We start from the raw sequence: 57,671 nt of genomic DNA on the forward strand, positions 1-57,671 counted from the left end.
ACCTCCACCTATGGCTCCGGCTGAGACATTATCTAAGCCTGTAGAAGCTACTACGGTTAAAAAACTGGAAAATCAACCACGTCCTTCTATAGATACTTCTGATTTAATGAGAGAAATAGTAGGGCCAAAAAAACTAAAAAAAGTTGAATTGGACCCTAATACAGGAAAACCGGTTGCACATTCTCATAGTAAGCCTGCTCAGAATGAATCTATTGAACTGAAATCAATTTTAGCACGAAGAATTGCTATAGAGGTGAGTGATAGTAGTAGCAGTGAAAGCGATAGTGGTAACTGGAGTGATGTTAGTGTTAATAGGAATAAATCAAAAATGCTTAAAACTAAAGGAGAACGAGATGCTAAAATGACTACGCATGCTCAAAAAATTAATAATAGGAACTCACAAAAACCATCATTTGTTAGATAATAAATGTCATTCCCGCTTTCCCCGCGGGAATGACATAAAACACCATATAAATCTACCCTTTAAACTTCTTAGTTATTTCAACTATTCTTTTACCAAAGAAATTAGCAGTTTTTAAATCGCCTTGAGTAGGAGTAATATCAGGAGAAGATTGGTGGTTAGATTGAGTCATAAGTCCTGACCAGCTACCTAAGCGGTTAATTTTATTGGGATCAGGCATCTCATGATCAGAAAAATTCGGAGCAGCTTCAGCTTGCCCGACCCAAATCATACAATGCTGCATAGCGAAGTGAAATAGCTGCTGAATACTGCAAACTGATCACCTGAATAAAAAGCAGAATTAGTAAAAGCTGCAGCTATTTTATCTTTCCATTTTTGTTGTGCCCATCTAGTTGAGGTAGCTTCCATAAATATTTTAAACGATCTGGCTAAAATACCCATATAGGTTGGGACTCCAAAAATGATAGAATCTGCATTGTCTAATAAATCCCAATCGAGATTATTAGGTTTATCTTTATTTATTTGTATAAGAAACATTTGCTCCTGCTTCTTTTATGCTCTTATTTAGTTTTTCAGCTACTTTTGCAGTATGACCGTATCTACTATAATATTACGATAGCTACTTTAACCATTTTATTCTCCATATTATTATAAATTAACTATAAACTCGGCTTCAGTTTTAGACTTTATTTCTTCAATAGTAACATCGTCAGCTTGTCTAACTAATATCATTTCATCTTTATCAATATCAAAAATTCCAAGATCGGTAATTACTCTGTTAACTACTTTTTTACCTGTTAACGGAAAGTTGCATTGTTTTAATAATTTAGCACCGCCATCTTTTGCGTTATGTTCCATTATAATAACTACTCTTTTGGTGTTAGCGACCAAATCCATAGCTCCTCCCATACCTTTAACCATTTTACCCGGAATAGTCCAGTTGGCAAGATCGCCTGTTTGTGAGACTTGCATAGCACCTAAAATAGTTAAATCGACATGCGAACCTCTAATCATCCCAAATGAAAAGCTACTGTCGAAATAGCTGCTTTCAGGAATAGCAGTAATAGTTTGCTTACCGGCGTTAATTAAATCAGGATCTTCCTCTCCTGCGTAAGGAAATGGTCCCATACCAAGCATACCGTTCTCGCTTTGAAATATTACATTCACTCCTTGAGGTATATAATTTGCTACATGCGTAGGCATACCTATACCAAGATTGACATATAATCCGTCTTTAAGTTCCTCTGCGGTTATTTGATAAATTTCTTCTTTGCTCCAAGGCATATCTTATTTTTCCCTGACAGTTAATTGCTCAATACGTTTCTCATATTTTTCACCTACTATTAATCGCTGTATGAAAATATTAGGTGTGTGAATATTGTTAGGGTCAAGCTCTCCCACCTCAACTATTTCCTCTACTTCACAAACTGTAACTTTAGCGGCACCTGCCATGACTGCATTAAAATTTCGTGCAGTTTTATTATAAATCACGTTGCCGCTTTTATCAGCTTTAAAGCCTTTAATAATAGCAAGGTCAGCTTGAAGGGCAGTTTCCATTATATATTTTTTGCCGTTAAATTCCTTTGTTTCTTTACCTTCCTCTACAATTGTACCTATACCTGTTTTAGTATAAAAAGCCGGAATTCCCATACAAGCAGCCCTAATTCGTTCAGCTAAAGTTCCTTGTGGGTTTAGCTCAAGCTCTAAAATCTTATCAAGATATTGTTGCTCAAAAATCTTATTTTCTCCGACATACGAAGAAATCATTTTTTTTATTTGTTTAGTTTGAAGAAGAAGCCCAAGTCCGAAATTGTCAACACCGCAATTATTGCTTATAACTGTTAAATTTTGAACATTGCTTTTAAGAAGTGCATTTATTAAATTTTCAGGAATACCGCATAGACCGAATCCGCCCGACATTATAGTCATGCCGTCATAAAGAAGTCCTTCAAGAGCAGCTTCAGCCGAAGGATAGATTTTATTCATAAATTTTAAATTATTTAATATCTATTATTTAAGACATTAGGAAGATTTTCAAAAGAAGTCAAGGACATACACAAGTTTGGTATATTAAAAAAATACTTTACAAGAAATTAAATTTAACCATTGCTGCTTGTTTTTTGTATTCATCAACAGTATTAGTAACTGCATCAAATATTGATGACAATATAACAATTCAAGAAAATTCTAAAAAAAATTATAGTTATGTAGTGACTTATGATAAAGATATGTCCTCAAGAGCGAGTAGCAATGTTGCTATGTCATTAATTGAAGGTTACCGTCAATTAGATGATGCTATGTTTGCCGATTCAGATAATATAGCTATGAAGATCTTAAGTTATATTACAAGATTTACTGCTACATCTTGGATTATGGTAGGTAATCATGAAATAGGAGGTTATGGAGCAAGAGCAAAGAATTTGATTTAAAAGTAACAAAATATGAAGTAGATCCTTTTGAGGGTACAACATATTTTAAAACTAAAGATTTTAATTCTTTGCAAGTTCATAAGCAAATTGCTATAGATACAGGGGGAATGCAAGCAAGTTATTTGTTATCTGAAAATATTAAAGATAGATACATGGCAAGTAACAAAATTAATCCTACTTACGGTATAGGTTATTTATGGACAAGACTAGAGCAAGCAAGTTATATTTTTAGTACTAAGTTTGATTGCAAAGATAAAAGCGGTAATGATATAAATACATATGTAAAAGCGATTAACTCCATATACGGAAATTATATTACTAAAAATAAAATTTTTTCATATGCTTATTTAGATTTATTTGATTCGTTTTTATTCTATTCAGGATATTCATTTATTAACTTAAATAATATTCCGATGATTGAATTAGGACCGGTTAAATATTTACCGGCTACTAGAGCGATACTTGCTCCATACGGTTTAGAGCGTGGTTTAGTTAACTATTTTGTTGTTGATAAAAATATATTCAAGTTAATATTAATTAATTACGGCAAAAATCAAAAATTTAAGTTTTACGGTGTCGGAGTTAAAGCTAATAACTGAGTCAAAGTTGAATTTATCGGTTTAGGTTTAGAAGCGACATTTTGGAATCAGCCTAAAATGTTAACCGCTACCCCTTTAAAAGAAAGTTGTAAGCAAGGTGGACTTGGAGCCGTTAATTTTGAGCTTAGCTTAAATGAAACATTTAAGATAGTTGGCTCAGACGGTTACAAAACAGCGGGATTTATAGAAGGTATGCCTTTAAAATCCTCAGCTATAGTTAGAGAGCAGGGTTAAAATTAGATTTATAAGAGAAGGCTTTGTTGCATGATTAATATGTCATTCCTGCGAAAGCAGCAATCCAGAAAAAAGCGCGATACATCAAGCTTTTAATTTTCAAAACTTACTGTGTATGCACCGTTTAATTACTGGATTTCTGCTTTTGCAAGAATGACATATTAATCATAATTTGTATATTTTATTATTCTTCTTTTATTATAAAGTATATATATTTGTATATAAGATAATTATGACTATATATGCTAACTATTTTAGAAAAATTCTTATTCTCTTCTGTAAAAACGTTCATCAATATACGTGAAGATACCGTATCTGCTCTTAAAAGGCTTGGTATTAACAATATTCGTGATTTATTATTTTATCTACCTGTTTCATATCAAAATAAAATATTATCGCCTAATTTAACTGAAGTTAGAGACGGTGACATAATCCAAACAGAAATTGTAGTTGAGAGCATTAATTTACCAAAGAAAATTAGTCAGCCTTTAAAAATTACAGCTAGCAATGATACTGGTTCTTTGTTATTAGTGTTTTTTCATAAACCCCCACCGTTTATTTTTAATAAGCTGCAAGTTGGTACTTCTCATATTATCAGCGGAAAGGTACAATTTTTTGATCATTACTTACAAATTGCGCATCCTGAATTTATTGTAAATCCTAAACTCGTAAAAGAAATAGAGCCGATTTATTCCCTGACATATTTACTTAGTAACAAGCAGTTATATTCATATATCATAAAAGCAATAGAGATATTTGAAGAGAAGTGTAAGAGTATAGAAGATAAAGAAGTAAAAGATTATTTAGATATTATATTGCAGAATTTGCAAATGTTGCATGTTTTTCATCATTGCGAGGAGGCATGCATGCCGACGAAGCAATCCAGTAATGTAAAATTAATAAATTCTAGATTGCCGCAGCCCCTAAAGGGGCTTCGCAATGACGATTTATATACTAACGCCAAAAAACAACTAGCAGCTAAGGAGCTTATCGCTAATCAAATATCTCTTTTAAATGTACGTACGCAAATAAGTAGAAGACAAGGTAATATTTACCCTAAAGCTGTATCTATTCAAGCAAATATATTAAATGAGCTAGGATTTGAGTTAACTTCTTATCAAAAGCAAGTTATAGAAGAAATAGAGTGTGATCAAAGCGATAAAATAGAAATGATGAGATTGTTGCAAGGCGATGTTGGCTCCGGTAAAACTTTGGTAGCTCTGCTGACGATGGTAAATGTGGTAGCCACTGGATTTCAAGCAACGCTTATGGCTCCAACTGATTTGCTTGCCAATCAGCATTATGAGTTTTTTGTTAAAGCTTTAAAAAATACTAATATAAGAGTCGGATTACTTACAGGTAAGATACTGGGGGCAGCTCGTAAAAATATTATGATACAACTTGACAACGATGAGATTGATATATTAGTCGGCACTCATGCTTTATTTCAAGAAAAAGTAAGTTTTAAGAAATTAGGTTATATAGTTATTGATGAGCAGCATAGATTTGGGGTACAACAGCGTTTGAATTTAATAAATAAAGGAGTAAATCCCGATGTGTTAGTTATGACTGCAACGCCGATTCCTCGAAGTCTTGCACTTACTATGTTTGGTGATATGACTATCTCAAAGCTAATGGGTAAGCCGAAAAGTCGTTTACCTATCGCTACAAATATCATGTCCGTTAATAAGATAGAGCATATTATAGTAGCGATAAATAAGAAGCTTATTGCAGGTGAGCGGGTATATTGGATTTGTCCATTGATAGAGCAGGGAGAGAAAGAAACGCCGGAAGAGGATAGTTTATTGATGGATGTGATGAATCGTTTTAACTCTATCGAAAATATCTATCAAGGTTATACCGGTATTATTCACGGTAAGATGAAGAACGAGCAGAAAGACCAAATAATGAAGCAATTTAAGGAAGGTGAAATTAAGATATTAGTTGCAACAACCGTTATTGAAGTCGGAATAGACATACCTGAAGCCACTTTGATAATTATTGAAAATGCTGAGCAATTTGGTCTCGCTCAACTTCATCAGCTTAGAGGTAGAGTAGGGCGGGGTAGTGTGCAGTCATATTGTATATTGTTATACAATCCTAAAAGGCTTAGAAAAGTTGCACGAGGCAGGTTTGAGATAATGAAACAAACTAATGATGGATTTTATATAGCTGAGCAGGATTTAAAACTTCGAGGTAGCGGTGAGATTTTAGGAGTAAAACAAAGCGGCGAAATCGCATTTTTCTTCGCTGATTTAGCGGACGATTATGATCTACTTCTTAAAGCGCATAAATTTGCGGCAATAGGCTCAAAAGGTAATGTAAATTTTGTTAACTTTCAGATCAAGCTCTTTGCCAAATCAAGTAAGCGAGTTGGTTTAGTGTGAATATGCTATTTCCGCTTGACATTGGCGTTGTTGCGTGGATCGATTTTTCCGTCATTGCGAGAAGAATTACGTAGTAATTCGATAAAGCAATCTTGTGCCAAAACCTGAGATTGCCATGCTCTTTTCAGTCGTTCGCAATGATGAAAAACCGTACCGTGCAAGCAAGCTTTTTTATAAAATCTAGAATACTATAAGTTAAAGCTAATCCTGTGTGATTTCAGCAAGTCTAGTAAACAGAGCGTCAATCATATCCCAGCCTTTTTTTTGAATAGTGAGTAAAGAAGAATCATTAATATTTATTTGTTTTAATAAATCTATTCCCATTTGTTCATGTTCAGGATCAAGATACATATGTATTTTGAAATGTTTTGCTGCTTTATGATTAAAAAATATTGATCCTAGTTTTGCATAAAATATAGTAGCACAAGACTCTATTACTAAATGGACAAGGACGGCTCTTTCACTATCTCCAAGAGTCATCATTTTTAGCGTAAACCAAGAACCTAAGGCCTCAAAAATAGAATCTGTAGTTTCTTCATTATTTTCTAGATTTTGTAATTCTATATTATGTCCAAATTCATCGGTAAGATGCTCCCATGCAAGTTGTTGAAATTCTTTTGTTTCAGAAAACACTACTCTTGCTAATACCATTTTTTGAAATTCGTCTGACCAAATCCGAAAATGTTTAAGAAATTTATTTTTTCGTAGCGTACTATCTAACTTAATTTTAAATAGTTTGTTTTTTTTAAATTGCTCTTTATATTGTTCATTATCCAAAATTAAACGATCTATTATATTCATATATTTAATTATCAATTTATTTAAATATATTAATATTAACTAAATTACGCTGTCACTCATTATTAATGTTTATTTACCAATTTTTAAAACCATATGTGTATTTATAGATGAATATGAATTGTAAGATCATAATGTGTATGTAGTAAATATATAAAACATTGCGACTTATCCATTTTAGATTTATAGCTATTTTTTGTGAATAATCGCTTAGGATCATGAATATATAGGTAATTGTTAAGAAAGTGAGGTTTAAAATTAAGTCAGTATTTGAAAAATTAAACTCATTAAAGGAAATCGCAAGAGTAAAAAGAGTTGAATGCACGAAAGAAGCAAAAATTGCTATAAAACAGCAAAGTTTTAAGTTTGCCTTCTCATGTTTTGAAATAAATCCAAGTATCATTGTAGCAATTATAAGAGTCCCGTAATCAATCAAAGTCCAGCTAATATACCACAATAGTACCATTATAATTGCATGACAATAACCGCTATAGAAAAAGCGAGTTAAAGAATTATGAAAATAATAAATATACCATTGCCCTAAATAGATAGGGATTAGAATATTTGTAGTAAGCAACTGTTTAAATAGTACAGTGGTATATATTTGTAATAAAACACCGAATATTATTATATGGGTTTTTGGTTTATCATGAAAATTATAACCGGCAAAAAAGCAAAATACTGGCATAGCTGTACGACCTATGATCCGCATAATCGTTAATTCAGGATATAGATATAAACCTACATGATCAATGATCATGGCTATAATAGCTAAGGCTTTTAGCAAATCCTGATAATTTGATGGGTGCTTATTTTTTGTTATTATCATAATTAACCGCTTTTAATAAATATGCCGTGCCGAAAAATGCTCCCATTCCAACTGCAATTGTACTACCTAGCATACAGACTTTAATCAGTAAATATTCCGAATAAAAATATTCTAAATAATAATGCTTTATTAAAGCAATTATAATAGACATTAATATACAGCATAACAAAATTTTACCGCAGAAAAGTTTTATACCGGCTTCTATATGAAGCTTATTTTGTTTTGTAGTATAGCTATATAATAAACCTAGATTATACCAAGCTGCAATAGATGTACCGACTGCAATACCGATATGTTTCAAAGAATCCATTAATAATAGGTTCATGCCGGTATTAATTATTATTGAAAATAAGGTTATTTTGAGCGGTGTTTTAGTATCTCCGTTAGCATAAAAAATAGGAGTTAAAATTTTTGCCAAAATAAAAGCAGGGAGCCCAAGTGCAAACGCAGAAATAGCCTCAGCTGTATTTGTAGTATCTTGGCTCGTGAATACTCCTCTTTCATAAATTATATTAATAATTGGATGAGATAGAATTATAATACCGAATGTAGCAGGCAACGATAATAATAATCCCATTCTAATAGCATTATTCTGTATTTTTTTTGCAGCTACTATATCATTTGATTTATAGATTTTTGACAGCTCAGGTAGCAATATAGTAGAGAAGCTAGTACCTATTATTGATAGAGGAAATTGATATATCCGGTCGGCATAAGATAATATAGAAATAGCACCTTCAATAAAGCTAGCAATAGATTGGGATATGAAAAGGTTTAATTGCTGTATGCCGGAGCTAATGGTTGCCGGTCCCATATTAATCAAAAGCTTTTTTACATCGGGATCGCTTGGGTTAAAAATTATCGGAAAGCTTAAATCCGCTCTTTTCACACAGACAAACATAAACGAAACTTGTAATATTCCGGCCATTATTAAAGATAAGCTAATTGAGATAGTAGATTCTATATAATGATCAAATGTTAAAGTAAAAATTATTACGCATATACTTAAAATAACCGGTGAAAAAGCAAATGCAGCGAATTTTTTTACAGAGTTTAATATTCCGCCAAGTAGAGCCGTTAATGAAACAAATATTAAATAAGGTATTGTAATTCGGCATAAAAATACCGTAAGCTCAAACTTTTCTTTTTTACCGTGAAATCCAGGAACAATAAACAGCATTAATTGTGGCATGAAGATTTGCATTAATGCTATTATTACTATTAATGTCAGAAGTAAAAGGGTAAAAATCTCACCTGAAAAATTATTAGCGGCTTTCTTAGAAATAAGCATTTTTTCATTATAAATAGGAATGAATACGCTTGATAATGCTCCTTCTGCAAAAATTCTTCTAAATAGATTCGGTAGTTTAAAAGCAACATTAATGCTATCACCCATAGGCGTAGAGCCGAATAATGATGCGATAAACTGTTCACGCACTAAGCCAAATATGCGAGAAATTAATGTGAAAAAAGCTACTACGACTCCTGAACGAAATAATCGACTTCTTGCATAACTTGCTTCTAAAGGTAATTTGTGCGTCAATCCGGTACTCGCATTCTCACGTACTAAAGTGTACGCTGTGGTCCTGCGTTCCGTGTTTCCTTCAAATTCCTCTTTATTAGCTACGTTATGCAAGAAGTCGGTCACTGTTTGTTTTTTATCTTATTTTTCTGATGTCATTCCCGCGGAGGCGGGAATCCAGTAAAACCTATAAAAAATAAAAACTTGTTTTTATAGGTTTATTTTGTTAATTAATGTGTAATTGTTGAGATCGGGATTAAGGCTACTTTTTCTGGATTTCCGCCTCCGCGGGAATGACATCAAGCACCATGCAAGCAACGTCATGAATTCTTATCCCTAGCTGACCCTATCTATTCCTTCATTGATTAAAGCGTCTGCTTTTGATTTATTTTCCCATCCAGTAACTTTAACCCATTTACCTTTTTCTAAATCTTTATAATGCTCAAAGAAATGCACGATACGTTTCTTGAGCATGTCACATAAATCATCTAGCTCTTTAATATGATCGAAAGTAATATCGAGCTTAGAAGTCGGTACTGCGATTATTTTCTCATCAAGCCCTGATTCGTCTTCCATCATCAATACACCGACTGCTCGGCATTTTATAACCGACCCAGGCACTACCGGATGATGAGCTACGACAAGTACGTCTACCGGATCACCGTCATTTGAAAGAGTATGAGGAATAAAACCGTAATTGCATGGATAGCTCATGGTAGTTTGCATAAAGCGATCAACAAAAACTGCTCCTGATTCTTTGTCAAATTCGTATTTGATTGGACCGCTATTCATCGGAATTTCGATAATTACGTTTATTTCGTAATTATTTGCTTTTGCTTTGATTTTATCTATAAACATGTTTTTATTTATTTGGTTTAGTTATTTTTCGTCATTGCGAGGAGAATTACAACGTAATTCGACGAAGCAGTCTCAGGCCTATTTTACTAGATTGTCACGTCGCTTCGCTCTTCGCAATGACGTTGTTATTGCGGAGGTCTGTAATTCTCATCATGCTTTGCAAGTAATTGTCTTGCTATAAATTTCCCGTTCGATAATTGCCCGATGGCAATAATTCCTTGTCCTTTACGAAATAGAGCCGGAAGGGCTCCTTGATATAATATCTCGAAATCCTTAATATTATCGGTAATAACAAAACTTATCTTATCATTAGCAATTTTATTTATTGAGTCTGTTTTAACAAGCCCACCGACTCTTAACTCTTTGCCTTGTTCTATTTCATTAATTTTTGACGGCGGCAAAAAAAATACTATATTTTTCTCTAAATTGTAAAGTATTATACTAATTCCTAAACATGCTGAGCAGAAACAAATAATTATTGTTATTAATCTATTTCTTACTTTCTTTTGCATTAAAGTTCTGTTTATTTTTCAATGACTTGTAATTTAAAAAACTTACAATTAACAATGTCGCTAAGGTTAAAAAGGTAAATAAATACGCTACCGATATATAATTATTCATTTCTTAAAAATTCCATAATTTCCTTAGGTGAAGAATCTAAATAGAAATGTTTCAGATATTTTCCGTTTGCATCGATTAAATATGTAAAAGATGAATGATCAAGCATATAGTTCGGGTCGTCATCATCACCATGCACACGAGCATAGAAAACCTTGAATTTATCAGTTACATCTTTTATTTGCTGCTCGTTACCGGTAAGACCTATAAATTTCGGATGAAAATGTTTTAGATATTCTTTAAGTGCTATAGGAGTATCACGTTTTGGGTCAATAGTGATAAAAACAGGTAGAATATCTATTTTATGTTTATTTAAAATTTCTACAATCTCCGTCATTTTATTTAGAGAGGTTGGGCATATATCAGGACAACTAGTAAATCCAAAGTAAATGAGGCTTAAGTTGCCTTTCAACTTATCACTATTAAATATCTCTCCATTTTGGTCTATTAGTTCAAAATCACCGCCGATTTTTACGTTATCTTCATAGATATTAACTTGACCGGCAAGTGGCTTTTCAGGAGTTCTTAAAGATAACAACAAATATAATGCTCCTACTCCTATTAATAAGCTAATTACGATAATTATTTTTATAACATTTGACTGCATTTTCATAAGATATTATCCATTTTTGCGTTGTCATCCTAGCTGGTCCTGCTGTATGGCTCTTATGTCATTCCTGCGAAAGCAGGAATCCAGAGAAAAGTGAAAATGTCATACTGTGGCTTGACTACGGTATCTTATATCACAGGCCGTGTTCTGAGATCCCGCAATCAAGTTGCGGGATGACATTAAAGGTTACTGGATTCCCGCTTTCGTGGGAATGACATAAAAAGACCATACAACAAAGTCTACTATATTTACACAAGCCCTAATTTTTTAGGTTTAAAATGTTGTACCCAAATATCTATTAACAATTTAGTAATGATAATCGCTGAAAACATTGAAGATATAATCCCGATCGTTAATGCAACGGCAAAACCTTTTATTGCACCTACTCCAAATATATAAAGTAAAAAAGCAACGATTAAAGTAGTTAGGTTAGCATCAAGGATAGTGGCAAACGCAGATTCAAAACCGGTTCTAATAGCATAAAGATTAGACACTCCTTTATGCAGTTCCTCTTTAATTCTTTCGTAAATCAATACATTAGCATCAACAGCCATACCCATAGTGAGTATTATTCCTGCAATTCCCGGTAGAGTTAAAGTAGCTTGGAAAAGTGAAAGTAAAGCTAAAATATATAACAATGCAAGGCTTAAGGCTATATTGGCAAATAAACCAAGCACACCGTAAGACCAAACCATAAATATACACACTGCTATAAATCCTATAAGTCCTGCCTTTTTGCCCGACTCTATAGAATCAGCACCCAAATTTGGACCTATACTTCTCTCTTCAATAATTTTAAGTGGGGCAGGAAGCGAACCGGCTCGCAATAATAGTGCAAGCTCATTTGCCGACTCAACGGTAAAATTTCCTGTTATTATACCGCTTCCGCCCATAATCGCTCCGTTTATCGTTGGAGCACTTAGTAATTTATTGTCTAAAACTATAGCAAGGCGTTTACCAGTATTATTTTTAGTTATTTCACCAAATATTTTACTACCTAAATTGTTGAAAGAAAAAGCAACTACCGCTTGCGAATTTTGGTCAAAAGAAGCTGAAGCGGTTGTAAGCTGATCCCCACCCAAGACAACTTTTTTCTTTATAACGACATAATACTCCCCATGACTTTCGTTATCTCCCTTAACTAGCATTGAACCTACTGGAACATGTCCTTTTACCGCTTCTTCGATATTGGCATTTTCATCAACTAAATGAAAAGTTAGCTTTGCAGTTTTCCCTAATATATTCTTCAGGTAAGAGGGATTTTCTTCACCGGGAACTTGCAGTAATATATGCTTATCGCCTTGTTTCTGTAGGGTCGGCTCTTTAGTGCCGGTACTATCAACTCTCATGCGAACGATCTCAATAGATTGGTCTACTACCTTACTAAGTAAGTCATTTAATCTAGATTCGCTGTAGCTAAGCTTTATTTTATTTTCATTTACTTCAGCGATAATTTCTGGATCGATTTTATTAATTATTTTCTTTAACGGCTTTAATTTCTCAGGCGATCTTACTTCTAATTGAATGCTATTTTGTCTAACTAACAGATTTTTATAACCGATTTTATCCTCACGAAAATTTTTGCGTAAAGTGTCGGCAAGATTTTCCATTGAATCATTTAAGTAGGTGTCAAAATCAACATCGAGTAATAAATGGGCTCCTCCTCTAAGATCAAGTCCTAGATTTACTGAATCATGAGGTAGAAACTTAGAGTTTACCTGCATGAAATTAGGTAAGGCGCAAATAACTGCAAAAACCGTACATATAATTGAAAGAAAAATTTTCCACTTAGGAAGATTTTGCACCGCTTACCTTCTTATTTTTTTTGTTTTCTTTTTTTACTGCTACTTCTTTTGTACGACTAGTTATATCGATAATAGCACTTTTTAAAACTTTAATACGTACATCTTTAGCTATTTCGATTTCAATATTATTGTCATTTTCACTTACTTTAGTCACAATACCATAAATGCCGCTATTTGTTAGAACTTCTTCGCCTTTTTTAACTTCACTTACTAATTTCTCTTTTTCTTTGCGTCGTGTTTCTTGTGGACGTAATAATAAGAAGTAAAATACAGCAAAAATTAAAACCATCGGTATTAAGCTTGTTAACCCCGATTGTAAAGAATTTGTTTCTGCAGGCACTACCTCAGTTTCCTGTATTTCTATAGTGTCGTTATTATTTGCCTGATTATCTTGCGTATTTGCTGACATATGTAATTTCCTAATTGTTGCAATAGTCTTCCTGTATAACCTCTTTCTAAAAGTAATTTGTATACCTTTGATACTTCAAGATTTGGTACGTCAAATTTTAGGCTTCGCCTTTGCTCATGTAGTTTTCTACGCTCCGCAGGCTCACCACTTATTTGGCTTCCAACTTTTGAAGTATCTGCGGTATACATCAATCTGGTACTCGCATCTCACGTCCCTTTTTGTACGCTGCGGTTCTGCGTGCCGTGTTTCCTTAAAATTTCTCTTTGTAAGATAGGTTATGCACTAAGTCTAATAAAATAAAAATAGCTACCTAATAGCTTTAATGCAAGGGTAAAATAATAATATAAAATATATTTAAATGTATTTTATACTAATATAAGTTATCACGAAACCGATAAATGGCTATTTTTATGACAGTTATAACTACTAGAATTTCTAATGAACTAGATATTATACTTTCTAATGTTGTTAAGGAAATCGATAGACCAAAAGGATATATTATACGTAAAGCAATAGAAAGTTATATAGAAGAAAAAGCAGATTTATTAATTGCTTTGTCTTGTATAGAAAAAAGAGAAGAAGTAATTTCATTAGACGATATTAAGAAAAAATATGGTTTGGAAGATTGAATTTATGATAAACTTATGTCATTTGTAAAAGGGCGTTGTTGCTTAGCTCGAAAAACATGCTCTATGTCATTCCCGCGTAGGCGGGAATGACATAAAACGGACAAAATCACTGGAGCGGGTGAAGGGATTCGAACCCTCGACTTCAACCTTGGCAAGGTAGCGCTCTACCCCTGAGCTACACCCGCTTAAATAAAATAACGGTGCTTTAATGTAAAAAGTTTAAGGGGATCAAAATTAATTACATATAAAACTCCTTAGTGCTTTTTAATCTAAGCGAATCTGAATATAAGTAATTATAAGATAAATTGCAAGTATTAAATTAGAAATTTATTGGCATTGCTAAATAAAGATAGATTATTTAATAAATTAACGCCATTGCAAGGAAATTACAAAGTATATTGACTAAGCAATCTAGTTAAAAACTCTGTAAACTAGAATTTATTATTATTTTTTTAGATTGATACGCTCCTTTCAGTCGCTCAACTCATTACGACGCCTGTCTTGAGTTAGCAATGCTATAAAAAATCTAATTTTGTTAACTTGACTTTTATTTTTATATAAAACAGTATAGTTCTTTATTAATTTTAACTAATCTGTAAAAAAGTATGTGAAGTTACGCAAAAGAGCCAAAAAGTTTAGCCCGTAATCAAAAAGAAACAATAGGGCTACTATCGATAGGTAGGTTTCTTGAATATTTTGATCTCACGCTCTATGTACACATGGTGGTAATACTTAACGAGCTATTTTTTCCTGAAGCCGATGCACGAGCAGCTTCTCTATATTCTGCCATTGCATATTGTGCAACATATCTATTTAGACCTATCGGTACTTTTAATATTTGGTTGGATAGGAGATACTATAGGTCGTAAGGCAACGGTCATTATTACAACTTTTTTAATGTCGCTTTTTTATCTTATAATGGCTAATTATAAAAACTTATACCGAAATTGGTATTACGGCGACTTTTGTAGTAACTGCGTGTCGTATCGCTCAGGGGATGTCCTTTATAGGGGAGGTAGTAGGTGCCGAGCTTTATCTAACCGAAATGACAAAAATTCCTCAACGTTATTGGGTGGTGGCTTCGCTTGTTGTTTTTGTAATTTTAGGTGCAACCGTGTAGCATTGGCGGTAGGAACACTTGTTACTTCTGTTGGACTTGATTGGCGTATTGCATTTTGGTTTGGAGCAGCTATTGCTATAGTTGGTGCTGTTGTAAGGACAAATCTTAGGGAGACTCCAGATTTCATTGATGCAAAAAGACGAATAAAGAAAACTGTAGCACAAGCAGGGATAGATAGTAATCGGCTAAAATCAAGCCCTATTTGGAGTGAAAAAATTAATAAACCAACAGCAATAGCTTTCTTTTTGGTACATTGTGGAGTCCCGTTATGGTTTTATATTGTTTATATTTATTGCGGTAATATGCTAAAAACTCATTTAATTACAGTGCTACTCAAGTAATTCATCAAAATTTTATTGTTTGTGGTACAGAATTAATAAGTACAATAATTGTTACTTATTTGGTTTGTAAAATACATCCTTTAAAAGTCCTTAAAGTAAGATTAATAATATTTTCTATGGTAGCCCTTATGTCTCCTATCTTACTAAATAATATTTCAAATACTATAGAATTACTTTTATTCCAATTATTTATTGTAGTATTTGCCCCTACTACTTTTCCGGCAGGTGCAGTGTTTTATGCAAGATTTCCAGTATTAAAACGTTTTATATGCGGCAGTTTTATATTTGCTTTATCACGAGCTTTAATGTTTGCAGTTTCTTCTTTTAGAACAATTTACTTGATAGATTATTTTAATCACTGGGGATTATTATTCTTGATTATTCCAATTCTAATTGTATACATTTGGAGTAAATCATTTTATAAAGTTAGAGGAGGAAGCAGAGAGTTATTATTAGAAAAAGCTTTGTATCTTTCAAGTTCAATATTAAAAACTTTTAGGCATAACTTAGCAAATTCTTGTTCTAGTTTATAATTTATATTAGCAGCGACCAAAAGAAAATTTATTAAAGTCGCTTCAATAATTTTTCTAGTGATTGACGCATTTGAGAACCGTGTTACGTGCATAGTAGATACCTTTTTTGACTTCGAGTATATCTATAGGCTTTGCTACTTTAGTATTTAAATATTCGAGTTTATCAAGTAATTTTTTACTATAAACACAAATTGCAAACTTTTCTTTCCAAGAGCTTATATCTTCTATAAAAGTTATTTCTTATTTCATTATAATTTGTGGGCTATTAATTAAAAAATTAGGCATTGCCTAGAAAAAGTTGATAATTTGAAAAGTTTACGTCATTGCCACGCTCTTTGCAGTCGCTTAGCTCATGACGATATCAACCGTTTCGAGGAAATGCCAAAATTGCAGTAATAAATAGCTGCAGATTAGGTCCTGTGAAGGAAAATTAAATTAATCTATTTTTGCTATTTTTTGCTGTAAATCATAAGATTTTTTTGAAATAGGAACAACTATTACTGCAAAAATCTTATTAATGTTCGCTAAAAAATATCTGAAAATATAAATAATTTAATTTTCCTTCACAGGACCTAAAGATTATTGTTATTTTATTTTAAATATTAATCCTAAAGTCAAAATATAACTATGTCAAACCGTAATAGTTTAGAAGTACAAGAGTACGCACAAGCTAGCTCCTTAAATAATACTAATCTAACTGCATCATAGGGTGAGTTAATACTAACTGTTGCAAATTTATTGTTCAAAGAGTCAAATATTAATAATAATCAGAATATACAAAGAGATAAAAATATATCTTATGAGAATAATATTACCGACTTTGAAAATCAGGATACAAGTTGTGGTATATGTAAATGTCTGATAGCTACTGTTTGCTGCAATGTGTATGTATTTTTATTTGAATAAACACCAAATTTTACACTAAAAAAATATGAGCAAGGCTTAAGAAAGTTAGGAAACCTAGAGCATCGGTTATGGTTGTTAGAAATACACCGGAGCCTGTAGCGGGGTCTATATCAAAATAATGCAGTATTATAGGAATAGCAGAGCCGAATAATCCGGCTACTAAAAAATTTAAAATAACTGCAATAGCAAAAATAACGCTAAGATTTAAGTCAAGCAACATCACAAAGCTAAGTCCTGCTCCGATAATTGCAAGTACAAAACCGTTAAAAGCCGATACGGCTATTTCTTTTAATATAACTTTATTGACATTATTATAATGAATATCTTTATTAGCAAGGGCTCTAACCGTAACGGTCATGGCTTGTGTTCCGGCATTTCCGCCCATTGAAGCTACAATAGGCATAGTGGCTGCAAGCGTTACAAGTTTTGCAATAGTATCGTTAAAATGGTTAATGATAAGTGAGGTCATGCAGGCAGTGATTAGATTAACAAAGAGCCAAGGAAAACGATGTCTAACGGTATAAAATACATTGAAGAAAGTATCTTGAGTGTGTACCCCGCTTAATGATAATATATCTTTGCCGACTTGTTCTTCGATAATATAAATTATATTATCGATTGATACGCTACCTACTAACTTACCGCTTTTATTTACTACCGGTACAATAGTTAAAGCATATTGTCTAAAAATGAAGCTTAGTTCATTTAAGTCGGTAAAAGCATCTGCAAGTTTAAAATCTTTGTTCATCAAATCTTTTATCAATTCATTTTTTTTGCCTTTAATTAGCGTGCTAAGAGAAATAATACCGATAGGGCGTAATTTATTATCCGTAACGATTGCCGCATAAAAGTCATTCTTTACGTTCTTGATAAAATTTAATGATTCCTCGACCGTCCATCCTTCTTGAAGATTAATAAAATCTCGTTCAATTACCCTACCTACCGTATTTTCGGGATATGTACAACCTACGGTAATTTGGTGTTTTTTTTCTTTAGTGAGATTACTTAGGATAAGGTCTTTTATATCATCGTCTAGATCGATTACTACTTCAATAGCATCTTCTATAACTAGCTTATTGATTAATTCTGCAGATTTTTTTATGCCTAAAGTTTCTATTATTAAAGGTTTACTATAAGCATTTAATGATACTAACGTTTCAGGCTTAATTTCATCCTGTAATAAAGGAATAATTATTTTATATGTTTTATTATTAAGATTATCTAAGAAATCTGCTAAATCGGCATAATGAAGCTTGGCCAGCCTGCTTGCAGCAGCATCATAATTGTGATCTTCGATCAGATCGTTAATTTGATCAAAAATTTCAGCAAATTGATCGTGATGATCTGGTAAGATGCTTTTAAATATATTGAAATTAGGCATAGCCTATTGACCTAATAGTTTATTATATACTTATTATAATTATTTAAAGCTGGGTAGCTAGGCTTGGCACAGAATTGTGTACAATTTGCTAATCAATATAAATCACAGAGTACAAATAAGCAATAGTTTTTATTTCAACTCCTTTTCATTTATCAGGAGTATACAATTAGCACAAACATTTGCTAACAAGACGAACTTAGGAGTAAATATAAAATCTGAAGTGTCGAAACAAACAAAAATTTGACTTTGTGAAAAACCGGCGAATGGTGCGGTCGAGAAGACTTGAACTTCCAATCTTTTTACAGAACAGCACCCTCAATGCTGCGCGTCTACCAATTTCGCCACGACCGCTTAAGCTTTACTCTATAGCAGATTATGAGTAAAATATCAATAGAATTCTTTTGATGTTATTTCCACCTTTCTATGTCATTCCCACTTCCACGGGAATGACATAAACTAGCCATGCGACAACACCTTTAGTCGTTCGCAATGACGGCAAAGCTATTCAAGATAAATCAACAACAAAACTAGGTGTAATCGATTGCTTAACAGCAGCTTTCATTAAACTATCTAGTTTTTCATCAATATTATCAAAATCAATATGATATTCTCTAGAATTTCCGGTTAACACTAGGGCAGAGTCTATACCAAGGCGATTTGCTGCAAGTATATCGGTGTAAACAGTATCCCCAATCATTAACATGCGATTCTTAGGGGTATTATGACATTCTTTTAAAATTTTGCTATATATTTCTTCATATGGCTTACCACTATAAATTACTTTTCCGCCAAGCTGTTTTATTTTTTCGGCATAATAGCCGCTACAATATCTATAAACACCGTGCTGATTTATTCCAAGGTCAGGATTAGCACAAATATTGACCATTTTACGTTGTACAACAATTTTAAATAATTCATTGAATTCGTTTAAATCTAAATTTTCGTTTTCGTCTCTGTAAATAGTCATTAAGAAAATATTAGCTTTGTTAATATCATCAGTGATAGGACATTGAATTCTGTTTATTATATCATTTTCTAAATGTCCTAAATGATATATTGCTGGTTTTTCTATACCGAACCGCTCTTTACTTTCTAGTATCATTTCTACTGCTATTTCGCCTGAGCTAATGATCATTTCCGGTTCTGCATTTAATCCCCACGATTTAATTGTTTGATGCAGTGAAAAAATATTGCGTGGAGCATTAGTGACAAAATATACTTTTTTTCGTTCAATAATCTTATTGATATTTTGTACGACGCCCGGATAGGTACGCCCCCCTTCAATTATTACCCCCCACAGATCGAATAAAAACACGTCATAATCATTAATTACGTCGAAAATATGTTTTAACTTTAATGTATTCATTGTTATCTCGCTAATTTTAAATCAAGAAACTTTACTATTTTAATAAGTTACGTTATAGTCATTTTTATTGTTTCTAGCAACAAGTAATAGAGCCAAATATATAATATGTCGGAAATTGAAGAAAAATTTAACGAATCATCATACGGTGCTGATTCCATAAAGGTTTTAAAAGGTCTTGAAGCCGTAAGAAAAAGACCGGGAATGTATATCGGGGATGTTGGAGACGGGTCAGGTCTACATCATATGATTTATGAAGTAGTCGACAACGCTATCGATGAGTCGCTTGCTGGTTATTGCGATCTAGTACGAGTAACATTAAATAAAAACGGTTCAGTAACCGTATCCGATAACGGGCGAGGTATACCCGTTGAAATTCATGAAGAAGAAGGAATATCGGCAGCTGAAGTTATTATGACGCAACTTCACGCCGGCGGTAAGTTTGACCAGAACGCTTATAAGGTTGCAGGCGGTCTACACGGTGTTGGTGTATCGGTTGTAAATGCTCTTTCTGAATGGCTTGAGCTGCGTATTTGGCGTAATAATAAGGAATATTTGATGAGATTTAATAATGGTATAACGGAAGCTCCGCTTGCGGTTGTCAAAGAAAATATTGATAAAAAAGGTACGGAAGTTACTTTTTTTCCGTCTGTAGAAACGTTTACTAATATAGAATTTGATTTTGGCACTATAGAGCATCGTCTTCGTGAGCTTGCTTTTTTAAATTCAGGCGTAAAGATTTTACTCGTCGATAATCGCTTTGAAGAAGTTAAAGAAGTAGAGTTTTATTATACGGGTGGTATAGAAGCTTATGTAAAATATATAGACAGAGCGAAGCACGCTATCCATCCATGTATAGTAGTTAATACAGAGAATGCTGAGTCTGGTATAAGCCTTGAGCTTGCGATGCATTGGAACGATTCTTATCATGAAAATATTTTATGCTTTACTAATAATATTAGGCAGCGTGATGGCGGAACTCATCTTAGTGCTTTCAAATCAGCGATAACACGTGTTATTACTTCGTATCTTGATACTACGGGTCTTAATAAAAAAGCTAAAAATTACTTTAGCGGTGAAGATACTAGGGAAGGGCTATGTTGTGTGCTTTCCATTAAAGTGCCTGATCCTAAATTTTCTTCTCAAACAAAAGATAAGCTAGTAAGCTCCGAAGTACGACCGGTTGTTGAGAATGCCGTTTATACAAAGGTTCTTGAGTGGTTTGAAGAGCATCCAGCAGAAGCTAAGGCAATTATAGCTAAGATTATGGAAGCTGCGAATGCTCGTGAAGCTGCTAGAAAAGCAAGGGAACTCACTCGAAGAAAATCAGCTTTAGAAGTTTCGAATTTACCAGGTAAACTTGCAGATTGCCATGCAAAAGATCCTGCTATTTCAGAATTGTTTATTGTTGAGGGGGACTCTGCGGGCGGTACTGCAAAGCAGGGTAGGGATAGCAAAATTCAGGCTATATTGCCTTTGCGTGGTAAAATTTTGAACGTTGAACGTGCAAGATTTGATAAAATGCTCGGTTCGGACCAAATCGGTACGTTAATTACAGCGCTTGGAATTAGTGTTGAACGAGAATTTTCCTTAGAAAAGCTTAGATACCATAAAGTTATTATTATGACCGATGCTGATGTTGATGGCTCGCACATTAGAACTTTATTACTCACGTTTTTCTATCGTCATATGCCTGAGCTAATAAATAAAGGCTATCTATATATAGCTCAGCCACCGCTTTATAAAGTAAAGAAAGGAGCAGCCGAGTTTTATTTAAAGAATGAGCAAGCGCTGCAAGATTATTTGATCAAATCAACTATTAATGATGCAACCTTAATTCTAGACTATAAAGAGCAGTTAGTGGGTGATAATTTAGAAGAGCTAATTAATAAAGTGGTTAAGTTTAACGGCTTGCTTGACCATGCTAGCAAAAAATTTAATCGCTCAATTACCGAAATTCTTGCTATTAATGACTTACTTAATAACAAAATATTTGAGTCTGAAAGTGATTTAAGACTTAAAAAAGCTTTAGATGTTTTAAATAGCTTAGAAGATTCGCCTGATAAGACTAATTGGGAAGTTTTAAAACATGAAAATAAAATAGAGTTCTTCCGCTTTAGTAGGGGTTTAAAAGAAAGTAAAATATTATTGAAAGAGCAGTTAGAATCATTTGAGTTTGTACAAATATCAAAGCTTGCTTTAACGATTTTTGATATATTTAGTAAGCAATTAAAGCTTATAGTGAAAAGTCAGGAATTCGATATTTTAACACCGAGTCAGTTGTTAAATACCATTATAGAATGCGGAAAAAGAGGTATAAATATTCAGCGTTTTAAGGGTCTTGGTGAGATGAATTCCGACCAGCTATGGGAAACTACTCTTGACCCTACAAAAAGAACTTTGCTTCAGGTAAGAGTTGCAGAAATTGATGAAGCAGAAGGCATTTTCTCTACTTTAATGGGTGACGTTGTTGAACCTCGCAGGTTATTTATCCAAGCAAATGCGTTGAATGTCGTGAATTTGGATGTGTAGTATACTCGGTGTCATACCGTGGCTTGACCACGGTATGACAATTTAATCAGTTTCTCCTCGCAATGACGTTACAATTTTATCAAAATAATTTATGCACAAATTAATTATTCACGGTGGTACACCTCTGAAAGGTAGTATTAATATTAGCGGTGCTAAAAATGCCGTGCTACCTATTATGGCAGCGTCTATTCTTACCGATAAACTGCATATTACTAATGTTCCAAAGTTAACGGATGTTAGTACTATGAAAGATTTGCTCCGAAGTCACGGGTCAGATATTGAAATAATAGCACATCAAGATGAATTTGAGCTTATAATTGATACCAAAAATATAAATAACTTTACTGCAGATTATGAAATAGTCCGTAAAATGAGAGCATCGATTTGGGTGCTTGGTCCTTTGCTTACCAAATACGGTAAAGCAAAAGTATCGCTTCCGGGTGGTTGTGCTATTGGAGCAAGGCAAGTAGATTTGCATATTGCTGTATTAAAAGCTATGGGAGCTGAGATTGAAATAGAAGACGGTTATATTAACGCTTCAAGTAAAGGACGCTTAAAAGGTACTCATTTTGTTTTTGATAAAGTTTCCGTAGGTGCTACGATTAATGCAATACTTGCAGCTGTTTTAGCAGAGGGGGAAACTGTGCTTTTTAATTGTGGTCGAGAGCCGGAAATAGTTGATTTATGTAATTGTCTTATCGCAATGGGAGCCGATATTGCAGGTATCGGCACTAGCGAAATAACAATTAAAGGCAAGGATTCTTTAAATAAAGCGAGCTATAAAGTACTTTCTGATCGTATTGAAGCCGGTACTTATATGTTTGCGGCAGCTATTACTAAAGGTGATGTAAAAATTTGTGGGATTGATTACCATATTGTAGAAAATATAGCTTTAAAACTTATCGAAACGGGTATAAAAGTCGTGCCGATCAATAACGGAGTTCAAGTAACTTATGAAGGGAAGTTAAATTCAGTTGATTTAGAAACTAATCCCTATCCTGGCTTTGCTACTGATTTGCAAGCACAATTTATGAGCCTTATGACGCTTAGTAGCGGTGTTTCAATGATCACCGAGAATATTTTTGAAAATCGTTTCATGCATGTCCCTGAATTATGTAGAATGGGAGCAGATATAGTAGTACGAGGTAATAAGGCGGTTGTTCGAGGTGTAGAAATATTAAAAGGCGCAGAAGTTATGGCAAGTGATCTTAGAGCTTCGGTATCGCTAATACTCGCCGGTCTTAGTACTAATAGTAAAACCGTATTACACCGAATATATCATTTAGATCGTGGCTTTCAAGATTTAGAAAAAAAATTAAGTAATTGTGGTGCAGATATAAAAAGGGTATAATATATTCGATCAACTTCAAAAATGGGCTAAGTCGTTCTACAAGAGCTGCGGTACGCACGTATTAAGTATACACTGTGTTCCTCGCCTTGTGAACTCCTTGTGCTCTTTTTGAAGTTGATCTACGTATATTCGTTTCCTATTTATTTGTAGTATACTATTTTTAACGGAGAAAAATTATGGCAAGAATTACAGCAGAAGATTGTAATAAAATTATACCGGATAGGTTTCGGCTTGTTGTCCTAGCAACAAGATATGCTAAATTATTAAATTATAAAGTAGAAACTAATCAAATCAAAAAAGAAAAGCGTGATAAGCCTCCTGTTATCGCATTACGTAGAATTGCTGCCGGAAAAGTATCGGTAGCTCAGTTAGAACAAGATTTAATAAATAGTCTGCGTACAAGAACTATGATAGAGCCGCTTGTTAATCAAGATGAATCAGAAGCTGTAGAAGAAAAATTTGAGTATTTACCTGAAGTTTATATCGGGGAAGATTATTCTGATTTAGATGATCAAATCTTTATTGATGAGAATGGCGAAGATTATGAAACCGATAAGTAAATGCTTATCGGTGTTGGTACTGATATAGTACAAATTCCTAGAATCGAAAAAATATTACATTTATATCCAGAACTTTTTGCTAAAAAAATTCTAACTTCAAAGGAATTAAAACAGTTTATTTTGTTGGGAAAAATAAACCATGCTGCTTTTTTAGCCAAGCGTTTTGCTGCTAAAGAGGCTGTTAGTAAAGCCTTTGGAGTCGGTATAGGTCAAGGTATAAATTTTAAAGATATTACTATACTAAATAATGATTTAGGTAAGCCTATAGTAGAAGTTAGCTCAAACTATACAAACAAACTCTCTCCTTTTAATATTCACCTTTCTCTTGCTGATGATTATCCTGTGTGTGTAGCATTTGCTGTGATTGAGAGTAGTTATAATGTTATTCTTGGGTAGAGGCGTGTTACTGTGTGAACCCTATTTCATTCCCGCGGAGGCATTGTTGCGTGTATACCCAAACCGTCATTGCGAGGCGCGAAGCGACGTGGCAATCTCATACAGTAATAACAAACGCCTGAGGTTGTTTCGTCAAAACTTACAGTCTTTCCTCGTAATGACGACTTGGTATACGTGGAATGCCCGCTTCTCGCAATTACAAAATATAAATTACGATCCGGCTTTGCTGTCTGCTTTAGGTAACATGATTTTTAAATCAGCTTTAGCTTCTAAATCAGCAATATATTTCTTTAGTACTTCTGCAGCTAATATATTATCAATAGTTACTTTTGCTTCTTCTTTTGTTGGAATAGGCACAGGTTTTTTCTCAAGCACTTTGATAATATGCCAACCGAAATCGGTTTTTACAGGAGTTGAAACTTCATTTACTTTTAAAGCAAAAGCTTTCTTTTCAAATTCCGGTACTAACTGCCCAGGTTGATTTAGTATAATGTAACCGATAACGCCGCCGTTTGAAGCTGAAGCTTTATCAAGAGATAACTCTTCTGCAAGCTTAGTAAAGTTTCCGCCTTTGCTTAATTTGGTTTTTATATCATTAGCTTCTTTTTGAGATTTAACTAAAATATGAGCAACTTTTATTTGTTCTTTACCTTTAAGATTACCGACATATTTATTATATTCGTCATCAAACATCTTATCTGTAATGTTAGATTTTATGTAGTTTGCTAGTAATTCTTGTTGAGCTAATTGATTTTTTGCATTTTCAAGTTTTTCTTGGAATTCTTTAGAAGAAGTAATATTTGACTTAGCAACTTCTTCTTTTAACAAAAGATTATTAACATAAATTTTTATTAATTTTTCCTGATCTTGTGGTGGAAAATCATCAAAATTTTTGATTGTTTCACCTGATTGAAGATTAAGCTGAGGCTTAAATTCTTTCATAATTTGCGATTCTTTTACTTCACCGCCTTTATAGGTAGCAACTACCTTGTCTTTATCAGCAAAAGCAATACCGGAAAGCATGCTAACTGATAAAAATATAACAGATAATTTTTTCATTTATGACTCATAATTGTGTTAAATATAAGCTTAAATTTTATAAAAATAATATATAACCGTCAATAGATATTTGAGAATATTTTATTTATTAATAATAATTTACAAATATTTGTAGTAAATAAATTATTCATTTAAATAAAATTATAACATTTGATAATTTTATAAAATATACCTATATTTAAGTAATAAAATACTAAAAATATCATAAGGACTTTAATGCTTTCTATTTTAAAAAAACTTTTCGGTACTGCAAATGATCGTACTGTAAAAAAACTATTTTCTGAAATTACAAAAATTAACTCGCTTGAACCTGCTATACAAAAATTATCAGATGAGGAGTTGAAGAATAAAACTGTGGAGTTTAAAGAAAAACTTAAAAACGGAGCTACTTTAGAAGATATAGTATATGAGGCGTTTGCGGTAGTTAGGGAAGCAGCTAAAAGAGTTTGCGGTATGCGTCATTTTGACGTTCAGCTTATAGGTGGCCTGATATTACATCGAGGCATGATTACCGAAATGCGTACCGGTGAGGGTAAGACCTTAGTTGCAACGCTTCCTGCGTACTTAAATGCTTTAACTGGAAAAGGTGTACATGTTGTAACCGTAAATGATTATCTAGCACGCCGTGATTCTGCTTCCATGGGTAAAATTTACAATTTTTTAGGTTTATCGGTTGGATGTATTGTTGGCGGTATGCCTGATGAGGTAAAACGAGCCGCCTATAACGCCGATATTACTCATGCAACAAATAATGAACTCGGTTTCGATTATTTAAGGGATAATATGAAGTATAGCTTGCAGGAGCGGGTACTGCGTCCTTTTAATTTTGCTATCATCGATGAGGTTGATTCGATTTTGATAGATGAAGCAAGAACTCCGCTAGTTATCTCGGGTCCGGTTAATGATAATGCAGAATTATACGGTAAAATTGATAAAATAGTACGTCTGCTTAATGCAAGTGATTTTGAAAAAGACGAAAAATTAAAAACTATCAATTTAACGGAAACCGGCATTACACATATAGAATCGCTTTTAAGTAAAGAAAATATTATAAAACCAGATACCAGTTTATATGATTTTGAGAATTTAACTTTAGTACATTATGTTAACCAAGCCTTAAGAGCTCATAATATGTTTACTGTTAATGTAGATTATTTGGTGCGTGAAGGTAAAGTAATGATTATTGATGAGTTTACCGGTCGTGTAATGGAAGGGCGTAGATATTCGGAAGGGTTACATCAAGCATTAGAAGCAAAAGAAAATGTGAAAATTCAAAATGAGAACCAAACTTTAGCATCTATTACTTTCCAAAATTATTTTCGTAATTATCCTAAATTATCGGGTATGACCGGTACGGCTATGACCGAAGCACCGGAACTAAAAGATATATATAATCTTGATGTGGTCGCAGTCCCAACCCATAATAAAGTTACAAGGCTTGACCTTGATGACGAAATTTACGGCAGTAAAAAAGAAAAATATGATGCTATCTTAAAGCTAATTAGGGATTGTTACGATCGTGGACAGCCTATACTTGTTGGTACGATAAGCATAGAAAAGTCAGAAGAACTTTCAAGCGTTTTAAATAAAGAAAAAATCCCTCATAAAGTATTAAACGCCAAATTTCATGAGCAGGAAGCTTTTATTATTGCTCAAGCAGGTAGGTTTAAGGCAGTAACGATTGCAACTAATATGGCAGGGCGGGGTACTGATATTATGCTTGGCGGTAATCCTGAAATGTTAATAGCACAGCTGGATAAAGAACATAATTATGAAGCTAAAATAGCTGAAATAAAAGCTCAAATTGCCGAAGAAAAGAAGCAGGTTATTGAAGCAGGCGGTTTATTTGTGATAGGTACGGAAAGGCATGAAAGCCGTAGGATCGATAATCAGCTAAGAGGAAGATCAGGTAGACAAGGTGATCCTGGTAAAACTAAGTTTTTCCTATCGCTTGATGACGATTTAATGCGTATTTTTGCATCAGATCGTATATCAGGAGTTCTTAGAACACTTGGATTGAAAGACGGAGAGGCTATCCACCATCCAATGATTAGTCGTTCACTTGAGAAAGCGCAGCAAAAAGTGGAAGGACATAACTACGAAATGCGTAAAAATTTATTACGTTTTGATGATGTAATGAATGACCAACGTAAGATAATATACGAGCAACGTACTGAAATTATTAAATCTAAAGATAGTCACGTTTTCTTAAATAGTACTACTGAGGAACTCGCCAAAAAGATAGTATTAACTTTCATGCCGGTAGGCTCTTATAGAGAAGATTGGGATATAGAGAATTTAAGCGTAGAATTACATCGTGTTTTTTCTATAAAATTTGATCATAATGTAGTAAGTAAAAATGATGTAACGGAAGAAGAAATCACGAAGATCATTATACAAATGGCTCATGATATATATAAGTCAAAAGAAGAAGCCTATAGTAGCGAGTTAATGCATAATGCCGTGAAATATATTTTATTAACTACCCTTGATCAAGTTTGGAAAGATCATTTATATAGCTTAGATCATTTAAGACAAGGCATATCTCTTCGAGCTTATGGCCAAAAAGACCCTCTTAGTGAGTATAAAAGAGAAGCATTTAACTTATTCGAGCAGATGCTTAATAATTTAAAAGAATTATTTATTCAAACAGTATACCATTTCCATATTGACTTAAAAAATGTTCAAAAAGAAGATGTTTCGCTTGAGTATAAAAAACTTCAAAAAAATATGCGTGAGAGTCGGGAAGATCCGGCATTTAGTAAATATAACGCAGGAAGTAGTCTTGAGACTCACCTTAAACCAGTCGTATCACGTATTGATCCAAAAGATAGAAACCCTGACGATCCTACTAGTTGGGGTAGGGTATCTCGTAATGAGCTATGTCCGTGCGGTTCAGGCAAGAAATATAAATATTGTCATGGTGCAAATGAATAGATGAAAACCTATAATACCCTACGATTTTTACTCTATGTCATTCCCGCGAAGGCGGGAATCCAGCAAAACTCGAAAAAATCAAAAGGTTATAGCTATTTCTTAAAATTTCTTTACATTTTTAGAAAAAGTAAAAATTCTTCGAGATTTTTATACTTTCTGGATTCCCGCCTACGCGGGAATGACATAAAACGAGCCATTAATTCTTAAGACAATACAACCTTTTTAAAAATTGTAGGGTATTATAATGAAAACCACTTTACCTCAGCGTTCTCTAAAAATCCAAGCTAGGCTTAATTTTATAGTGTAGCAAATTCTAGATATTGCACAAGATAAAATCGCTATGATTATCTTTGGCTCTTTTGCAAGAGGTGATTGGGTGCGTGATCTACCTAACGGTTACCATACGGCAAGGATTAATCAGTAGGAGTTCTCAGTATTGTCTGCGTGACTTCCTAATCGTCATTGCGAGGAAATTGCATAGCAATTGACGAAGCAATCTCAGGAGTTTGTTATTATTTCATAAGATTGCCACGCAGCCTACGGCTGCTCGCAATGACGATTTGGGTATCCAAGCAAGCCTTTTGCAGGAATGACAATGAGATCTTTATCACCTTTAAGAAATACAAAGTATAAATAAGTAGAATATGATAAAAGAACTATTAAATAGTAATTTAACTCTGTTGCTAAAGTCAAATAGAGTAGTAGTGCAAGATATAGAACATTATGTAAAACAATGTAGCTTTTAAAATGTTTTAAAAGAGTCTATTTTTCTCTTGATAAAGTGGGTGTAGTAAGGAGTTTAAATGAATTACGTGCAGTATCTACTACTGAACTATTTTCGGTATCTACAAATAATGCACTAAAAGTTGGCTAAATGTTAGTTGAAGAAAAAAAAGCAAATGTTAATATGTGTAGTGATATTTTGAAGAATACTCCTTGAAATTCAGCCGCACGTCACGGAAATTGTAGCAGAATATCTAATATCAAAAGGCGCTGCAGTAAACGGAGGAGTTTGGCTAGGATCACCTTTATATGAAGCAGTAAGGACTTTAATGTAGCAAAACTATTACTTAAGAACGGAGCTGAGGTGGATCAAAGAAAATCCGGAGGAATACCTTTGCATGCGGTTGCTAAAAATGTTCGATGTAAAGATATTAAGGATGATGAAATATATAAGCTGTTAGTATCATATGGTGCTGATATCAACGCAAAAGTAGAATTTAAAGGAGTAGGGTTTAGTATATATGATGGAAAAACGATATCAGAAATAGTAGAATTTAAAATAGCATTCGTTGGTGAAAGTGAAGTAATAACGGAAGAATAATGATGTTTTGAGATATCTTAACATATTTATAGGCATTGCCTAGAAATCGTTGTCATTGTAAGCGGCTGTAGGCTCCTGTTGCATGGATACCAAATCGTCATTGCAAGCGACTGTAAGGAGCGTGGCAATCCAGAAAAATAATAAAAATGCTACGCATTTTACTAGATTGCTTCGTCAATTACTTTGTAATTTTCCTTGTAATGACGTCAACTTTTCAAATTATCAACTTTTTCTAGGCAATGTCTATTTATCGACACGGTAGTTATTGACAAGTTTAGGAAAAAGTTTTATATTCTTCACAAGTTTAAGAAAAAGTTAATAGTATATGTCTAAAGCAAAAACAGCTTCCAAAAATAACCCGACTTCTAGGGAACAGGCTAAAGAATATTTTCATAACGGTCAGAAAATCAAACCAGTCAAGCTTATTGCTGCTCAAAAGTCTTTTCTAGCTGCCGAATATGAATCTTCCGGAGATTTAGTCGTAGGGAGCAATGGTCAGCCATTACCTTGGGGATTAGTTAAAAGCTTATCTTAATATTTTCACTTCCAAAAATCTCGCCAATAAATAATTGGGGGCATAGCTCAGGGGTAGAGCATCTGCTTTGCACGCAGAGGGTCAAGGGTTCGATTCCCTTTGCCTCCACCACTTCCGATAAGGGTTTCAAGGCTTTTTGAAATTTAGTAAAAACTTTGAATGTTCCTTTTGTTTTAATTTTCGCTCCATGTCTTGCTAAAAAAATATTCTGTACCTACTATTATTGGTTATGAGAAGTATTTACAACAGCAGCATCTAGGCAAAAATAATAATCTACATACTCAAAGGCTGAGGTGACTATTTACTTGAGAAAGAAATATACGAAGCTTTGCTAGAACTCAGTAATTATAGCAGTGAAGAGAATAATAAATTATTAAATACGACTTATTTTCTTATAAATTAATAAAAAAATAAGGACATAATATGAGTGGTACAACAAAAAATATAAATGCAAAGAGAGCAGCAAGCATGGGTCTTGATAGTTGGCTTGGCGTTACTGTAGGTGATAATATTACTCACTCTTTTAGTTTAGATACTAATAGTAATTCATAGTATCGGTGATACCTATAGAGCTTTAGAAATAAATGCTAATAACAGACCTTTTAAATTGATTGTAGACGAGGATTTTTCTATAAAAATTGCAGAGTTTAACACCTATGATTCTCTTGTAATAGAGATATATCAAGGCATTGCTCTTAGAATACTAGACGAAGAATGTCCTTCTATGCCTATAACTTTGGGGCAAAATGCTAAAGTTAATTTTATCTATGAAAATGAGCAATATACTTTTACAAATCATTATCAAGATAAAATGAGTTTCCAAGATATAAATACGTTGGCAAAAATAACTAATCTATCTCATAAAGAATTTGTTAAAATTTTATCTAATTTATACGCTAGAAGAAATAAAGGAGATTGTAGATAAATATAAAGCAATAGATAAAGAGGCATTAAATTTATTTATAGGACAAAATTATAAGCTTTTTTATAGCTCTGATCAAACTGAAAATCCTTTTAAAGATCATACTCCATTTTTAAATTAGTAGACAAGTCTTTAGAAGAAAGTCCAACCCTTAATCTAATGCCTGTTGACCTTAAAATATCATATAGCTTCTTATTTAGAGGACGAAGTCGATATAATAGGTAATGACAGCTAAATCCTCTATCTATCTACTACAATGCAAGCTGGCATACAATACATATTGGCATACAAGAAGATTTAAGCTACACTGCAAAGCTTGCCAATCACTTAATACATAAAAATGGTACGCAATGGCTTGATGTTCTAGATCAGGCATTAAATTTATACCAGCTAGGCACTCAGACTATGCAGATAGCAGGCGATATAGGAAAGCTAGTAGCAGGCACATCGCTGGTAGACTTAAAGAAAAATTTACAAAATCTTGACTCTGTAAGATTTGGTATGTAGGTATCAAGGGGAGTAAGTACTACAAATAATTTAGTAGTTGAGAGTTTGCAGGACGTAATACAAGATTTTGATATGATTACTAATGGATTAAATAAAGAAGAAAAAGCAGCTTTGAAAACAAGATTCAGTTGCTCAAATATGCTTGCTCAAACAAAGGAAGCTATTTATGCCAAAGCATTTGATATTTCAACGCACTATTTAAAAACGTTTAAAGGCACAGGTTTAAAGTTAATAGCTCCTTCTAGATTAATTGCCGTTCGTTTTAAAAAATTTTTAGATGATATAGGACAAGTAAGTTCTGAAGTTGTTATATCTGCTACTGATGACCGGGACGGTTATAAAGATATTGAAAGTGAAAATGAAGTAGATAAATTTATAAAAAACATGAGGGAACAATATGGAGCAAAATTCAATAATAGAATTATTAAAAAATTTAAAAGTTCCGATGATCCTGAAATTTTAATTGTAGTTTCAAAATTACTAACCGGTTTTGATGCACCGCGTAATGTCGTTATTTACATATGCAAAGAATGAAAAGAGCAGAATCTTTTACAAGCAATTGCTCGTGCGAATCGTCTATTTGAAGAAAAAGGGAAAACTAAAGAATACGGTTATATAATTGACTATGTAGGGTTATCGAATCAATTAAAACAAGCACATCAATTTTATGAAAATTATGGTTTAAACAATTTTGATAGAGAAGATTTAGAAGATGCTATATTTTTTTTAGATGATAAATTGAAAGCATTTTTTCCGTTACTACAAGAAATTAAAAATATTTTTATAAATGTGCCTAACGATTTGGATTCTGAACAGTTCGCACAGCATTTAGCCGATGAAGTTATACGCAATAAGTTTTATTCCTTGTTGAATAAATTTAAAAATCTGATGTCTATAGCTTCTAATTCTTATGAATTTTATGAAGAAAAAGAACAAGTTAATTTACAATATTAATAAAATTTAATAAGCTCAAAGAGATAGTGGAAAAGCGTTATAAAGAAAAACCGGATAAAAAAATATATACCGCTCAAGTCATGAAGTTGCTTGATGAGTATGTTATTGCCGGTCATATTACTAAAACTGAAGCGGTTAACATTCGGTCATGGATATGGCTAATCAAATACAAGATACTATTAAGGATTATATCAATATCGATCCTGCCTTTTATCAAAAATTTTCTACCCTTAATAAATAACACAATAATACAGCATCATAATAAACGTTTATCGGATAGTGATCTTTTAAATAGAGTTAAAAAAATAAGAGCTGAATTTAAAAATGATGTGCCAAGTGAACTCGGCACTAACAAAACAATAATAGCTTCTTACAGAATCGAAAAGATCAAAATCAGCGTGAAAATGCCATTCAAATTGCTTTTGATACCTATGACATCATTAAGCAGAAAATAATTGTTCATTGGACAAAAAACACTTCCATTTTAAATGAAAAATTCACTTGATGATTATTTTGTTGATGTTGTTAAAAAAGAAATGAGGATTGACTTTAATAATGAAAATTTAAGTGATGTTGTGGAAAGCCTAATTGATTTTGCTAAAGATCATGAAGCTAAATGATTTGGCTTAAATAACGCACATAGCGAATTATTGCATAATGCGCTATTGTAGAATTTTTAAGCTATCAATATTTATATAATATCTTTAGTCGTATTATCGTAATATTTTCCTAATATGTCTAAAGCGTTTTGGTCATAGTCATTTTGAGCTTCCATATGCCATACCGGTGCATAATCGCGAGCTGCTAAAAAATGTTTTGTATAATGTTTTAATTCTCTCTCACCTGAGTTACCAAGTTTGTATGAAAGTGTATAAGAAATGGTGGGTTGATTTGGGGCCTTTTCTATTTTTTATTGAATATAATTATACTGTAATTCGTTTGTATTGCCTATAATGTGGATATGAAATTTATGTGTCTGTTGTAAGTTATATATCTCTGTTAGCTTTTCAGGTTCTATTTTGCACATAGCATTCCAGCCTTTATCAAATACCTCATTATCTCGTATAGGATTACCGTTTTTTTCTTGTATAAGCTCATTCATTTTCTTACGAAATTTTGCGGTAGTTATTTTACCGGTTTTATACTGATCTATTATTCCGTTAGTTTTTCTTCTTCTTTTGCCATAGTAGCAATATCCGGTATACTTAGTCCGTTGTATTTGCTAAATTTTATTATAGCGAGTTCCCTCTTGGTGAAAATTACCTGAGAATATTTAAAAACATGAGCTTTTATCATAGTGATTACCTATAAATTGTTAGTTTTAAAAATATAAAATTGTTAAATAAGAAATCATATTTAGGGTAAAATAATGAGTTTAAAATCCGCTTGGCTAGATACGCCTCTTGGTTCTATGCTGGCAATTAGTGATACAGAGAGGCTTTATTTGCTCGATTTTGTTGAAAGTAAAGGATTAGAGTATAAAATTAAAAGACTTAAGATTAACACAAAATCGGCTATTACTGAAGATCGCACTAGACCGATTATATCAATTGAAGAGGAGCTTAAATCTTACTTTAGCGGTACTTTGCAAAAATTTAATACTCCGATATGTCTTTTAGGAAGCGAATTTCAAAAATTAGTATGGCAAGAGCTAATGAATGTACCTTACGGTGAAACAAGAAGTTACTTTACCCAAGCTAAATTAATAGGTATGGAAAGATCTTATAGAGCCGTTGCAAATGCTAATGGAGCAAATAAATTTGTTATAATTATTCCGTGTCACCGCATCATCAATAATAACGGTAAGCTTGGCGGTTATGGTTCAGGGCTAGATCGCAAAAAATGGCTTATCGAGCATGAGAGACAGAAGTATTAAATAAAAAATCAATGCCTGAATTTCGGTTACAGGAGTTTTAAAAAGTTCATATAATTATAAATTTATATTATAGGATAAATTAATATGTTTAATAAGCTTCAAAGACAAGAATATTATCAGGCATTAATTAATAAAGATGACAGATATGAAAATATCTTTTTTGTAGCGGTTAAAATAACAAGAGTATTTTGTAGACCGACTTGTCCCGCACGGAAACCTAAATTTGAAAATTGTGAATTTTATAAAACTGCTAAGGAAGCTTGGCATGCTTCATATAGACCTGGTCAGCGTTGCAAGCTTCTTTCACATCCTTGGCGAAGCTTCAGGTTTAGTTTGTACTCTTGTTAATGTTATTGAGTTTAATCCTGCTAAAAGATGGAAAGATAGTGATTGTGATGAGCTATCAGTAGATGCTTCTACAAGCACGTTGCCAATTTAAAAAACGTTTCGGTATGACGTTTGTAGAATATGCGAGAGCAAGGCGTATGGGTATCGCGATGAAGCAAATTCGCATGGGTGAATCGGTCATTAATACACAAATTGATATGGGTTATGAGTCAAGTAGCGGTTTGCGAGATGCTGTCTCTAAAATAATGGGAGGACCGCCGACAAAATTTAACCGGCATTTAAATATTTTAAAAGCGGCTTGGCTAGATACGCCTCTTGTTTCTATGCTGGCAATTAGTGATGAAAAATTGCTTTATTTGCTAGAGTTTATTGATAGAAGAGGTTTGGAGCGTGAAATTGAGAGGCTAAGGATTAAGACAGAATCTGCTATTATTCCTGGAAGCACTGAACCGATTTGAATGATTGAAGAGGATCTTCAATTGTACTTTAACGGTACTTTACAAAAATTTAATACGCCTATATAGCTTTTAGGAAGCCCATTTCAAAAAATGGTTTGGCAAGAATTAATTAATATACCTTACGGTGAAACACGAAGCTATTTAAATCAGGCTAAAGTTTTGGGCAAACCTAATTCTTATAGAGCTGTTGCAAATGCTAATGGTATGAATCAGTTAGCAATCATTGTTCCTTGTCATCGTATTATTAATAGCAATGGCAAACTTGGAGGCTATGGCAGGGGATTACATCGTAAAAAATGGCTTATTGAACATGAGAGAAAATTTACAACAAATTAGAAATATTTTACTTGAGAATGCTACTATTCCTGTAGAACGTAGAATGCTATTCTTGAAAACTAGAGAAGGAGAGTATGGAGAGCATGACCGATTTATTGGTGTTACCGTGCCGACTTTACGTACAATAGCTAAAAGTTATTTATAATTTGGATATGGAGGATTTAAGCCGACTTATTACTTTAGAATTTAATGAAGAGAAATTTTTAGCATTAGCTATTTTGATTATGCAATATCAGACAGCACAAGATAAAGAGTTGTTGTATAATTTTTATTTAAACAATATAAAATACGTAAATAATTGGAATTTAGTGGATGCATCAGCTCATCATATAATCGGAGCTTATTTATGGGATAAAGAAAAGGATTATCTCTTTACACTAACAAAATCGGAAATTCTATGGGAAAATAGCTATAGTTGCTACTTGGTATTTTATCAAAAATAATACATTAGATACGACTTTTGAAATAGCAAAATTACTCTTAAACGATAAACATGATTTAATGTATAAAGCAGTAGGTTGGATGCTACGTGAAGCAGGAAAAAAAGATGAAAAACAATTAATAGATTTTTTGGATCGCTATACTTTACAAATGCCAAGAATCGCAGTTCGTTATGCTATAGAGAGATTACCACAAGAAGTGTACAAAAAATATCTTTTAAAAAACTAGATTTATATTTAATCTATGTTAATATTTCATTTTAATTTATTAAGGGTATTATTATGCTAAAAACATTACTAATTAGTTTTATAACTTTAATTTGTACAGTAAACTATGCTGATAACCAAACAGCTCAAAATCCTAATTCTACAAATTCTTCTTATGATCAGCCCGATGATTTACCTGCAGAGGCAGCCGTTCACTTTGCACAGCCTTGGGCAAGACCTACAACAAATGTGCAAGGTAAAGTTAGCAATTCTGCTATGTATTTTACATTAATAAATAGTAGAAGTAAGAGTTATAATTTAGTGAATATATCTTCAGATAAGATAAGTGGAATAGAAATTCATCAAACAATTAATGATCAAGGGGTTAGTAAAATGGTAAAAGTGGATTATCCATTTTTAATTGCCGGTAATATTAATGTTGATTTTAAGCCCGGTGACATGCATATTATGCTTTATGACCCAAAAGTAGATTTAAATGTAGGAGATGAGTTTAAAATAACCTTTTTCTTTGATGACAATACACGAAAAATAGTGAATGTTAAAGTCGCAAATGACAATCCGTATAATAAAACGGGGAATTGAAGGTTATTGTTGCATGGTGCACTCTTCTATGTCATGCCCACAAAGGCGGGAATCCAGTAAAACCTATAAAAAACTTGTTTTTTTAGGTTTAATGTGTAATTTTTATATCAATATTAAGGTTATTTTTTCTGGATTTCGGCTTTTAGCTAAGAATCACATAGGACCACTATACACATGACCCTAGAAATTACCGGAAGTGAGTTAATTAAATCTAAACTTATAGATGCTCCTGAACGTTCAGGGGTTTATCGAATGTTTGACGTTAACAAGCAAGTTCTCTATGTCGGTAAAGCTAAAAATTTAAAGAAACGCCTTACTAATTACATTAAAAGTAATTTAGATAATAAGACGCTTCGGATGATTGCAAATACTTGTTTTTTAGAGTATAGCATCACTAATTCCGAAGTTGAAGCACTACTTTTAGAAGCACAGTTAATCAAGAAATTTCAGCCGAAATTTAATATTCTTCTTAAGGACTGCAAGTCTTTTCCTTTCATTAAGTTACGTTTAGATCATGATTTCCCACAATTACTAAAATATCGAGGTAAAACTCTAAGTGACGGGAATTTTTTTGGTCCTTTTGTCTCGAGTGCGGAAGTTAATACTACTTTGACCGAACTACAAAAAATTTTTAAATTACGTTCTTGCACGGATAATTACTTTAATTCACGTGCTCGCCCTTGCTTACAATATGAAATAAAACGTTGTTATGCTCCTTGCGTCGGTAAAATAAACAAGGAAGACTATAGAGACTTAGTAACTCAGGTTAAAGATTTCTTACAAGGTCGCACTAAAGAACTCCAAGAGAACCTATCTAGAAAGATGGAAGAGCTAAGTAGTCAGATGCGTTTTGAAGAGGCGGCAGAAATTAGAGATCGCATTAAAGCACTTAGTTATGTGCAGCTTAAGGCAGGGGTTTCAGATGTCGTTAAAGATGCAGATATAATCGCTATTGTGGAAAAGAACGGGCATTATTGCGTGGAAGTGTTTTTATATAGGGCAGGGCAAGCATGCGGTAATATTCCTTATTTTCCTACTTCTACCGAAAATAGTACCAAAGAAGAAGTATTAGAATATTTTTTATTACAATTTTACCAAAAACAACACGTGCCTGCGGCAATTATAATTAATCATGAAATTAATGATAAAGAGAATGTGATAGAGGCGATTAAGAAAATCAACAATATACTTCAGCTTAATATTACAGTACCTAATAAAGGCGGTAAGGCTAAATTAGTTCAAAATGCCGAGACAAATGCTTTATTTTCTCTAGAGCAGTATTTGAAGAAATTTGCAAAAAATCAAGAGATTATGTTTGAAATTAAAGAGCTATTTGGTCTTTCTGAAATTCCTGAAAGAATTGAGATTTATGATAATAGCCATATTCAAGGTAAGTTTGCGGTTGGAGTGATGGTAGTTGCTGGTAAAGTCGGTTTTGATAAAAAAGAATATCGGGTTTTTAATGTCCATGCTCCCTCTCTCGTATGTCATTCCCGTGAAAGCGGGGATCCAAAAAGGTTAATGGATTCCTGCTTTCGCGGGAATGGCATAAAGAACTGCGGGGGTGACATAAAAGGTGATGATTATGAGATGCTCCGGCAAGTCCTAACAAGGCGGCTTACAAGGTTAAGGCAAGAGCCGCATAAATTGCCAAGCTTAATGATTATAGATGGCGGCAAAGGGCATTTAGGCGTCGTTAAAGAGGTGATGGATAAATTTGAAATGAATATTCCTTTTGTTTGTATGTCAAAAGGAGTAGATAGAAATGTCGGTTTTGAACAGTTCCATGTGATAGGTAAGGAAGTATTTACTCTAGATAAGAATTTGCCGGTTATGAAATATTTACAAATCTTGCGAGATGAGGCACATAATTTTGCCATAAAGAATCATAGACTAGGTAGATCACGTGCTATAAAAATATCAAGCCTTGACGATATAGAGGGCGTAGGTGAAACTCGAAAAAAAGCATTACTGCATTATTTCGGTTCGTATAAAGCAGTATGCGACGCAACCATATATGAGCTTGCTAAAGTAAATGGTATTAACAAGTTACTTGCTGAGATGATTTTTAATGTTTTGCACAGAAAAAACTAATATTATAACTCATGAAAAACCTAGTTGTATGAGTTGCGATGTCATTCCCAAGGAGGCGGGAATCCAGTCACTAAAAAGTCTAGACATACTAAATTTTAAAAATTAAAAGCTCGATTTTCCTACTTGTCACTGAATTCCCGCTTCCGCAGGAATGACATCGAGCAGGTTTCTGGATTCATGCAATAAGGCTAGCTTTTTATATCCTCAATAGGATCTTTAAGTTCTTGGCATGCTTCGCCTATTAATTTAGGTTCATCATTCTGAGATAAATCATTAATATTAAATTTAGTTAAGTTAGGATAATATGGAGTCATTGTACCATGAATAGAATAATTTAAAGTTCCTGTCATTAAAGAGTTAACAGCATCATTTTTTTGCTTAGTAGAGTAATACATATTACGCATATTTTCTGAATACGTAGCTATATCAGCTAAAGTGCTGCCATTAACGTCATCACGTGAATTAAGCTTAAATTTTATTCTCCCATTCTTGTCTTCAATAGGAATTATTATGCTATATTTTCCTTCAATACTATTTTGCTTAGACATAAAATCCTCATAATTCAATTATTAACCTTGAGTTAATATATTAAATTATTTAAAACTTCAAGTAAATAGATAATATATTTTATATGACTTTCTTGGGGTAATGACATTAGAATACCACCATCCTAGAATAAATATCACAAGACTCACCATTGTCCCTATAAACACTCCTCTAAGGTTGAAATATTGCAACGATAAAGAATAATATTCCCATATTAAGAAGATAGCTGCTCCGCCAAGTGATGATAAGACCATTATAGTTTTAGATGTTCTGATACCAAAAAGCGTTGTTATTAACGGTACTAATGTTACCGGTCCCCAGAAACCAGTGAAGAATACTACTAAGTCAATTACATTACTAAATTTTAAAGCTACAATTATTGCAAAACTTCCTATTATAACGTTAATAATTCGAGCAATTAATAATAATTTTTGCTGATTTTTAACCTTAAAAATAGGATTGATTATATCTTTAACAATAGCTATAGAAGTAACGTTTAAATCAGAATCAGCAGTAGACATAACGGCAGCTAAGAGTCCACTCATTACTATCCCTTGAATTAAAGTTGGGATGATTTGGTTGATTAAATAAGGTAATACTAAATTTGACGGTTGGTTTGGATAAAGCTTATAAGCAATTAAACCATTTAAAGTAATGCAAATCAAGAAGAAAAAATATATAGTGGATTTTGCATATATTGCTTTAGTTGTTTGCGTAGGATTTTTATTAATTAAAGCTCTTTGAATAAATGTAGGATATAGATTCATGACGCTAAAACTTAAAGCTGTTGCAATTGTATAAGAAAGTAGGTTGCTCTGATCAAAATTTGCATTTTCCGTAGGTAGGTTATTAATAAAATCTACAAAACCGATTTTATTTAAACTGATAAAAGTTATGGTTGGTATAGCGATTATCATCGCCAAAAATTGTAGTAAATTAGTAAAAACAATAGATTGTAACCCGCCTATTGTAGTATATATAAGTACTATACTATAACTTAAAATTACCCCATTTACATCATTTATTTCTAAGATATATTGAAAAATATAGCCGCTTACGCTTATTTGAGCAGCCAAAAACCCCACTGAAACGATAACCGAACTAACCCCTCCGATAAAACGACCTATATTACCGTAATATGTACTTAGGATATCGCCTATGCTTTCAGCTCCGTAATGTTTGGCAATTAAAGGCACTATATAGATTGCAATTAATATATCTATAGGTATTGTAAGTATAAGAGCGTAAGCATAATATTCATGCCCCAAAAAAGCCTTTTCCATAATGCCGAAAGTGGTGGCGCCTCCGACAGAACTTACAAATATCGTAGCTATTAATAACAGCTTACTATTTTGCGCTTTACTTTCAACATTTGCATAGTTCTTAAAACTACTATTTTTAGCTCGGTAATATATACCAATAAGTAGAATAGATATTAGGTATATGCATACGATAATATTATCAATAGGTAAATTAAACATAAATTAGATTTTAAAGCTCAAACTTAGCATTTGTTCACAATATATATGTAGTCAAGAATGCTAGATTTATAATTATGTGTCATAATCTGTTCCAAGAAGTTCAGTATCCGGTGTCCAAATATCTTGGTTGGGATCATATTTCTATATTTTACAGTGGAGTTTAATTTTTTTTCAGTAGTTTTTTTCTTTAGGGGATAGTTAGCATTTGATTGAGTTGTAGTTTTTATATTTTTACAATATTTATGTATTTTAAAAATACCTATTTTAAGTTGCGGCATAATTAACCTTTATTTATGTAAAAAATAAAATCATTATTAACATTAATCAATAATTATTTCAAATAAAACATAATAAAAATTAATAAGTCAATATTTTTTAAATTAACCTATATTAAAATAGTTCTATAGGTCATTATTGAGTATGTTTAAGAAACCTATTCATGTACTTCACCAGCTAATTCAAGTCCCAACTCTTCAGGATTTTCATTAGCAACCACAACAATTTTAGATATTCTTGAATCGGTATAGAAATTTGTAGTATCATTTAATTTTTCTATATCTTTAGTGGTAACAAGAGAATTATCTATTGTGCTAGAATTATTATTTTGAGACGCTATTGCAAGGCTTAAAAAAGCTTTTAATTCAGGTTTATCATCGGGTACTAATTCTATTAGTTTTTATCTCGATGATCTGCTCCATATTATTAAATTTAACCATTTCTGTGTAGCCTTCATGAATAACTAATTGAAGAGGTGTATATCCATCTAAATCTTTTAACTCTGTTGAAGCTCCTTTTTCTAGTAAAAATTTAGCTATATCATAAAGTTTGCGGTAAATAGCCTTATGTAGCACTGTATTATTAAACGAACCTTGAATATTGATATCCATAACCTTGATGATCTAAAATCTTTTTTATAAGATGTTTTAGTTGAGCGGTTTGAAAAAACTTGGATTGGTAAAAAGAATATGCTCCGTAAGTGATGTGAAACTGTTCGAATAGTTTATCTAGTGTAATGTTGTAGCCGGAGTCTTGTGCAGAAGATGAAGATATCAGTGGTACTTCTTGAATGGCCGATAAACTAATGCTAGGGATAAAATTGGAAGAAGCAATAGGAGTTAGGGGGTCGTCTTGCTCTAGTAAGGTAATATCCAGACACCATACCTGTATCATAAGAAGATGTTTGTTCTGTTATTAGAGTAGCCATCGTTTCTATTTCTCTAACTTAACTTTAGCCATAAAATTACTATAATCATTTATCTTAAATTAATATATTAAATAATATGAATTTTCAAGGTGAAAATCACTTAAAAAAAATCCATAAAATCATTGGATTAAGCTTTGTTGTGTGGTTCGATGTTACTGTATGGCGTTGTTGTGTGGATCAATTCCCCCTCTGTCATCCCACGACTTGATCGCGGAATCCATTCTAAAATACTAATATTAGTATTTTAAATTATTTTTTTGGATACCGTGGTCAAGCGATGGTATGACATCTTAATAATTTAACTCATCCTTGTTAAAAACCCTTGACTCCTTGATATTCCTATAATATCCTATAATTTCCCATTCAATCCCAAATTAACCCAACTTATACCAATGAATGTATTTTTATCTAAGTATGTAAATGGTGTTGATAAAAAGAGTAGGGTGTCGGTGCCGGCGAATTACCGTGCGGTACTAGGGAAAGAATTATTTAACGGTGTAATTGCTTATCCGTCGATTAGGAATAATTGTATAGAGGTGTGCGGTATTTCGCATATCGAGAAATTAAGGCAGATGATAGAGACGCTTGATCCTTATTCCGAGGAGCGTGATGCGTTTGAGACTATGATATTCGGGGAAGCTGTACAACTTTCCTTTGATGGGGAGGGAAGAGTTATATTGCCGCAATCTTTAATGAAGCATGCAGGAATCGAAGAGCAAGCATGTTTTGTAGGTAAAGGGGTGATTTTTGAGATTTGGCAGCCGCAGAATTTTGAGAAATATTTAAATACCGCTCAAAAAATTGCTCATGAAAAGCGCTTAACTCTAAGGAATGCTCATTAATGATACAATCTCACGTGTCTGTAATGCTAAATGAAATGTTAGAGGCCTTAAACCCAAAAGCCGGTGAGTCTTATTTAGATTGTACGTTTGGAGCAGGAGGATATAGCAAAGCAATATTAGAAAGCTGTAACTGTTATGTTACAGCCTTGGATCGTGATCCAAACGTGATTAAAAGAGCCAAAGAAATTCAGCAAAATTACGGTGAGAGATTTGATTTTGTAGAAACAAATTTTGCGGATAGTTTTGCAAAGCTTAAGGAAAAAAAATTTGATGGGATAGTGCTGGATTTAGGCGTTTCATCAATGCAGTTAGATATAGCAGATAGAGGATTTTCGTTTTTGCATGACGGACCACTCGATATGCGTATGAGCGGGCAAGGGCTTAGTGCCGAGGAGTTTGTAAATGCGGCAGAGGAAAAAGAGCTAGCTGACGTAATTTACAAATATGGAGATGAGAGCTTTTCACGAAGAATTGCTAAGAGAATTGTAGAATATAGAAAAACGGCGAGAATTGATAGTACAGGCAAGTTAGCCGAGATTGTTAGAAGTAGTATAGGATTTAGAAAAGGCAAAATTGATCCTGCAACTAAAACCTTTCAAGCCATTAGGATTTATGTAAACGATGAGCTTGGGGAGTTAGAGCAGTTTTTAGTGAATGTAAAAAATATATTAAAGAAGGACGGACGTTTAGTTGTGGTGTCTTTTCACTCTTTAGAAGATAGGATAGTTAAGAATTTCTTTAAAGAAAATTCGGAAAAGCCGGTAGTAAGATCAAAATATGCTAAAGACGACATGACGATTGATCCAAATAAATGGCTTAAGATTATTACTAACAAAGCTCTAGCACCGTCAGATCAAGAAGTAGGGCTAAATATTAGAGCGAGATCGGCAAAACTTCGAGCAGCAAAAGCGATATATGAGTAATTAATTATGAGTATAAGAAAGCTTCACTATTTAACATTATTGATAACAATTATAGCAATATGTAGTTTGTTTAGCATAAAGGAGCGAGTCTCAACTCTTGATTATCAATTAAGTAGCGTTGTAAAACAGATAAATAGTGAGAATAATAATATTCATATTTTAAAAGCAGAGCAAGCTTATCTACTTTTGCCGGCTAGATTGGAAAAACTTGCGGCGGCTTATTTAAAATTAGAAACAGTTAAATCTTATCAAATGATAAAAGATCCGTTAGGGCCAAATATCGATCAAAATATTAAATTTAATCATAATATTAGTATTTCCAAGAGTAGTAAATGGCGTTACAAAAGAATTACAAATAATAAGTATATACAGACTGTTTCGAGTAGAGTGAAGGATACTCGATGAACTTCAAAAATTGGCTACGTTATCCTACAAGTACTGTGGTACTCACGTATTAAGTATACGCTCCGTTCCTCGTCTTGTGGATTCCTTGCTCTTTTTGAAGTTGATCTTCGTATCTTGGTAGGATTGTTGCATAGCTTGGAAAAAGCGTTCGATTTCATTCCCGCGTAGGCGGGAATCTAGGGTAAAGCGAGATAAATCGAGCTTTTCAAAAAATCTTGATTTCAAAGATTTTTTATTTTTCAAATCAAGTTTTGAAAAGGTTTTAAAGTACTGGATTCCCGCTTTCGCAGGAATGACATAAGGATTGCGGAAATATTAGTGTTTGAAACACCATAAATAACATATGAAACAAATTTGGGAAAAATGGAAACCTACAATTAAAAGTCTAACAATTTGGAATGTTTGTAGTAAAAATACAAAAATCCGATTATTAATGGTTATTTGTGTCTTTTCTTTTCTTTTTTGTACTTTATCTTACAGATTGATAATCGTTGCTACGAATGTTTACGATAAAAATATTAATTCCTTTAAAAAAAATCATCAATTTAGAAAAGAAATAGTTGATCGAAACGGTAATTTATTAGCAGTGAACCTACCTTCTGCCTCATTATTTGCTAATCCACAAATAGTACTTGATCCTGAAACTTCCGTAAAAAAGCTAGCAGAAATTCTACCTGATATTAATAAAGCTAAATTACTTGCAGAACTTAAGTCAAATAAAAGCTTTATATGGGTAAAAAGGGATGTACTACCTAGTCAGCAAGAAAAGATAACTAGCCTTGGGTTACTTGGTTTTGAATTTGAAGAAGAGCAGAAACGAATTTATACCTTTTCTAATTTATTGTCGCATGTTGTCGGTTATGTAGGTAGAGACTCGGTAGGGCTTAGTGGCTTAGAGCTCGCTTATGATAAGTATTTAACTAATTCTGATTATGAATTAAACGAACCAAAGAATCGGAAAGAACCGCTTCAATTATCTATTGATATCAGATTACAAAGTATTTTAAGTGAGGAGATTGATAAAACTTTAAAGCAATTTAAGGCCATAGGAGCAGTAGGCATTATTGCTGATCCAAATAATGGCGAGATTTTAGCATTAGTAAATAAGCCTGATTTCGATCCGCATTATCCGAGTTTAGCCAAACCGGAAGAGCTGTTTAATATAGCAAGTCTCGGGATTTACGAAATGGGTTCGGTGTTTAAGGCATTAACTATGGCAGTCGGCTTTGATACCGGTGCAATAAATATGAATGATGCTTATGATATAAGTTATATGAAAGTAGGAGGATTCCAGCTTAAGGATTATACGCCAAGGCAAGGATGGCATAGTGTACCTGAGATTTTTCTATATTCTTCAAATATTGGCACAAGTCAAATTATGCTTGAAATCGGTAAAAGCAATTTTAAAAAATACCTAAAGAAATTAGGTCTATTAGATCAGTTACAAATAGAATTACCTGAACGAGGTACTCCGTTATTTCCTTCCGAGAAAAGATGGAATGAGTTAACGAGTGTTACTATGTCGTATGGCTACGGCATTTCGATTAGTCCTTTGCATTTTGTTAGAGCAATGTTACCGGTTGTTAACGGCGGTACTTTATATGATCTTACTTTATTAAAAAGAAAGGATGAAAAAGTAATAGGTACAAAAGTTTTTAGTGAAAATACCTCTACCCAAATGAAGAAATTATTTAGAGCGGTAGTAAAAGAAGGTAACGGTAAAAGAGCAGAGGTCAAAGGCTATCTTATCGGCGGTAAGACCGGTACGGCAGAAAAACTTTCACAAGGGGCAGGGGGAAAAAAGAAATATCTAAAAAATAGTAGAGCGTCATCGTTTTTAGGTATGCTGCCTGCATCTAACCCGCAATATATTATTTTTATTAGATTTGATGAGCCGAAACCGACTAAAGAAAGCTTTGGCTTTGCAACCGCAAGTTGGACGGCTGCCCCTACTGCCGGTAGAGTATTTGAACGTATGATATCTTTATATGGTTTAGAACCGATAGAACAAAGTGAGGAAGAAAGTTAAAATATTACCTAACAATTATAGATTTTGTTATTGCGAGCAGGCATTGTTGCGTAGATCGGTAAAACCTACTTGATGTCATCCCCGCCTATGCGGGAATGACATAAAACGATCTGTGCAACAAAAAGCCTAAATTTTCTGGCAATGACGCATTTATAAGCTAAAAAGGAGGTTTTAAAAAATAAAAATATAACAGATAAACCTAGTATACCTATCCCACGGCTTAACTCTTTTGATCCTACGACAACAATAAATAATATTATATCAAAACAACTATTTATATCCACAAGTTCCGAGGCACAAGAAGAATTAGAGCTTAGCGATAATGATAAAAGACCTAACCCTAGTTGTTGTGAGTTATTGTAGAATCCATATTCATTTTTTAAAACTGTACAAAATAGAAAATTAATTTATATTTTATATATGGTTGATATGGTCGTTGGGTGGTTGCAATTTTTCTATTGTCACCCCGTGGTTTGACCACGGGGTCCAATAAAAATGACCACACAAAATGTTGTTTATATAGATCCCGCGATCAAGTCGTAGGATGACAACCTAATTGCCGATCAAGTCACGGTATGACACAGTACAAAACTATATAACAAAAAACTATTTATGTTAAAGATAAAACAGGAAATATATAAAAATAGCTTACAAATAATATTAAAATTGCTGTTTGCTTTGCTGTGTTTTTTTATAATATTATTTCCGTTAGTGAGTTATAAAATAAATATTCAAAGCAGAATCTTTCCGGCGATGGAAATTATATTTATTTATTATTTTATGTCGTTATATTCCTTAAATATTTTTAGCATATTTTTTCTCGGTCTATTTATAGATCAAATAAGTGGTATGCCTATCGGTACAAATTCGCTAGTTTTTTTATCGGCATATACGATTTATAAATTATCTTCAAAATATTTTGTAGCTAAAAACTATTTAATAAATTTCATTATTTTTTGCGTTTATTGTTTATTTATATTGAATTTTAAATATTTACTAATAACAATCAAGAAGCTAGAAGCAGACGGATATTTAATAATTTTCTTTCAATTTTTAACAACTATATTTTCTTATAATATAATTCGTCTTATACTTGACTCTCCTATGAATTACTTTAAAAAGTATGCTAAATAAGAAAATACTACATGGTGAGTTAATTTCACGAAGAGCCTTTATAATCGGATTAGGTAAACTCGGATTTTTATCGTTGCTTGGAATAAGAATGTTTTATTTACAGCTTATTAAAAGCGAAGAATATAAGACTTTATCGGATAAGAATCGTATTAATTTCGTTGTACTTCCACCGACTAGAGGAAGAATTTACGATTTAGACGGCAATATTTTAGCTACTAATAAACCATGTTATCAGCTAGTAATAGATAGGAGCATTAATAATAATTATAGGGATGAATTAGAAATAATTAGTAATATTCTAAATTTATCTCCGGAAAAATATAATTATATTAAGCAAAAAATTAAAAAATCTAGTCGCCACACTCCTTTAATAATATTTGATCAGCTTGATTGGCAGCAAGTATCAATGATTGAAGAACAAAAGCATAAACTCGCTTCAATATTTATTGATATAGGTTATTTAAGGTTTTATCCTTTTTCAAGCGTTACTTCTCATTTAATCGGTTATCTTGGTCAAATAAATGAGCACGAGAAGCAGGAATTAAATATACATAGTTTAAGCGATTTTAATATCGGTAAATCCGGTATTGAAAAATATTACGATAACAAACTAAGAGGAGCATTTGGTTATAAAAAAGTTGAAGTAAACGCTTACGGTAAGCAGGTAAGAGAAATAGCAGGAATCCCTACTAAATCGGGTGAAGATATGCATTTAAATATCGATGTGTCTCTTCAGCAAAATATCCAGCAATATTTAAATCCTAAAGGTTCTTCGGCAATAGTTATGGATACTAAAACCGGAAATGTACTAATTTGTGCTTCCACTCCGGGTTTTGAATCAAATCATTTCAGTAAATTATCGGAAAATTATTGGCAAAGTTTAACGAGTGATCCTTATAAGCCTTTAATTAATAAGGTAATACAAAATTCTTATCCTCCAGGCTCGGTTTTTAAAATAATTACCGTACTTGCAGCCCTTGAAGTAGGCATTAATCCTAATAAAACCGTTTTTTGCGACGGTAGCTCTGCTCTTGGTACTAATAGCTTTAGATGTTGGAATCATAGCGGACACGGAACGTTAGATATGATGTCTGCTTTAAAGCATTCTTGTAATATTTATATGTATGAATTAGCAAGAATAGTAGGTCCGGATAAAATTCTTGAAGTTGCAAGAGAATTTGGCCTCGGTTCAAAAACCGGTATTGATTTAGCTCCTGAAAGTAGCGGGTTTGTACCGTCAAAAGAGTGGAAAAAGAAAAAATTAAAGCTTCCTTGGTCAATAGGAGATAGTTTTAATTTAGCAATCGGACAGGGGTTTCTAGGGGTAACGCCGATGCAGCTTGCAAGGTTTATTACAGCTATTGCAAGTAACGGTAAACTGTATACGCCTAGAATATTAAAAAATGATCCGGAATTTTATAATGTCAATATTAAGCCCGAAAATATCACAATAATCCAAGAAAGTTTGTATAATACCGTTAATGTTGAGGGAGGTACGGCGTATTATAATAGAATTTTAGGCAAAAATAGGCAGCTCGCTGGTAAAACCGGTACTTCGCAGGTGCAAGGCAAACTAAATGCTAAAGATGATTTAAGCCGTAAATCTATTGCTTGGGAGAGGCGTAATCATGCCTTGTTCTTAGGCTTCGCTCCTTATCACGATCCTAGTTATTCCGTTACCGTCTTTATTGATCATGGCGGAGGCGGTAGTAAAGCCGCCGCCCCTGTAGCTCGTAAAATTATGTCGGACGTGTTGGATAAGTATTTATAGCTTTTTTCAGTTTGTAGTTTGTGCTATTATGTGTCGTAATGTGTTATTAATTAAAGATAGGTCACAAGATGGCAAGACTGAATTTAACTATTCCGGACGAACTAAATAATAGTTTAGCATAGTCAGCAAAAAACTTAGACAGATCAAAAGGGTATATAGTACGTAAAGCAATTGAATATTATCTACAGGAAATACAAGAAGATTCAGAAGATGCAAAATTGCTTTGCAAAGAATTAATACCCCTGATTTTAAAACTTACACTACTGACGAAGTGAGGGAATGGTTAAAAAAGAAAAATGTTTAAAGTTATATGAGAAAATAAGGCACGTGCAGAATTAGCTGAATTGTGTGGTATCCAGAAAACAACTTAAAGTACTAACAATATTAGTATTTTTAATTAGACCCCGTGATCAAGGAACTAGGTGACACTGGCAACACTGATCCACACGGATAATGCTAGCTTTATATAATTATATCTTAACTCATATCAAAAAATACTTTATTTTAGTTAGTAGTTTGTGTTATTAATAACTAGGCTTTGCATGCGGAAAATTAAATTAATCTATTTTTTGTTGTAAATCATAAGATTTTTTTGCAATAGGAATAACTATTATTGCAAAAAATCTTATTAATTTTCTTTTACAAAACCTAGGAATTATTATAGAGAGATATATATGTCTAAGAAAAAGCAGGACGATCAAATAATAAAAGAATTAGAAGAAAGACTAGCAAAACTTAAAGGCACTCCTCCATCACTTGAAGAATTAGAAGAAAGGTTTGCAAAGCTCCAAGATAGACCTTATATCCCCACAAAAAAATCCGGTAATGAAGTAGACGATCTAATTGAGCAGCTGCAATCTGAGCTTAAACTAGAACAAAAAAGTAAAAGCCTTAATGATCAAAAAGACCAAGCAATACGTGATAGGCTAGATAAATTAAGAGAAGACAGTCCTATAACGCAAAAAAAAACACCTATAGATCTTTCTTTTAATGATACTAAATCAATAATTACCGATACTATAGATGCTCAGGCAGATATAGCTAGTTCATATGCTAATCGCTCTACCGAGTTAGAGGAGAAAAAAGCATTACTCCATTTAGCTAATAATCTAACTGAAGCAAGAGATATTATTAGGGATATGCCCCCTATATCTAAAGAATATGCGCCTAAACTATTAGATGTTATTGCTAGTGGGTTAGGTAAAATTTATGAAGGAATAAAGAAAATAGCTTCGCCTGCAGTTAATATTATAAAAGAAATAGGTAGTAGTCTTGTTAATTCGATTAAATCACTTCCTCACAAATCTTCCAAGCAACAAATAAAATTAAAGAAGTTATATAGAACATATGTTGATTTGAAAGGAATAAAGCCAAAGATAAAAGAAGAGTTTCTTAAAAAACATTATGAGCGAATTGATCAGTTACAAACTCCTAAGGAAATATTTGTAGAAACTGCCAAAATTACTCAATCTATAAGGATAGCAGGAAAACAAAAGATAAATACTCTTAAACAACAACAAATTATTAATAGAATGAAGCAGCAAAGTCCTACTGCTTTTATAAATAATAACTCATTTACACCGTCTAATACTCCTACTAATAAAGCAAGGTCTTCCAAGAGCAACCAAAGGTAAATGCTATGTTATTCCTGTGAAAGCAGGCATCTAGAAAAATAACCCTTAATATTGGACAAAATTATACCTTTAACAAAATAAGCATATAAAAAATTTTTTATATGTTTTACTGGATTCCCGCTTTCGCGGGGATGACATACTGAATGTTCTTATAAGGACCAAGTATTTAAAGATTATTCTACTCCTTTCATTCCGCTTGTCTTAGCTTTATCAAACGCAGTATCTTTAATTGCTGCTTCGGTAAAATCGGCATTTGTTAGGTCGGAGTTATTAAAGCCCGCCTGATCAATTTTAGCTGATTTAAATATACTATCTGTTAATATTGAGTTTGAAAAATCTGTTTTAGTAAGTATTGCTGCAGAAAAATTAGCCTCTTTTAAAATAGAATTTTTTATTACCGTATTTGTTAGGTTAGCATTTTTAAAGATACTATTTGAAAAATCTACTCTATCAAATATTAAGTTGCTCAAGTCAAAATTTGTTAAATTCATATTTGCTAAGTGAGTTATTTTTTGCAAATCTTTTACCGAATTTATTACTATATTATTTGGTAGAATTTTGCTCGAATTATCACTATTTAAAATAATATTATTAGAAACATTAGTATTAATAAAACCGGAATACGCTTGGTAGTTAATATTATTTATTTGCGAATTAGAAAGGACGGAGTTAATAACCGCAGTATTTGTTAGAGTGGAATTTATTAGAGCTACTTGGTTTAAATTGCCTAAAGTAATTTTAACATCTGAAAAATTTACGTTTTGTATTAAAGATTTAGAAAAATTTATATTATTAAATTGTCCGTTAGTTATATTTGAGTTTATTATTTCACTGCTGTTTAAGTCAGTATTAATCACTATAAATTGTTTAAAATCATTATTGCTAAAAATATTATTAGTATAGCTAATATTATCTAAAGTAATATTTGAGCCTTTAGTTTTATTAATCCTTACAAAATTAGCATTACTATTTTTTATTGATAAATTATTAAATTTATTATCGTTTAGACTCATATTATTTAATATCGCATTATCGATTTTAAAATGCTTTAACACTGAACTACTAATTGTACTATTTTGTAAATCACATTTAGTAAGGCTAATATTTTGTAATGTTGAATCTTGAAAGGAAGCGTATGAAAAGCAAGAGTTATTACTTTGTATGTTATTAAAATTTACTTCATTAAAAATACTTTGTGTGAAGTTAGAATCCTTAATTATTACTGCTGTTAATGTAGTTTGACTTAGGTTGCTAGATTCAAAATAATTATTAGTAAAATTGGTATTATTTATTATACTTTTTTCTAAATCCGTACCGTAAAATATTGAATTTGTTATATTAGTATTTTTAAAGCTATTATTCTTTAGGTTAGCTTTTTGAAAATTAACACCGTCTATAGTATTATTGCTCCATAATACATGACTAAATTTAGAATTTTCAAAGTTGACATTTATTATAGTAGTTTTATTAAAAGCAGTATCGCTAAAATTTGATTGAACAAAATTTGTATTTTGTAATGTTATATTGTGAAAAATTGAACCTTGAAAGTCAGAATTATATCCGGAAATATTTTTTATTACCGAATCTGCAAAATTACTTTCTTGAATTATAGCATTTGTAAGTATTGCTTTTTCTAAATTGCTACCTGCAAAATCAGCACGTAATATTTCGCAGGAAGTCAAATCTATTCCTGATAAATCTTCATTTATTAGCTGTACTCCTATTAATTTTACTCCTTTTAAATTTGAACCGAACTTCTTTTTAAGGTTCACTTTAAGGTTTTTAGAATTTTGCGATATTATATAATTCCGAATTACCGTGCTTTGGCTATCCGTAAGTAATCCGTTCGCATCACGAGTAGATTCGGAGCAGCTGCTTAATAACAAATAAATCGTAATTATTGATATGACTTTAAGCATTTGCTTCCTCATATTCTTTGTCATTTATTCTATTTGTAGGAGGTATATGTAAGCTTAATAATTTTAATTTACGATGCAAAGCCGATCTTTCCATACCGACAAATGAGGATGTTTTTGAAATATTATTATTAAAACGACTCATTTGTGCCGATAGATATTGACGCTCAAAAACTTCTCTAGCTTCTCTAAGCGGCATAGATAACATATTAAAGCTATCTTCAAGTTTTGTAAGATTAGCACTATTTGCTAATATTTCAGAAGGTATCATATAAGGTTTTATAATTTCATTATTACCTGTAGTTAACGGATTCATAATTAAAGTCCATTCAACAACGTTACGTAATTGTCTAATATTGCCCGGCCATTCATAGGATTGAAGAGCAGCGATAGTTTCATCGGCAAAGCTACGTTCTTTTAAACCTGAAAATTTTGAAAGTTGCTTAACAAAATACTTAACGAGTAGTGGTATATCTTCTTTTCTTTCATATAATGAAGGTACTTTTAGAGAGGATACATTAAGGCGATAATATAGATCTTCTAGGAATTTGCCGTTATTAACTTCATCTTGGATATTTTTAGAAGTACCGGTGATAATTTTTATATCAATTTTAATATTTTTTCCGCAAGGTTTTGTAATAGTTTGATCTTTAAGGAATTTTAATAATTTTACTTGGATAGGAATAGGAATATTACTGACCTCATCTATATATAAAGTACCGTTATTGGCAAATTCCAAGATAGTAGGGCGTTTATTATTTGCCTGCTTTTCCGATTCGCCGAATAATTCTTGATTGATTTTTTCCGTAGTCATACAGGTAGGGCTGAAAATAATGAACGGATTATTAACCCTTTTAGATTGTTTATGAATTAATCTTGCTGCAAGTTCTTTACCGCTACCGACTTTACCGTGAATCATTATACGACTGCTAGAGCTAGCTGCCTTTGCTATTGCCATTTTATATTTTAAAGTTACCGAACATTCGCCTACTAATTCAGTTTTATCTATAACCTTTGATTTTAAATCTATATTTTCGCGTTTTAACTTTGTTACTTCACAAGCTCTTGTAAGTAAAATAACTAATTTATCATTATTAAACGGTTTTTCTATATAATCGTAAGCACCCATTTTTATAGCATTTACTGCTGTTTCTATAGTACCGTGACCGCTAATAATTATTACCGGTATTAAAGGATAGCGTTTTTTTATTATCTCTAAAATCCCAAGTCCGTCAATTTCGCTTCCTTGAAGCCAAATATCAAGTATAACTGCAGAGACCGGTTTTTCGGAAAGTATTTTAAGGGCTTGAGTACTATTAGCGGCAACCTTAGGGTTAAAACCTTCATCTTTCAAATTTGCAGCAATGAGATTTCGTATACTCTCTTCATCGTCTACTATTAAAACATCTAGTTGTGACATTACAATTTACCTTAAAAATATTAATACTAGGTTCTTACGTACTATTGCTAATTGATTTAATATTTTACGATATTTTTTAGCGAAAATTAATAAGATTTTTGAAAGAATTAGTGATTCATATTTCAAAAAAAATCTTATAATTTGCAGCAAAAAATAGTCAAAATTAAATCTTTTTAGAAATCGTACGTAAGAACCTAAATATATACGTTAATGCCGAATGTAAAAGAAAGCAACATTTTTTTATAACATTTTTGTCACAATAGCTATTTATAATGTAAAGGTTGGCTAAGATTACATAATATTAAAATTATTTAAGGAATTTTAATTAATTTTATTTGCAGTTTGTAGTGTTATAAATGATTATATATAATGAGAGGGGTAGGATATCCAAGTCGTCATTGCGAGCGACCGTAGGGAGCGTGGCAATCTCATGAAATAATAACAAGCTCCTGAGATTGCTTCGTCAATTACTTCGTAATTTCCTCGCAATGACGATGACGATTGTGTATCCAACAGTAAAACCGATTTTAAAAATTATGCTTAACATCTTTTTAATTATTATTTCATTATTTATTTGCTTAATAACCTACCTATTTATCAGCAAAACGGATATTTTTACAAATTTATTGATTTTAAATAGCTTCACGACTTTAGCGAGTTTATTGATTTGTTGTTTAGGTTTATACTCAGGCAATAGTTCATATTTGGATATAGCAATTATTTATTTTCTTCTAAGCTTTATAGCAACAAACGGATATTTAAAATATTTCATAAATGAATCGAATGAAAACAAAACAGATTGATAGACATCTTGCCAAATTCGCTTATAGAGAGGAGTTTGTAGGAGACACGAAACGCGGCATCGCAGCGTACACAAGCGTACGTGAGGATGCGAGTATCGGATCGACGCACAAATTACCTCTAGAAGTAGAGTTTGGGAAGATGTCTAATACGGTAATTTTAGGATGCGGTCTTAGCGGCATGTTAACGGCGCTTTCTTTTGCACAAAAGGGTATAAAAACTATTATATTCGAGAGTAAATCGGTAAAAAGCCCAGAGTTTTTTAAAGATATAAGAACTACTGCTTTAACGCCGCATTCTAAAAATTTCTTATTCTCTATTGATATATGGGAAGAGCTTGAGAAGTTTGTAGCAGAAATGCAAGACATATATGTAGTAGATAATAAGGCTTCAGAGATATTAGACTTACGAAATGACGCTGACGCTGTACTTGGATATGTGGTTAAGAATAGCGACTTTAAAAAAATGCTATTGTCAAAAATAACTAATAATCCGTTGATAACATTAATTGATAATAATCAATATCAAGAGGTTATAAGCCATAATGACTACTCGATTATAAAATTTGATGATAACCAAATTAAGTGTAATTTATTAATTATATGTGACGGAGCAAATTCAAAAGTGAGGTCTCATTACTTTGCTAATGAAATTGAGAAACCTTATCAAACTGCTCTTACATTTAATATTAAGCATGAAAAGCCGCATGAAAATTGTGCTATGGAGCATTTCCTGCCGCTTGGTCCTTTTGCTTTGCTGCCTTTAAAAGATCAATATGCTTCATCCGTAATATGGTCAACTTCTTCTGATCAGGCTGCTTTAATTGTTAATTTGCCTGTAGAAGAAGTTAGGTTTTTAACTCAAAGAAATGCCGGTAATTCCCTAGGTAAAATTACTATTGATAGTGAGATTAGTAGCTTTCCACTAAAAGCCCGTATAGCAAATAGATATTTTCATAACCGTATAGTGCTTATTGCCGACACTGCCCACACAGTACATCCGCTCGCCGGACAAGGGCTTAATCAGGGCATAAAGGATATAGAGATCTTGAGTATGATAGTTAGTAATAATGGCACATTACAAGAATATCAAAAGCTAAGGCAAGAGGATAATTTTATTATGTATAAGCTGACTGATGAGTTAAATAATATTTTTTCAAATTATTCCAAAAATTTAAGATGTTTAAGACAAATAGGATTTAAGGTGATAAATAATTTTAAACCTGTAAAAAACTTGATTACTAGCTATGCGATGGGGAAGAGGTGAGTGTTCTTTTGTATCATTTCTAGCTAGTTCTGATGTCATTCCCGCGAAAGTGGGAATCCAGTAATCAAGAATCGATAAAAGCATTGTTTGTTTATACTTTTTAAAAGATGGATTCCCGCTTTCACGGGAATGACATAGAATGTGAAATAACATAGAACATAATTTTATGAGATATGCATGAGTAAAGAAAATTTAAGCAGTAAATCATCTATTAATACTCCTGAAGAAGGAATAAAAAATGCAGCAGAAGATAATAAGCTTAAATCTTCAATAAATACCCCTGAAAGAGTAGAGCTTTTAGAAGCAGCACAAACAAAAGCTTCTGAGCCCCCACAGGAGAACGGCAATCGTAAAATAAGCCAGCAGGAAAAAGAACGCTGCAAGAGGATACGGCACTTTACGGTGCTAGAGTTGCTCGTGCCGGAATCGCTGCAAGTGGAGTAGCAATCGAAGTGGTACAGGAGGGCAGTAAAGTTATCGCTAGTCCTACTCATATTAGTAGAAGGAGTAATTAACGTTGGAGAAAAAGTAGCAAAAGCTTATGATCCGGTTGATACACTTCAGCAAGGTGCAAAAATTAAAGAAAAAGGTCCCCCCAAGTCCCGGTTTAGCGATAAGGCATTAAATAAAATCATGACACTACCCGGTGGTGAAACTGCAGCAAAGGTTCTAGAGAAAACATATAAAACATTAGGTAGTAAAGCAGTAAGACGTGCGGCTAGAATTGGCGGCGTTGCAGTATCGTTAGTCCTTAAGCCCACTCCCGTTTTGGGGTTGGGCTTGCTGCACTTTCTTTATCAGCCGTTGCTTACAATGTTGGAAAAGAAACTTTAGAAGTAAAAGAAGATAAGCGTTTAGATAGAAAGAAAAAACTTTAGAAAATATTAAAGCTAATTATGTGAAGCAAGCAGAGTTAGTAGTTACTACTCGAATAGATAAAGCAAAAGATAGCCCTGAACTTCAAAATGTCTTGGATACTCAATTATCTAAAATTTACCAAGAAAAAGTTGAATCTGAAAAATTAAATTCAACTAGAACTAAAGAGATTTTAAAAGCAATACGAGATAC

56 protein-coding genes, 3 tRNA genes and 10 pseudogenes (1 of these 69 running past the window's edge) are annotated in these 57,671 nt (G+C 32.7%); 44 read left to right on the forward strand and 25 right to left on the reverse strand.

The features are described from left to right. Nucleotides 1-424, forward strand: a pseudogene (locus tag WSW_RS01000000108670) (Arp2/3 complex-activating protein rickA); the annotation flags it as partial. A gap of 52 nt (nucleotides 425-476) precedes the next feature. Here the strand turns inward: WSW_RS01000000108670 and WSW_RS0106280 are convergent. The 4 genes from WSW_RS0106280 to WSW_RS0106295 all read right to left on the reverse strand — a co-directional run bounded on the left by WSW_RS0106280 (nucleotide 477) and on the right by WSW_RS0106295 (nucleotide 2,407). Next, nucleotides 477-692: a hypothetical protein gene (locus WSW_RS0106280; RefSeq protein ID WP_016917480.1), complete on the reverse strand. Its 216-nt coding sequence runs from the start codon at nucleotides 690-692 to the stop codon at nucleotides 477-479. Beyond that, entirely contained in the window at nucleotides 689-958 is a 270-nt protein-coding gene (locus tag WSW_RS1000000113300; protein ID WP_029375022.1) for a flavodoxin family protein, read from the reverse strand. The genes WSW_RS0106280 and WSW_RS1000000113300 overlap by 4 nt, the downstream gene beginning before the upstream one ends. A gap of 111 nt (nucleotides 959-1,069) precedes the next feature. After that, nucleotides 1,070-1,705 carry a 3-oxoacid CoA-transferase subunit B gene (locus tag WSW_RS0106290; RefSeq protein ID WP_016917481.1) on the reverse strand — a complete coding sequence of 212 codons (636 nt, stop codon included), beginning with the start codon at nucleotides 1,703-1,705 and terminating at the stop codon, nucleotides 1,070-1,072. A 3-nt stretch (nucleotides 1,706-1,708) separates the two neighbouring features. Next, a complete protein-coding gene (locus WSW_RS0106295) occupies nucleotides 1,709-2,407 on the reverse strand; it encodes a CoA transferase subunit A (RefSeq protein WP_016917482.1) in 699 nt (232 codons plus the stop codon). Nucleotides 2,408-2,541: 134 nt separating this feature from the next. On the opposite strand from WSW_RS0106295, the gene WSW_RS0106300 reads away from it, so the two are divergent. The 4 genes and pseudogenes from WSW_RS0106300 to WSW_RS0106315 all read left to right on the forward strand — a co-directional run bounded on the left by WSW_RS0106300 (nucleotide 2,542) and on the right by WSW_RS0106315 (nucleotide 6,065). Next, on the forward strand, nucleotides 2,542-2,850 hold the full coding sequence (locus tag WSW_RS0106300; RefSeq protein ID WP_016917483.1) for a hypothetical protein: 309 nt from the start codon (nucleotides 2,542-2,544) through the stop codon (nucleotides 2,848-2,850). Between the two features lie 68 nt (nucleotides 2,851-2,918). Continuing rightward, entirely contained in the window at nucleotides 2,919-3,449 is a 531-nt protein-coding gene (locus WSW_RS0106305; protein ID WP_016917484.1) for a hypothetical protein, read from the forward strand. Between the two features lie 57 nt (nucleotides 3,450-3,506). Continuing rightward, the gene (locus WSW_RS1000000112170) at nucleotides 3,507-3,683 is read left to right on the forward strand and encodes a hypothetical protein (protein WP_016917485.1); all 177 of its coding nucleotides are present in this window, start codon (nucleotides 3,507-3,509) and stop codon (nucleotides 3,681-3,683) included. Nucleotides 3,684-3,925: 242 nt separating this feature from the next. Next, nucleotides 3,926-6,065: pseudogene (locus WSW_RS0106315) on the forward strand (ATP-dependent DNA helicase RecG). Between the two features lie 206 nt (nucleotides 6,066-6,271). Here WSW_RS0106315 and WSW_RS0106320 read toward each other — a convergent pair. The 9 genes from WSW_RS0106320 to WSW_RS1000000114015 form a co-directional block, all read right to left on the reverse strand. Next, on the reverse strand, nucleotides 6,272-6,871 hold the full coding sequence (locus tag WSW_RS0106320) for a hypothetical protein (protein WP_029375024.1): 600 nt from the start codon (nucleotides 6,869-6,871) through the stop codon (nucleotides 6,272-6,274). A gap of 73 nt (nucleotides 6,872-6,944) precedes the next feature. Next, nucleotides 6,945-7,697: a TraX family protein gene (locus tag WSW_RS0106325; protein WP_016917488.1), complete on the reverse strand. Its 753-nt coding sequence runs from the start codon at nucleotides 7,695-7,697 to the stop codon at nucleotides 6,945-6,947. Then, nucleotides 7,678-9,240 (reverse strand): murein biosynthesis integral membrane protein MurJ, encoded by a 1,563-nt coding sequence (murJ, locus tag WSW_RS0106330; protein WP_410525659.1) that lies wholly within the window; start codon nucleotides 9,238-9,240, stop codon nucleotides 7,678-7,680. The genes WSW_RS0106325 and murJ overlap by 20 nt, the downstream gene beginning before the upstream one ends. A gap of 315 nt (nucleotides 9,241-9,555) precedes the next feature. Next, the gene (gene ppa, locus WSW_RS0106335; protein ID WP_014120980.1) at nucleotides 9,556-10,077 is read right to left on the reverse strand and encodes an inorganic diphosphatase; all 522 of its coding nucleotides are present in this window, start codon (nucleotides 10,075-10,077) and stop codon (nucleotides 9,556-9,558) included. Nucleotides 10,078-10,202: 125 nt separating this feature from the next. Next, entirely contained in the window at nucleotides 10,203-10,589 is a 387-nt protein-coding gene (gene ccmE / locus WSW_RS0106340) for a cytochrome c maturation protein CcmE (RefSeq protein WP_016917490.1), read from the reverse strand. A 101-nt stretch (nucleotides 10,590-10,690) separates the two neighbouring features. Next, nucleotides 10,691-11,308, reverse strand: coding sequence for an SCO family protein (locus tag WSW_RS0106345; protein ID WP_016917491.1), 618 nt, complete (start codon nucleotides 11,306-11,308; stop codon nucleotides 10,691-10,693). Between the two features lie 245 nt (nucleotides 11,309-11,553). Further along, on the reverse strand, nucleotides 11,554-13,110 hold the full coding sequence (secD, locus tag WSW_RS0106350) for a protein translocase subunit SecD (RefSeq protein ID WP_016917492.1): 1,557 nt from the start codon (nucleotides 13,108-13,110) through the stop codon (nucleotides 11,554-11,556). After that, nucleotides 13,094-13,519, reverse strand: a complete 426-nt coding sequence (gene yajC / locus WSW_RS0106355; protein ID WP_016917493.1) for a preprotein translocase subunit YajC — start codon at nucleotides 13,517-13,519, stop codon at nucleotides 13,094-13,096. Before yajC ends, secD begins: the two co-directional genes overlap by 17 nt. Continuing rightward, on the reverse strand, nucleotides 13,471-13,710 hold the full coding sequence (locus WSW_RS1000000114015; protein WP_083832966.1) for a palindromic element RPE5 domain-containing protein: 240 nt from the start codon (nucleotides 13,708-13,710) through the stop codon (nucleotides 13,471-13,473). Before WSW_RS1000000114015 ends, yajC begins: the two co-directional genes overlap by 49 nt. 207 nt (nucleotides 13,711-13,917) lie before the next feature. Between WSW_RS1000000114015 and WSW_RS0106360 the strand changes: the two genes are divergently transcribed. Then, nucleotides 13,918-14,148, forward strand: a complete 231-nt coding sequence (locus tag WSW_RS0106360) for a DUF6290 family protein (RefSeq protein WP_016917494.1) — start codon at nucleotides 13,918-13,920, stop codon at nucleotides 14,146-14,148. A gap of 110 nt (nucleotides 14,149-14,258) precedes the next feature. On the opposite strand, the gene WSW_RS0106365 is transcribed toward WSW_RS0106360, so the two are convergent. After that, nucleotides 14,259-14,333, reverse strand: a tRNA-Gly gene (locus tag WSW_RS0106365). A 613-nt stretch (nucleotides 14,334-14,946) separates the two neighbouring features. Here WSW_RS0106365 and WSW_RS1000000113305 point away from each other — a divergent pair. The 3 genes and pseudogenes from WSW_RS1000000113305 (at nucleotide 14,947) to WSW_RS1000000113310 (ending at nucleotide 17,048) form a co-directional block, all read left to right on the forward strand. After that, the gene (locus tag WSW_RS1000000113305; RefSeq protein ID WP_238528552.1) at nucleotides 14,947-15,609 is read left to right on the forward strand and encodes a hypothetical protein; all 663 of its coding nucleotides are present in this window, start codon (nucleotides 14,947-14,949) and stop codon (nucleotides 15,607-15,609) included. A gap of 116 nt (nucleotides 15,610-15,725) precedes the next feature. Beyond that, a pseudogene (locus WSW_RS01000000108690) lies at nucleotides 15,726-16,065 on the forward strand (proline/betaine transporter). 704 nt (nucleotides 16,066-16,769) lie between these two features. Beyond that, a pseudogene (locus tag WSW_RS1000000113310) lies at nucleotides 16,770-17,048 on the forward strand (hypothetical protein). Nucleotides 17,049-17,058: 10 nt separating this feature from the next. Here WSW_RS1000000113310 and mgtE read toward each other — a convergent pair. The 3 genes from mgtE to WSW_RS0106400 form a co-directional block, all read right to left on the reverse strand. Further along, the gene (gene mgtE, locus WSW_RS0106390; protein WP_016917495.1) at nucleotides 17,059-18,429 is read right to left on the reverse strand and encodes a magnesium transporter; all 1,371 of its coding nucleotides are present in this window, start codon (nucleotides 18,427-18,429) and stop codon (nucleotides 17,059-17,061) included. Between the two features lie 264 nt (nucleotides 18,430-18,693). After that, nucleotides 18,694-18,780 (reverse strand) — tRNA-Leu (locus WSW_RS0106395). Between the two features lie 154 nt (nucleotides 18,781-18,934). Further along, complete coding sequence (locus WSW_RS0106400) at nucleotides 18,935-19,795, reverse strand: TIGR01459 family HAD-type hydrolase (protein WP_016917496.1); 861 nt, start codon at nucleotides 19,793-19,795, stop codon at nucleotides 18,935-18,937. Between the two features lie 105 nt (nucleotides 19,796-19,900). Here WSW_RS0106400 and gyrB point away from each other — a divergent pair, with 105 nt between their 5' ends. The 4 genes from gyrB (at nucleotide 19,901) to acpS (ending at nucleotide 24,631) form a co-directional block, all read left to right on the forward strand. Next, nucleotides 19,901-22,324, forward strand: a complete 2,424-nt coding sequence (gyrB, locus tag WSW_RS0106405; RefSeq protein ID WP_016917497.1) for a DNA topoisomerase (ATP-hydrolyzing) subunit B — start codon at nucleotides 19,901-19,903, stop codon at nucleotides 22,322-22,324. Nucleotides 22,325-22,415: 91 nt separating this feature from the next. Next, on the forward strand, nucleotides 22,416-23,675 hold the full coding sequence (gene murA, locus WSW_RS0106410) for a UDP-N-acetylglucosamine 1-carboxyvinyltransferase (RefSeq protein ID WP_016917498.1): 1,260 nt from the start codon (nucleotides 22,416-22,418) through the stop codon (nucleotides 23,673-23,675). A 176-nt stretch (nucleotides 23,676-23,851) separates the two neighbouring features. Further along, a complete protein-coding gene (rpoZ, locus tag WSW_RS0106415; RefSeq protein WP_010977486.1) occupies nucleotides 23,852-24,235 on the forward strand; it encodes a DNA-directed RNA polymerase subunit omega in 384 nt (127 codons plus the stop codon). Then, on the forward strand, nucleotides 24,236-24,631 hold the full coding sequence (gene acpS / locus WSW_RS0106420; RefSeq protein WP_016917499.1) for a holo-ACP synthase: 396 nt from the start codon (nucleotides 24,236-24,238) through the stop codon (nucleotides 24,629-24,631). Between the two features lie 210 nt (nucleotides 24,632-24,841). On the opposite strand, the gene WSW_RS0106425 is transcribed toward acpS, so the two are convergent. After that, the gene (locus WSW_RS0106425; protein ID WP_016917500.1) at nucleotides 24,842-25,690 is read right to left on the reverse strand and encodes a foldase protein PrsA; all 849 of its coding nucleotides are present in this window, start codon (nucleotides 25,688-25,690) and stop codon (nucleotides 24,842-24,844) included. 216 nt (nucleotides 25,691-25,906) lie between these two features. Here WSW_RS0106425 and secA point away from each other — a divergent pair, with 216 nt between their 5' ends. From secA to WSW_RS1000000113680, 11 genes and pseudogenes are all read left to right on the forward strand, one after another. Next, nucleotides 25,907-28,627, forward strand: a complete 2,721-nt coding sequence (secA, locus tag WSW_RS0106430) for a preprotein translocase subunit SecA (protein WP_016917501.1) — start codon at nucleotides 25,907-25,909, stop codon at nucleotides 28,625-28,627. Nucleotides 28,628-28,871: 244 nt separating this feature from the next. Next, nucleotides 28,872-29,033: pseudogene (locus WSW_RS1000000113315) on the forward strand (nucleotidyltransferase); the annotation flags it as partial. A 681-nt stretch (nucleotides 29,034-29,714) separates the two neighbouring features. After that, nucleotides 29,715-29,951, forward strand: coding sequence for an ankyrin repeat domain-containing protein (locus WSW_RS0106435; RefSeq protein WP_016917502.1), 237 nt, complete (start codon nucleotides 29,715-29,717; stop codon nucleotides 29,949-29,951). Nucleotides 29,952-30,276: 325 nt separating this feature from the next. Further along, on the forward strand, nucleotides 30,277-30,486 hold the full coding sequence (locus WSW_RS0106440) for a hypothetical protein (protein WP_004998070.1): 210 nt from the start codon (nucleotides 30,277-30,279) through the stop codon (nucleotides 30,484-30,486). Nucleotides 30,487-30,522: 36 nt separating this feature from the next. Next, nucleotides 30,523-30,597: transfer RNA gene (locus tag WSW_RS0106445), tRNA-Ala, on the forward strand. Between the two features lie 312 nt (nucleotides 30,598-30,909). After that, nucleotides 30,910-31,038, forward strand: coding sequence for a hypothetical protein (locus WSW_RS1000000113675; protein ID WP_016917503.1), 129 nt, complete (start codon nucleotides 30,910-30,912; stop codon nucleotides 31,036-31,038). Beyond that, nucleotides 31,019-31,529 (forward strand): annotated as a pseudogene (locus WSW_RS1000000114020) (hypothetical protein). Before WSW_RS1000000113675 ends, WSW_RS1000000114020 begins: the two are co-directional and overlap by 20 nt. Nucleotides 31,530-31,987: 458 nt before the next feature. Beyond that, the gene (locus WSW_RS0106465) at nucleotides 31,988-32,449 is read left to right on the forward strand and encodes a type I restriction enzyme subunit R domain-containing protein (RefSeq protein ID WP_032850305.1); all 462 of its coding nucleotides are present in this window, start codon (nucleotides 31,988-31,990) and stop codon (nucleotides 32,447-32,449) included. 204 nt (nucleotides 32,450-32,653) lie between these two features. Beyond that, entirely contained in the window at nucleotides 32,654-32,869 is a 216-nt protein-coding gene (locus WSW_RS01000000108705) for a hypothetical protein (RefSeq protein ID WP_016917508.1), read from the forward strand. 26 nt (nucleotides 32,870-32,895) lie between these two features. Further along, the gene (locus WSW_RS0106475; protein ID WP_016917509.1) at nucleotides 32,896-33,324 is read left to right on the forward strand and encodes a hypothetical protein; all 429 of its coding nucleotides are present in this window, start codon (nucleotides 32,896-32,898) and stop codon (nucleotides 33,322-33,324) included. 33 nt (nucleotides 33,325-33,357) lie between these two features. Beyond that, nucleotides 33,358-33,489: a hypothetical protein gene (locus WSW_RS1000000113680; protein WP_014410871.1), complete on the forward strand. Its 132-nt coding sequence runs from the start codon at nucleotides 33,358-33,360 to the stop codon at nucleotides 33,487-33,489. A 290-nt stretch (nucleotides 33,490-33,779) separates the two neighbouring features. On the opposite strand, the gene WSW_RS0106485 is transcribed toward WSW_RS1000000113680, so the two are convergent. Both WSW_RS0106485 and WSW_RS1000000112180 read right to left on the reverse strand, forming a co-directional pair. Beyond that, a complete protein-coding gene (locus WSW_RS0106485) occupies nucleotides 33,780-33,971 on the reverse strand; it encodes a hypothetical protein (RefSeq protein WP_016917510.1) in 192 nt (63 codons plus the stop codon). Between the two features lie 50 nt (nucleotides 33,972-34,021). Further along, entirely contained in the window at nucleotides 34,022-34,165 is a 144-nt protein-coding gene (locus WSW_RS1000000112180; protein ID WP_016917511.1) for a hypothetical protein, read from the reverse strand. Nucleotides 34,166-34,238: 73 nt separating this feature from the next. Between WSW_RS1000000112180 and WSW_RS0106495 the strand changes: the two genes are divergently transcribed. The 8 genes and pseudogenes from WSW_RS0106495 (at nucleotide 34,239) to uvrC (ending at nucleotide 39,231) form a co-directional block, all read left to right on the forward strand. After that, nucleotides 34,239-34,745 carry a methylated-DNA--[protein]-cysteine S-methyltransferase gene (locus WSW_RS0106495; RefSeq protein ID WP_016917512.1) on the forward strand — a complete coding sequence of 169 codons (507 nt, stop codon included), beginning with the start codon at nucleotides 34,239-34,241 and terminating at the stop codon, nucleotides 34,743-34,745. Nucleotides 34,746-34,829: 84 nt separating this feature from the next. After that, nucleotides 34,830-35,093, forward strand: coding sequence for an Ada metal-binding domain-containing protein (locus WSW_RS0106500; protein WP_029375026.1), 264 nt, complete (start codon nucleotides 34,830-34,832; stop codon nucleotides 35,091-35,093). 137 nt (nucleotides 35,094-35,230) lie between these two features. Beyond that, a pseudogene (locus WSW_RS1000000113320) lies at nucleotides 35,231-35,308 on the forward strand (cysteine methyltransferase); the annotation flags it as partial. Nucleotides 35,309-35,338: 30 nt separating this feature from the next. Then, nucleotides 35,339-35,887 (forward strand): annotated as a pseudogene (locus WSW_RS1000000113325) (methylated-DNA--[protein]-cysteine S-methyltransferase). Continuing rightward, the gene (locus tag WSW_RS1000000111150; RefSeq protein WP_016917513.1) at nucleotides 35,862-36,032 is read left to right on the forward strand and encodes a hypothetical protein; all 171 of its coding nucleotides are present in this window, start codon (nucleotides 35,862-35,864) and stop codon (nucleotides 36,030-36,032) included. The pseudogene WSW_RS1000000113325 and the gene WSW_RS1000000111150 overlap by 26 nt, the downstream one beginning before the upstream one ends. Nucleotides 36,033-36,039: 7 nt before the next feature. After that, nucleotides 36,040-36,556: pseudogene (locus WSW_RS0106520) on the forward strand (DNA alkylation repair protein). A 53-nt stretch (nucleotides 36,557-36,609) separates the two neighbouring features. After that, nucleotides 36,610-37,137 (forward strand): copper chaperone PCu(A)C, encoded by a 528-nt coding sequence (locus WSW_RS0106525; protein WP_016917514.1) that lies wholly within the window; start codon nucleotides 36,610-36,612, stop codon nucleotides 37,135-37,137. 174 nt (nucleotides 37,138-37,311) lie between these two features. Then, nucleotides 37,312-39,231: an excinuclease ABC subunit UvrC gene (gene uvrC / locus WSW_RS0106530; RefSeq protein WP_016917515.1), complete on the forward strand. Its 1,920-nt coding sequence runs from the start codon at nucleotides 37,312-37,314 to the stop codon at nucleotides 39,229-39,231. Between the two features lie 188 nt (nucleotides 39,232-39,419). Here the strand turns inward: uvrC and WSW_RS0106535 are convergent, their stop codons facing one another. The 3 genes from WSW_RS0106535 to WSW_RS1000000113330 all read right to left on the reverse strand — a co-directional run bounded on the left by WSW_RS0106535 (nucleotide 39,420) and on the right by WSW_RS1000000113330 (nucleotide 42,145). Further along, nucleotides 39,420-39,635 carry a hypothetical protein gene (locus WSW_RS0106535; protein WP_029375029.1) on the reverse strand — a complete coding sequence of 72 codons (216 nt, stop codon included), beginning with the start codon at nucleotides 39,633-39,635 and terminating at the stop codon, nucleotides 39,420-39,422. A 201-nt stretch (nucleotides 39,636-39,836) separates the two neighbouring features. Continuing rightward, on the reverse strand, nucleotides 39,837-41,258 hold the full coding sequence (locus WSW_RS0106545; RefSeq protein ID WP_016917517.1) for a sodium:solute symporter family protein: 1,422 nt from the start codon (nucleotides 41,256-41,258) through the stop codon (nucleotides 39,837-39,839). A gap of 650 nt (nucleotides 41,259-41,908) precedes the next feature. Then, complete coding sequence (locus tag WSW_RS1000000113330; protein WP_016917518.1) at nucleotides 41,909-42,145, reverse strand: ankyrin repeat domain-containing protein; 237 nt, start codon at nucleotides 42,143-42,145, stop codon at nucleotides 41,909-41,911. 709 nt (nucleotides 42,146-42,854) lie between these two features. Here WSW_RS1000000113330 and mraZ point away from each other — a divergent pair. From mraZ to WSW_RS0106595, 7 genes are all read left to right on the forward strand, one after another. Then, entirely contained in the window at nucleotides 42,855-43,304 is a 450-nt protein-coding gene (gene mraZ, locus WSW_RS0106560) for a division/cell wall cluster transcriptional repressor MraZ (RefSeq protein WP_016917520.1), read from the forward strand. Beyond that, entirely contained in the window at nucleotides 43,304-44,227 is a 924-nt protein-coding gene (rsmH, locus tag WSW_RS0106565; protein WP_016917521.1) for a 16S rRNA (cytosine(1402)-N(4))-methyltransferase RsmH, read from the forward strand. The genes mraZ and rsmH overlap by 1 nt, the downstream gene beginning before the upstream one ends. Nucleotides 44,228-44,233: 6 nt before the next feature. After that, on the forward strand, nucleotides 44,234-44,632 hold the full coding sequence (gene ftsL / locus WSW_RS0106570) for a cell division protein FtsL (RefSeq protein ID WP_004998104.1): 399 nt from the start codon (nucleotides 44,234-44,236) through the stop codon (nucleotides 44,630-44,632). Nucleotides 44,633-44,975: 343 nt separating this feature from the next. Continuing rightward, nucleotides 44,976-46,661 carry a peptidoglycan D,D-transpeptidase FtsI family protein gene (locus tag WSW_RS0106575; protein WP_012736709.1) on the forward strand — a complete coding sequence of 562 codons (1,686 nt, stop codon included), beginning with the start codon at nucleotides 44,976-44,978 and terminating at the stop codon, nucleotides 46,659-46,661. Between the two features lie 612 nt (nucleotides 46,662-47,273). Next, a complete protein-coding gene (locus WSW_RS0106585; RefSeq protein ID WP_014273613.1) occupies nucleotides 47,274-47,795 on the forward strand; it encodes a hypothetical protein in 522 nt (173 codons plus the stop codon). Next, a complete protein-coding gene (gene mrdA / locus WSW_RS0106590) occupies nucleotides 47,785-49,566 on the forward strand; it encodes a penicillin-binding protein 2 (RefSeq protein WP_016917522.1) in 1,782 nt (593 codons plus the stop codon). The genes WSW_RS0106585 and mrdA overlap by 11 nt, the downstream gene beginning before the upstream one ends. A gap of 674 nt (nucleotides 49,567-50,240) precedes the next feature. Beyond that, nucleotides 50,241-51,200, forward strand: a complete 960-nt coding sequence (locus WSW_RS0106595) for a hypothetical protein (protein ID WP_016917523.1) — start codon at nucleotides 50,241-50,243, stop codon at nucleotides 51,198-51,200. A 173-nt stretch (nucleotides 51,201-51,373) separates the two neighbouring features. Here WSW_RS0106595 and WSW_RS0106600 read toward each other — a convergent pair whose 3' ends face one another. Both WSW_RS0106600 and WSW_RS0106605 read right to left on the reverse strand, forming a co-directional pair. Then, a complete protein-coding gene (locus WSW_RS0106600; protein WP_016917524.1) occupies nucleotides 51,374-53,119 on the reverse strand; it encodes a pentapeptide repeat-containing protein in 1,746 nt (581 codons plus the stop codon). After that, complete coding sequence (locus tag WSW_RS0106605) at nucleotides 53,112-54,536, reverse strand: sigma-54-dependent transcriptional regulator (RefSeq protein ID WP_016917525.1); 1,425 nt, start codon at nucleotides 54,534-54,536, stop codon at nucleotides 53,112-53,114. Before WSW_RS0106605 ends, WSW_RS0106600 begins: the two co-directional genes overlap by 8 nt. A gap of 536 nt (nucleotides 54,537-55,072) precedes the next feature. Here WSW_RS0106605 and WSW_RS0106610 point away from each other — a divergent pair. From WSW_RS0106610 to WSW_RS1000000112190, 5 genes and pseudogenes are all read left to right on the forward strand, one after another. Continuing rightward, nucleotides 55,073-55,339, forward strand: coding sequence for a monovalent cation/H+ antiporter complex subunit F (locus tag WSW_RS0106610; RefSeq protein ID WP_029375031.1), 267 nt, complete (start codon nucleotides 55,073-55,075; stop codon nucleotides 55,337-55,339). Next, nucleotides 55,320-56,603 (forward strand): 2-octaprenyl-6-methoxyphenyl hydroxylase, encoded by a 1,284-nt coding sequence (ubiH, locus tag WSW_RS0106615; protein WP_016917527.1) that lies wholly within the window; start codon nucleotides 55,320-55,322, stop codon nucleotides 56,601-56,603. The genes WSW_RS0106610 and ubiH overlap by 20 nt, the downstream gene beginning before the upstream one ends. 177 nt (nucleotides 56,604-56,780) lie before the next feature. Beyond that, a complete protein-coding gene (locus WSW_RS0106620; RefSeq protein WP_016917528.1) occupies nucleotides 56,781-57,047 on the forward strand; it encodes a hypothetical protein in 267 nt (88 codons plus the stop codon). A gap of 189 nt (nucleotides 57,048-57,236) precedes the next feature. Beyond that, a pseudogene (locus WSW_RS1000000109705) lies at nucleotides 57,237-57,481 on the forward strand (hypothetical protein). A 20-nt stretch (nucleotides 57,482-57,501) separates the two neighbouring features. After that, nucleotides 57,502-57,671: the 5' portion of a hypothetical protein gene (locus WSW_RS1000000112190; RefSeq protein WP_016917529.1), read on the forward strand. 100 nt of this gene lie beyond the right edge of the window; the window shows 170 of its 270 coding nt (coding positions 1-170); its start codon is at nucleotides 57,502-57,504; its stop codon lies beyond the right edge, outside the window.

This window comes from Rickettsia honei RB (assembly GCF_000263055.1).
In the GTDB taxonomy this organism is placed as follows: Bacteria; Pseudomonadota; Alphaproteobacteria; order Rickettsiales; family Rickettsiaceae; genus Rickettsia; species Rickettsia rickettsii.

Excerpts from the sequence above, each read along its gene's own strand:
- WSW_RS0106425 (WP_016917500.1), bottom strand. The coding sequence starts at position 25,690 with ATGAAAAAATTATCTGTTATATTTTTATCAGTTAGCATGCTTTCCGGT.
- ubiH (WP_016917527.1), top strand. The coding sequence starts at position 55,320 with ATGAAAACAAAACAGATTGATAGACATCTTGCCAAATTCGCTTATAGA.
- rsmH (WP_016917521.1), top strand. The coding sequence starts at position 43,304 with ATGATACAATCTCACGTGTCTGTAATGCTAAATGAAATGTTAGAGGCC.
- WSW_RS0106500 (WP_029375026.1), top strand. The coding sequence starts at position 34,830 with ATGTTTAATAAGCTTCAAAGACAAGAATATTATCAGGCATTAATTAAT.
- WSW_RS0106295 (WP_016917482.1), bottom strand. The coding sequence starts at position 2,407 with ATGAATAAAATCTATCCTTCGGCTGAAGCTGCTCTTGAAGGACTTCTT.
- WSW_RS0106325 (WP_016917488.1), bottom strand. The coding sequence starts at position 7,697 with ATGATAATAACAAAAAATAAGCACCCATCAAATTATCAGGATTTGCTA.
- WSW_RS0106525 (WP_016917514.1), top strand. The coding sequence starts at position 36,610 with ATGCTAAAAACATTACTAATTAGTTTTATAACTTTAATTTGTACAGTA.
- WSW_RS0106345 (WP_016917491.1), bottom strand. The coding sequence starts at position 11,308 with ATGAAAATGCAGTCAAATGTTATAAAAATAATTATCGTAATTAGCTTA.
- WSW_RS1000000112180 (WP_016917511.1), bottom strand. The coding sequence starts at position 34,165 with ATGATAAAAGCTCATGTTTTTAAATATTCTCAGGTAATTTTCACCAAG.
- uvrC (WP_016917515.1), top strand. The coding sequence starts at position 37,312 with ATGACCCTAGAAATTACCGGAAGTGAGTTAATTAAATCTAAACTTATA.
- WSW_RS1000000113675 (WP_016917503.1), top strand. The coding sequence starts at position 30,910 with ATGAGTGGTACAACAAAAAATATAAATGCAAAGAGAGCAGCAAGCATG.
- WSW_RS1000000113300 (WP_029375022.1), bottom strand. The coding sequence starts at position 958 with ATGTTTCTTATACAAATAAATAAAGATAAACCTAATAATCTCGATTGG.
- murA (WP_016917498.1), top strand. The coding sequence starts at position 22,416 with ATGCACAAATTAATTATTCACGGTGGTACACCTCTGAAAGGTAGTATT.
- WSW_RS0106610 (WP_029375031.1), top strand. The coding sequence starts at position 55,073 with ATGCTTAACATCTTTTTAATTATTATTTCATTATTTATTTGCTTAATA.
- WSW_RS0106400 (WP_016917496.1), bottom strand. The coding sequence starts at position 19,795 with ATGAATACATTAAAGTTAAAACATATTTTCGACGTAATTAATGATTAT.
- WSW_RS1000000112170 (WP_016917485.1), top strand. The coding sequence starts at position 3,507 with ATGTTAACCGCTACCCCTTTAAAAGAAAGTTGTAAGCAAGGTGGACTT.
- mrdA (WP_016917522.1), top strand. The coding sequence starts at position 47,785 with ATGCTAAATAAGAAAATACTACATGGTGAGTTAATTTCACGAAGAGCC.
- WSW_RS0106465 (WP_032850305.1), top strand. The coding sequence starts at position 31,988 with ATGATTACTAATGGATTAAATAAAGAAGAAAAAGCAGCTTTGAAAACA.
- WSW_RS0106620 (WP_016917528.1), top strand. The coding sequence starts at position 56,781 with ATGAGTAAAGAAAATTTAAGCAGTAAATCATCTATTAATACTCCTGAA.
- WSW_RS0106585 (WP_014273613.1), top strand. The coding sequence starts at position 47,274 with ATGTTAAAGATAAAACAGGAAATATATAAAAATAGCTTACAAATAATA.
- WSW_RS0106495 (WP_016917512.1), top strand. The coding sequence starts at position 34,239 with ATGAGTTTAAAATCCGCTTGGCTAGATACGCCTCTTGGTTCTATGCTG.
- WSW_RS0106535 (WP_029375029.1), bottom strand. The coding sequence starts at position 39,635 with ATGCGTAATATGTATTACTCTACTAAGCAAAAAAATGATGCTGTTAAC.
- WSW_RS0106360 (WP_016917494.1), top strand. The coding sequence starts at position 13,918 with ATGGCTATTTTTATGACAGTTATAACTACTAGAATTTCTAATGAACTA.
- WSW_RS0106440 (WP_004998070.1), top strand. The coding sequence starts at position 30,277 with ATGTCTAAAGCAAAAACAGCTTCCAAAAATAACCCGACTTCTAGGGAA.
- WSW_RS0106320 (WP_029375024.1), bottom strand. The coding sequence starts at position 6,871 with ATGAATATAATAGATCGTTTAATTTTGGATAATGAACAATATAAAGAG.
- gyrB (WP_016917497.1), top strand. The coding sequence starts at position 19,901 with ATGTCGGAAATTGAAGAAAAATTTAACGAATCATCATACGGTGCTGAT.
- WSW_RS0106545 (WP_016917517.1), bottom strand. The coding sequence starts at position 41,258 with ATGTTTAATTTACCTATTGATAATATTATCGTATGCATATACCTAATA.
- WSW_RS0106595 (WP_016917523.1), top strand. The coding sequence starts at position 50,241 with ATGTCTAAGAAAAAGCAGGACGATCAAATAATAAAAGAATTAGAAGAA.
- ftsL (WP_004998104.1), top strand. The coding sequence starts at position 44,234 with ATGAGTATAAGAAAGCTTCACTATTTAACATTATTGATAACAATTATA.
- ppa (WP_014120980.1), bottom strand. The coding sequence starts at position 10,077 with ATGTTTATAGATAAAATCAAAGCAAAAGCAAATAATTACGAAATAAAC.
- WSW_RS0106290 (WP_016917481.1), bottom strand. The coding sequence starts at position 1,705 with ATGCCTTGGAGCAAAGAAGAAATTTATCAAATAACCGCAGAGGAACTT.
- WSW_RS1000000111150 (WP_016917513.1), top strand. The coding sequence starts at position 35,862 with ATGAGAGAAAATTTACAACAAATTAGAAATATTTTACTTGAGAATGCT.
- mgtE (WP_016917495.1), bottom strand. The coding sequence starts at position 18,429 with ATGCCTAATTTCAATATATTTAAAAGCATCTTACCAGATCATCACGAT.
- yajC (WP_016917493.1), bottom strand. The coding sequence starts at position 13,519 with ATGTCAGCAAATACGCAAGATAATCAGGCAAATAATAACGACACTATA.
- WSW_RS0106280 (WP_016917480.1), bottom strand. The coding sequence starts at position 692 with ATGATTTGGGTCGGGCAAGCTGAAGCTGCTCCGAATTTTTCTGATCAT.
- WSW_RS0106600 (WP_016917524.1), bottom strand. The coding sequence starts at position 53,119 with ATGCTTAAAGTCATATCAATAATTACGATTTATTTGTTATTAAGCAGC.
- WSW_RS0106485 (WP_016917510.1), bottom strand. The coding sequence starts at position 33,971 with ATGAATGAGCTTATACAAGAAAAAAACGGTAATCCTATACGAGATAAT.
- secA (WP_016917501.1), top strand. The coding sequence starts at position 25,907 with ATGCTTTCTATTTTAAAAAAACTTTTCGGTACTGCAAATGATCGTACT.
- rpoZ (WP_010977486.1), top strand. The coding sequence starts at position 23,852 with ATGGCAAGAATTACAGCAGAAGATTGTAATAAAATTATACCGGATAGG.
- ccmE (WP_016917490.1), bottom strand. The coding sequence starts at position 10,589 with ATGCAAAAGAAAGTAAGAAATAGATTAATAACAATAATTATTTGTTTC.
- WSW_RS1000000113330 (WP_016917518.1), bottom strand. The coding sequence starts at position 42,145 with ATGGATATCAATATTCAAGGTTCGTTTAATAATACAGTGCTACATAAG.
- mraZ (WP_016917520.1), top strand. The coding sequence starts at position 42,855 with ATGAATGTATTTTTATCTAAGTATGTAAATGGTGTTGATAAAAAGAGT.
- WSW_RS0106605 (WP_016917525.1), bottom strand. The coding sequence starts at position 54,536 with ATGTCACAACTAGATGTTTTAATAGTAGACGATGAAGAGAGTATACGA.
- WSW_RS0106575 (WP_012736709.1), top strand. The coding sequence starts at position 44,976 with ATGAAACAAATTTGGGAAAAATGGAAACCTACAATTAAAAGTCTAACA.
- WSW_RS1000000113680 (WP_014410871.1), top strand. The coding sequence starts at position 33,358 with ATGAAAAATTCACTTGATGATTATTTTGTTGATGTTGTTAAAAAAGAA.
- acpS (WP_016917499.1), top strand. The coding sequence starts at position 24,236 with ATGCTTATCGGTGTTGGTACTGATATAGTACAAATTCCTAGAATCGAA.